Below are 55,556 nucleotides of genomic sequence, written 5' to 3'. Positions count from 1 at the left end.
GTGATGATCTCCATGTCGGCATGGGGGTGGGGCGGGAAGCCCGACCGGGCGCCGATCTCGTCGTCGTTCCAGACGCGCAGACGGCCCCAGCCCATGCGCTTGGGATCATAGTAGTTGGCGAACGAGAAGTGGTGCTTGGCGTTCAACCAGCCGTGGTTGGCGCCGCCGAGGGTGTTGAAAGGTCTGACGTCGATCATGGTTCGGTCTCCCATCCGAGGAATGCTTGAGACCTAGATAGGATCGCCAAATCTTATTTGCAACTGTGTTTGTTTCTTATTGGGCGTCAGCCCATCTGCGCCCGGTGCCGCAGCTTGGCGTCGGCCAGCACGATGGCGGCCATGGCTTCGACGACCGGCACGCCGCGCAGGGCGACGCAGGGGTCGTGGCGGCCCTTGGTGCGCAGATCGACTTCGGCGCCGTCGCGGTTGATGGTCTGGCGCAGGGTCAGGATGGACGACGTGGGTTTGAACGCCACGCGGGCCGTCAACGGCTGGCCGGTGGAGATGCCGCCCAGGACGCCCCCCGCTTTGTTCGACAGGAAGATCGGCAGGCCGTCGTCGCCCAGGCGCATCTCGTCGGCGTTGTCCTCGCCCGACAGTTCGGCGGCGCCGAAGCCCGCGCCGATCTCGACGCCCTTGACGGCGTTGATGGACATCAGGCCCGCCGCCAGCTCGGCGTCCAGCTTGGCGTAAAGGGGCGCGCCCCAACCGGCGGGGACGCCCGTGACCTCCAGCGCCACGACGGCGCCGATGGAGGAGCCGGCCTTGCGCACGCCGTCCAGATAGGCCTCCCAGGCAGGAACTACGTCGGCCGAGGCGGCGAACAGGGCGTTGTCATAGACGGCGTCGAAGTCGATCGCCTCGTCGGCGATGCGGTGCGGCCCCAACTGGACCACGCCGGCGCGGATGCGGATGCTGTCGCCGAGAACTTTGCGCGCCACGGCTCCCGCCGCGACGCGGCTGGCCGTTTCACGGGCCGAGGAGCGGCCGCCGCCGCGATGGTCGCGGACGCCGTACTTGGCCTGATAGGCATAATCGGCGTGGCCAGGGCGGAAGGCGCGGGCGATCTCGCCGTAATCCTTGGAACGCTGGTCGGTGTTCTCGATCATCAGACTGATCGGCGTGCCGGTCGTGACCGGGCCGTTTCCGTCGTCGAAGACGCCGGACAGGATGCGGACCTGATCCGCCTCCTGCCGCTGGGTGACGAAGCGGCTGCCGCCGGGTTTCCTCAGATCCAGCCAGGGCTGGATGTCGGCTTCGGTCAGCGGGATCAGCGGGGGGCAGCCGTCGACGACACAGCCGATGGCCGAGCCATGGCTTTCGCCCCAGGTGGTGATGCGGAACAGGTGGCCGAAGGTGTTGTGCGACATGATGGCGAGGCTTAAGCCGCCATCCGCTCCGGCGTCCAGACCCGAGTGAAGCGAAGCAGCATGTCTTCCGCCGCCGAGGGCAGGTCGTCGGACGGCGTCAGCTTGACGAACAGGTCGCCGGCGGCGCGCTTGCCTCGCGCGGGCAGGCCCAGGCCCGGAAGGCGCAGTCGGACCGGCTCTACCATGTCCGGCACCAGCCAGGCGGCCTGCGATCCGGCATGGGTGTCGATCTCGATTCGCCCGCCGTCGCGCATCAGGCGTGAGGCGATGGGCCAGTCCATGAACACGTCTGCACCCAGCACAGAAAGTCCGTCTGCTGGCCGGATAAGGACCGAGATCAGGTCGCGCGCGCCTTTCAGGCGGATGCAGTCCGCCGTCCGGACGCCAGGCGGAACGTGAACCAGCAGGCGTCGGCCAAACGCCGTGACGGCGACAGTGCCGCCGCTCAAGGCCTGCATGGGCGTCAACACGATCAGAGGCGGGGCGCTCGTTGGCGAAGGCGAACACGAAGCTTCGACTTTGCTCGCAGTACGAACCGGCGCGGGCAGGGAAGGGGTGTGGGCCTGAAGAAGGCGGTAAGCTGCGATCGTGCGCCTGAAATGATCGGCATCGCCTCCTGGATGATCGGGGTGGACGGACTTCACCGCAGCGCGAAACGCGGCGGTCAGAGCCGCCCCGGTCGCTGGTCCGTCCAGTCCCAGCAGACGTCGCGCTTCATGCGTGGAAAGACACAGCTCCGCATCCATGCGCCCAACTTGTGACAGCTATGGTCAAGGCGAGGTTAACCGTCTTCGCGAAGCTCTGATATGGAACGACGCGCGCTAGCGGCGCTTTGTCCTATTGACATAGGAGTCATGTCAGCGGCGGATGACCGTCGCCTTACGTGGCGTTAGGAAGCCCTTTCATGAACCAGCCGGTGATCCCGCCCAGTCCGTCCGCCGATGACTACGCCTTCCAACTGGCAGCCAATGCGGATGATACGATCTTCAACCGCGACGAGCCGATCGGTCTTTTTATCGAATGGTTGGAAGAGGCCAAGCGCAGTGAAGTGAACGACGCCAACGCCATGGCGCTGGCCACGGTCGATCCGGCGGGCCTGCCTGACGTGCGGATGGTTCTGCTCAAGGATGTCGATGATCGGGGCTTTACCTTCTTTTCCAATCAGGAAAGCGCGAAGGGCGAACAGCTTTGGGCGCACCCTTCGGCCGCTCTGCTTTTTCATTGGAAAAGCCTGCGCCGCCAGGTCCGTATCCGCGGTGCGGTCGAGCCTGTAAGCCTGGATGAGGCGAACGTTTATTTCGCCAGTCGCGCGCGTGAGAGCCGCATCGGCGCCTGGGCGTCGGATCAGTCGCGACCGTTGAGCGACCGCGAGGCGCTGGAGGCGCGGGTCGCAGAGCAGACGGCGCGATTCGAGGGCCAGGACGTACCGCGCCCCGATCGTTGGACCGGATGGCGGGTTCGTCCCGAACAAATCGAGTTCTGGCGCGATCGGCCGTTCCGTCTGCATGACCGTTTGCGTTTTGACCGCGATCATGCCGCCTGGGTTACGAAGCGTCTCTGGCCATGAGGCCTGACGGTCAGGCTTGATAGCGCGCCAGGAAGGTCTCGACCGCGTCGGCGGCGATGTCCGCCGGCGTGCGCTGGGCGATGACCTGGCCGCCTGTCACCATGGGCACGAAGAAGATGGGATGTTCGACCATGCCCATTAGCTGCCCAGCGGCCCAGGACGCCTTTTCAAACTTCAGTTCGCCATCGGTCTGCATGTCATTGAGCGCTTTGATCAATAGTGCGCCGAAGTCGCGCTTGGCCTTGTCGAAGAAGCCGATGGCGATGTCTTCGAAGCGCGATCGCTCGGCCATGACCAGGCGGAATATAGCCTGAACGAAGGCGTCGCTCATGAACTCGGCATAGGTCGTGAGGAAGCCTTGAAGACGTTCTCGAGGAGCCCCTGCATAGTTCTTGACGGCCGACATCCGCGTGGAGAAATCGGTCGCAGCTTCATCGATTACCGCCGCGAAGAGAGCGGCCTTATTCTCAAACATGGCGTAGAGCGTGGCCGTTGATACGCCGGCTTCGCGCGCAATGGGCTCCATCCGTGTGCCGACATAGCCTTCGGACACAAAATGAAGCCGCGCCTGACGCACCAGGGCCGTGCGTCGGGGGTCGTCTATGTCAGCAATCAGAGCGGTCATGGCGTTCACCAGCCTTTCGCCGGACACTGCCTTTAAAACGCCTTAATTGCAATGGGATCGTTGTTCGCTGCGAATGAAAATCACCTGCTGAGCCAGGGTTCTAGCAGCGGGTGCGCAAGGACAGGCGCAGCCAGACGAACGACGGCTTGAGGGTCTTCGAGACGCACTGCGGCGGTTGCGTCGGCCACTATGAAGTCGGCATGAACCCGGGAGGGTTCGGTCAAACGTTCATGTCCTGGCCGCACGGTTCCCAGATACTGCTGGATAACCGATTCGGCCGTTCGGCCACGCTCGATCTGGTCGCGTAGAAGGCGGCGGATGAAGCGGATGTCTGCAGGCGTATCGACGAAGACCTTGATGTCGAACAGGGCGGTCAAGGCCGACGTGCACAGCAGGTGCGTTCCTTCGACGATTACGACATCGGTCGCGGTTACTGGCTCGCCCTGAGGTTCACGTCCGTGATGAATGAAGGAATAGACGGGCGCTGTGATCGCGCGGCCGCTCTTCAGGGCGCTCAGGTCTGCGATCAGCAGATCGTGATCACGCGCCGCCACGTCGTCAAAGTCGTGGGTCGCCGCGTCGAAGCCCGGGACCGAAGCTGCGTCCAGATAATAGGCGTCCTCGCGCAGCAGGGTGGCGACGCCCTCAGGAAGAGAAGAAACAAGGGCTTCCGCCAGGGTGCTCTTGCCCGAACCGGAGCCGCCGGTGATCGCGATCAGAATGGTCATGGCGCGCTCATTCACCCAGACGTCGCATGACGCAAGCCCGACAGCCGTTTGAAATGGCAATCTGTCGCGGCCAGCCTTCCCTTGCGTCACGTTGCCTGTGGCGGTTCTCCTGTCTTAGCGTGGGCGCAAGCGCTGCTTCCAATCAGGCGCACAGACGAGGGAAACGCCGAATGCTGGGTATGATGCAGGACTGGCCGCTGACGGTCGACAAGATCCTCGATCACGCAAAGAACTGGCATGGGCAGCGCGAGGTCGTCACGCGTTCGGTCGAAGGGCCGATCGTCCGCACCACCTACGCCGCCATCCATGAGCGGGCGCGTCGCGTGTCGAACGCCCTGCTGGCCTGGGGGATCAAGCCGGGCGACCGGGTCGCGACGTTGGCCTGGAACACCGCCAACCATATCGAGACCTGGTACGGCATTATGGGGATAGGGGCCGTGTGCCACACCCTGAACCCGCGCTTGTTCCCGGAACAACTGGCCTACATCATCAATCACGCCGAAGACCGGATCATCTTCACCGATCTGACCTTCGTGCCGCTGCTGGAAGCCATTCTGCCGCATTGCCCGTCGGTCGAGCGCGTCATTGTCATGACCGACGCCGCTCACATGCCTCAGGCCAAGCTGCCGAAGGCCGAAGCCTATGAGACGGTGCTGGAGCAGTCTTCGAGCGACGTGACCTGGGGTGGCTTTGACGAGCAGACGGCTTGCGGCCTCTGCTACACCTCGGGCACGACGGGCAATCCGAAGGGCGTGCTGTATTCGCACCGCTCCAACTTCATCCATACGCTGCTGGGGATGCAGGCGACGGTCGTCGGGGGTACGCCCAGCGAAGTCATTCTGCCCGTGGTGCCGATGTTCCACGCCAACGCCTGGGGCATCGCCTTCGTCGGCCCAGCGGCGGGCTCCAAGCTGGTCATGCCGGGCGCTAAGATGGACGGCGCCTCCATCTATGAGCTGATCGAGACCGAGGGCGTCACCTTCTCGGCCGCCGTGCCGACGGTCTGGCAGGGGTTGTTCGGTCACATGGTGGAGAACAATCTGAAGTTCTCGACCCTGCGAAAGGTGCTGATCGGCGGCTCAGCCTGTCCCGAAGCCCTGATCCGAGGTTTCCAGGACAGGTTCGGCGTCGAAGTGGTTCATGCTTGGGGCATGACCGAGACGTCGCCCATCGGCACCATCGCCAATCTGACGCCTGAGCTGAAGGCGCTGCCGTATGACGAGCAGATGGCTTGGCGCATGAAGCAGGGCACGCCGCCGCTGGGCGTCGAGCTGAAGATCAAGAACTATGGCGGCCAGGAAATGCCGCACGACGGCAAGACCTTCGGCCGGGTCATGGTCAAGGGACCGACCATCGCCAGCGCCTATTTCAAGGGCGAGGGCGGCGATATCCTGGATCACGAAGGCTTCTTCGACACGGGCGATATCGCCAGCGTCGATTCTCACGGCTTCATGCAGATCACCGACCGCGCCAAGGACGTCATCAAGTCGGGCGGGGAGTGGATCAGCTCTATCGATATCGAGAACATCGCCGTCGGCCACCCCAAGGTCGCCCTGGCCGCCGTCATCGGCGCAGCACACCCCAAGTGGGACGAGCGGCCGGTGCTGCTGGTCAAGCTCAAGGAGGGGGAGGCCGAGGACAAGCAGGAACACCTCGACTTCCTGAAGGGCAAGATCGCCAAGTGGTGGATGCCGGACGACGTCGTCTTCGTCGATGACATTCCTCTGGGCGCCACGGGCAAGATCGATAAGAAGACGCTGCGCGAGCGGATGAAGGGTTACCAGCTACCCGCCACCGGCTGATCGCGAGGGAGGACGCCATGTCGAATACGCGCCCCAAAGGGCAGGGTTTGGCCAAGCTGCTGCTTTTGACGGCGCTTCTGGCGCCGAGTTTGCTGTTGGTCGCGGTTTTGGGAACGGTGCTGGGGCTGTGGAGCGCAGATTTCGGCATGGGCGTGCTGGCGCTGAAAGTCGGTCGCGTTCTGGCCTATCTGGGTTTGGCTGGAGCCTTGATCGCGTGCCTGCTGGCGTTTCGAGAGCGGCGACTGCTGGGAATCGCCGGCGTGGCTCTGTTGTTCGCCGCGGTGACGCTCGGCGGGTACCTTGTACAGGAGCGCCGCTTTACCGACGCGCCCCGCGATGTGGCGACCGATTTGTCCGACCCGCCTGTCTTCGCGCGCGTCCTGGCGGCGGAGCGTCGCTTGGCCGGGGTGTCTGAAAGTCGGCCCCAGGTTTGTGAGGGCCTGGTCTCCGCGCCGACACAGGTCGCGTCCGAGACGGCCGCCTGGGCATTGGAGAAGGCCGGTTTCACGGTTCTTGGCACGGCGCCGTTCCGGGTGGATGGACGCAAGGAAGGCGCATGGTTCGGTCTGACGCATGACGTCACTGTTCGAATTCGTCCTGGCCGCACTGATGTGCGCGTCGCGGGCCGTGACAACCTTCAGGTCGGCGATGAGGCCTGCCGCCTCGCCAAGGCCGTGGTTGCGGAGTTGACGCCTTGAACCGTCAGAAAGCCGGGTCGGCCAGCCGCCAGGTCGAGCCCAGGTCCGGCCCAGGCGAAGCTTGAACCCGGCCTTCCTTCAGAAGTTTGATCAGGTGCGCCAGCACCGAAAGACTGGCGGCGGGCCACAGGCGCTGATCGACGGCGGCGTAGAGGACCGGAACCATGGCGGAGATCAGTCGATCTCCTGCTTCCAGGCGGGCCATGATCTGGGCTTCGCGTTCCAGACGGTGCGCGCGGTAGGCTTTCAGGAACGGCGCAACCTGGGTGATCGCTGGGCCGTGCGTAGGCCATATTGTCGAGAATCCGCGCGCCAGTACTGCGTCGAGGCTCTGCATATAGGCCGTCATGTCGCCATCGGGCGGGGCCACGACAGTCGTAGACCAGCCCATGATGTGGTCGCCGCTGAACAGGGCGTTTTCGTTCCGCAGGACAAAAGCCATGTGGTTCGAGGCGTGACCGGGCGTCGCCATGGCCTCCAGCGTCCACCCGTCGCCCTCGATCCGCTCGCCGCCCTTCAGAACGATATCAGGACGGAAGTCTGCGTCCTCGTCCTCATCCAGGCCGCCGTCTGAGGCGTGAACCGTCCGCAGGGGCGGCTGCATGGCCAGAATCGGCGGATGCCCGACTGCCTCGGCGAACGGGCGAGCGAGGGGGGCGTGGTCACGGTGCGTGTGCGTGACCAGAACATGGCTGACTCGCCGCCCTGCGACGGCCCGCATCAGACTGTGCAGATGGGCGTCATCGAGAGGGCCGGGATCAATGACGGCCACTGCCGCGCCCGGTCGATCCCGCCCGACGATGTAGGTTCCTGTGCCAGTGAAGGTGAATGGTCCCGGGTTGTCCGCAATCACGCGCTGGATCAGCGACGAGACCTGATCTCGCTGGCCATAGGTGAAATCGAACTGGCGAACGTAGGGGATCATGGCGGTTCTCAGAGCGGTAAACGACTGAGATCGTACCCGGCGTCCAGAGCGAGCCGGCGAAGGGATGCCGCGTCTTCGCCCTGGAGCCGTCGCGCAAGGGCCCAGGCCGCCGCTGAGCGCATGCCGGATCGGCAGAACATCAGGACGGGGCCGGTTGCTTCCAGCGCCTGCGCGACGCGCTGGACAGCATCGGCGTTCGGCATGCCGCTGACAGGGGCCCAGACATATTCGAGGCCCGTCGCTTCGGCTGCCGCCTGGATCTCTTCGCTTGTAGGTTGGCCCGGCTCCTCGTGGTCGGGGCGGTTGTTGATCACTTGCTTCAGGCCGAGGGTCTCCGCCAATTCGGCCAAGGCCGAAGGAGCGATCTGAGCGGAAATCCAGACGTCGGTCGTAAGGCGCGAGGGCGATGTCACTGTCTTCTCACTCTAATGGCGCGGGCGTCGCCCACATTTAGGAAATAGCTGCCAAAGGCCGCGCGGCGGACTCGCACTGGAACGCCGGTCTGGACACGAAGGCGCGGTGATTCATTGTCTATTTGTTTCCATTCGCTGTCGTCCGCTAGATAGAATGTCCATTGTCCGTGAGCATCTCTAGAGGCGCGGTTCAGTACCGTTTGTATTGAAGTCACCTCTTCCGACTCGCTCCCTCCGCCAAAGATGGAGGGCAATGCGGCGCCGCTGAAGCCAAACAGTTGACGACGGGCTTGCTGGATTTGCGCCCGATCCACGACGGTCAAGTCTCCACGTTCATGGGCCAGAAGCATGCGGCTTGCTGTTTGGTCAAAACAGGCCAAACGCGCTGTGTTGTCTGCAACGCTTCGACATGCTGCGAGTTCGGCCATCAACTCTGTGCGCTCTTGGGCAAAAGAATTTCCGGAAATCGATAAATTAAGAAAAATAATTGCAGCTATGCCGAGAATTGACTTCTGGATTAATTTCGTAACAAGCGGCTTCATGGAGGTTTGTTCCTGTCAAAAATATGACTGACGAGTCGTCAATTACGGCCGAATACAATTAGCGTGGCGATTTTGCGACACAAGTAAGGCTCAATCGTTGCGTTCTAGTAATAATCCTAGGATTCGTTCGACCTGGGTGGTTATGAAGGGTGCAGTCATTCGTTTCGAATCTCCTGATACGGGGGCGAGCGGGGTGGCGGCGCAGGCAGATGACGCGAAATCGTCGTTGGGGGCCGTGCGCAACATAGGAGGACTTATGTTGAAGATTCAGATGAAGCGCGAGCGTTTGCTTGCGTCGACATTTATTGCGGGGCTGGCTTTTGCAGGTGTTGCGGCACCAGCGATGGCCCAAAGCACCCCGGCCACGCAGAGTGGCGAACCGGCCAGCCAGGTGTCCGACGTCGTCGTGACCGGCTCGCGTATTGTCCGTCAGGACTATGACGCTCCGAGCCCCGTCACCACGGTTACGGCTGAAACCATAGAACTGACCAGCACGCTGTCGGTCGAGAACCTCCTGAACGAACTGCCGTCGGTCGTAGCTGGCAACATGGCGACGTCCAACAACTCGGGCGGTGAGAGCTTCGCGACCGTCGACCTGCGTGGTCTAGGTCCGAACCGCACGCTGGTTCTGGTCAACGGCGAGCGCCTGCCAGCCTCGTCGACGACTGGCGTTGTCGACCTCAACACCATTCCGACGTCGCTTGTGAACCGTGTCGAAGTCGTGACCGGCGGCGCTTCGGCCGTTTACGGTTCGGACGCCGTGGCTGGCGTCGTGAACTTTGTCCTGAAGGACAACTATGAAGGCGCTGAACTTTCGGCGACTTACGGAGCTTCCTTCGACGGCATGCAGCCGGAAGTGTCGCTCTCGGGTCTGTTCGGCGGTAATTTCGCTGATGGTCGCGGTAACCTGACCGCCTATGCCAGCTACTACAACCGTGAAGGCGTGAGCCAGGCTGATCTGCCTTATTCGGCGGTATCCGGGGCGATCGCTTATGACGCCAGCGGGCGGCCGAAGGTTGTCAATTCTGCGCAAGAATATCTGGAATATACGGCCGGCGGCGGCGGGACTTCTTTCCCCGGCGGTTCTGGCACCTCGGCGTGGGGTACGGTTTACAACGACCCGAGCAACCCCTTCAGCAGCCTGAGCTCCCTCGTGGGCGCCACTGGGAACACCAACTTCGCAGCCGGCGGATATGATCGGAACTGCGACGGCGTGCCGGATGCCGCTGCGTTCAACAGCGGCAACCTGTCGTTCGACACCAGCGGCGCTTTGACCCCCCATGCAGGCCTCGGCGCCTGCGCGGTTCCTGATCGCGCAGCGGGCTCGTCGCGTTACAACTACGGTCCGGACAACTATCTGATCCTGCCGGCCGAACGTTTCAACATCACGACGATCGGTCATTACGACATCACCGACACGCTGCGTCTGGATCTCCAGCTGAACTATGCCAACACTTGGCAGGAAGTTTCGCTGGCCCCCACGCCTGCCACCGGTCTGACCGTCAACCTGACGCCGGCGATGCGGTCGCTGATTCAGACCAACCACGCCGATCTGTGGGCTGCTCTGCAGAGCCGTGCTGATCCCGACGCACCGTTCACCATGGATCGCCGTACCAACGAAGTCGGCGCCCGCTTCGGTGAAACGAAGAACAGTTCGCTGGCTATGCTGGCGACGCTCAGCGGCGACTTCGGCGACTCAGGTTGGGACTGGAGCCTGACCACGAGCTACGGCAAGAACCAGTTGCAAGATCTTGGCCGGAACAGCGTCAATAAGACCGCTATCCGCCAAGGTCTGGCAGGGTGCCAGGATCCAATATCGGGCGCTCCTCTGGGCATTAACGCCTTGCCGGGCTGCGTGCCGCTGGACATCTTTGGCGAAGGCACTCTGACGCAGGAGATGGTGGACTTCCTTACGGTCCCGACTTTCGCAACGACTGACATTGAAGAATCCCGCATTGCGGGCTTTGCTCGCGGCGATCTGCTGACGTTGCCTGCTGGCCCGCTGGCGGCGGTCTTCGGCTTCGAGTGGCGTGAAAGCCGTGCGGAGTTCCGCGTCGACAACGAGCAGCGGACGGGCAACATCTACGGCTTCAACGCCATCCAGGATCAGGGCGGCTCGATCAGCGTTTCGGAACTGTACGGCGAAATCTCGCTGCCGCTGCTTCGTGACCTGCCGGGTGCCAAGTATCTGGGTATGGACTTTGGCTATCGCTATTCGGACTACTCGTCAGTCGGTGGTCTCGATACCTACAAGATCGGTCTGGAGTATCAGCCGCTGGATTGGCTGAAGTTCCGCTCGGTGTTCAACTCGGCGGTTCGTGCGCCCAGCGTCTTCGAACTGTACCAGAACGGCGACCAGGGTTTCCCCAGCGCGATCGACCCCTGTATGGTGCAGGGCGGCTCGGCGCCTTCGAGCGCTGTGGCGGCCTTCTGCGCTCAGCAAGCACCGGGCATCGACTTCACCACGGGCCTGACTCAGAACAATACCCAGGTTGAAGCCTTTGCGTTTGGTAACCCGAACCTGAAGCCTGAATCTGCTGAGACGCTGACCTTCGGCGTGGTGTTCCAGCCTGACTTCTTCCCGGTTGGAAGCTTCCGGGCGACGGTTGACTACTATGATATCGAAATCACCGATATCATTGCATCGCTGGGCGCCACCTATTGGATCGACGAGTGCTATGACGATCTCAGCCTGACATCGGAAGCATGCCAGCGCGTCATTCGTGATCAGGTCACGGGTCAGATCGATTACGTGAACACGACGCGCACCAACGGCGGCTTCTATCGCACCAAGGGCATCGACACTCAGATCGACTGGTCGGTCGATATGGAGGAGTTCGGCCTGCCGGGTCGTTTGCGCGTCAATGAGCTGTTCACCTACGTCGATGAACTGAACTTCGACGGTGATGACACGGTTGGCTATGGCTACTCGGCCATCGGCGGCGCCAACTTCGACTGGAAGTCTGTCCTGTCGATCACCTACGACATTGCGGATTGGACGATCTTCGGCCGCTGGAGCTACACTCCGTCGCTGAAGGATCCGATCTTCACCAATGAAGTGGATGGTGTCACCGAGTACGACATGCCGGAGGCGAGCTACTTCGATCTGTCAGCACGGTGGAACGTTACGGATAACTTCCAGCTGACGGCCTTCATCGGCAACGTGTTTGACGAAACCGCACCGCAGACGCCGATCGGCGCCTACAACGGTCAGGCGAACACTGACACCCAACTGTACTATCCGGGTCTGTTGGGACGTATGTTCTCGATCTCGGCTCGCGCTCGCTTCTAAACTCAGAAGCTGGTCGACAATGGGAGGCGGCGAACCTTGGTTCGCCGCCTTTCTTTTTGTCGATTGAATCACCGGGAGCGACTGCAGGTAGGGAAGGGCGCGTGCGACTCAAGCCGACCATGTTTGGCGGCGAGCGAACTTCCGGACATGCGGAGCACGTCCTTGGAAAAATTGGATGTCGGAAAAACACGAAAGGGCGGTGCGCCACTCCCTCATTCCTGAGAAGGAGTGGCGCGAGTGACGGGGCTCGAACCCGCGACCTCCGGCGTGACAGGCCGGCACTCTAACCAACTGAGCTACACCCGCGTTTCTCTCCCCGCGAGGAGGAGAGGAGGGGCGAATACGGTTCGTCGCGCTTTCGGTCAAGCGCATTGTGGCGCTTTTGCTAAAAAATCTGCGAATTCAGACTCTAGCGGCTGCAATCCAGGCCGTCGGCGTCGGGTGGAGCCGCGCCGCCGGCGCCGAGCGCCTTCTGCATGAAGACGACATCGCGCCAGCCGTCGAACTTCCACCCGGCGTCGCGGAAGGCGCCGACATGGGCGAATCCCGCCGCTTCATGCAGGGCGATGGAGCCGGTGTTGGCGCTGTCGCCGATCACCGCCACCATCTGACGCAATCCCAGGGCCTCACAGGCGCTGAGCAGGGCGTCCAGCAGCACCTTGCCGACGCCCCGTCCGCGAAACGCTTCGGCGATGTAGATCGAATCCTCGACCATGAAGCGATAGGCCGCGCGCAGACGATAGGGGGCGGCATAGGCGTAGCCCGCGACCGCTCCATCGATCTCGGCGACCAGGACAGGCAGGCCAAGCGCGGCGGGCGCGGCCAGCCGAGCGCGCATCTCGTCGGCTGAGGGGACGTCCAGTTCGAACGTACCCGTGCCGTGCAGCACGCTGTCGGCGTAGATGGCCGTCACGGCCGCCAGGTCGGCCTCCGCGAACGGCCGGATGATCACGCCTTCTCCCAGCCCTTCTCGACCGCCCAGACGGCGAAGGCGTAGTCGTGGGCGATGTCCTTCAGATAGTCGAAGCGGCCAGACGAGGCGAAGTGACCCGCTTCCATATTGATCTTGAGCAGCACCGGCTTGCCGGAGGTCGAAGCCGGCCGCAGCTTGGCCACCCACTTTTCAGGCTCCCAATAGGTGACGCGCGGGTCGGACAGACCGCCGGTCGCCAGCAGGGCCGGGTAAGGTTTGGCCTCGATCTGGTCGTAGGGGCTGTAGCTCAGCATGTAGTCGTAGGCGGCCGCGTCCTCCAGCGGATTGCCCCATTCGGGCCATTCCGGCGGCGTCAGGGGCAGGCTGGTGTCGCTCATGGTGTTGATGACGTCGACGAAGGGCACGCCGCCGATCACGCCGGCCCACAAGTCCGGCCGCATATTGGTGATGGCGCCCATCAGCAGGCCGCCCGCCGAGCGGCCCTCGGCGACGATGTTGCCGGCCTTGGTGTAATTCTGCGCGATCAGGTGGTCGGCGGCGGCGATGAAGTCGGTGAAGGTGTTCTTCTTGGTGAAGCGCCGGGCGGTCAGGAACCAGTTCCAGCCCTTGTCCGAACCGCCGCGGATGTGGGCGATGGCGTAGATGAAGCCGCGATCGACCAGCGACAGCCGGTTGGTCGCGAAACTGGCCGCCATCGGGATGCCGTAGGAGCCGTAGCCGTAGAGCAGCAAGGGCGCGGAGCCGTCGACCGGCGTGTCATTGCGGCGCAGCACCGTCACCGGCACCAGTTCACCGTCCGAGGCCGGGGCGTTCAGGCGTTCGACCACATAGTCCGCCGGGTTATGGCCCGAGGGAATTTCCTGAACCTTGCGCAGGGTGCGTTCGCGCGTCTTTAGGTCATAGTCATAGGTCGAGGTCGGCGTGGACGGCGAGTTGTAGCCATAGCGCATGACTGTGGTGTCGAACTCCGACGCGCCGCCCAGCGACAGGGCGTAGGCGGGCTCGTCCACGGCGATCTCATGCTCGGCGCCGGCGCGGTCGCGAATAACGATCTTCGTATTGGCGTCGGCGCGCTCCTGACGGCCCAGATAGTCCTTCACCAGGGCCACGCCCTCGATGAAGCGACCCGGCGTGTGGGCGATCAGGTCTTTCCAGTTCGCCTTGGCGGGGGTCGCGGTGGGCGCTTCGACGACCTTGAAGTCGATGGCGTCGTCGGCGTTGGTGCGGATGATCCAGCGGTCGCCCCAGTGGTCCAGATCATACAGGCGGCCGACGTGGCGCGGTTCGACCACCACAGGCGTCGCCGTGGGGGCGGCGGCCGGAATGATGCGGCTTTCCGAGGTTTCCTGATTGCCGATGGAGATGACGATGAAGGCGTCGTCGGCGGTGCGGCCGATGCCCTGGAACATGCCCTCGTCGGTTTCTTCATTGACCAGGGCGGTTTCGCCGCCGCGCGCCGGGCGACGGAAGATCTTGTCCGGGCGGCCGTTGTCGTCGCGGTTGGTCCAGAAGATCCACTGGCTGTCAGGCGAGAAGGTGAAGTTGGCGCTGGCCGATTCGATCGGGTTGGGCAGCACCTCGCCGGTGGCCAGATCCTTCACATAGATCTTGTAGACTTCGGACCCCTGCGCGTCCTCGGCATAGCCGAACAGGCCGTGGTCGGGGCTGTGTTCGGTCGCCGAGACCTCCGAATAGGCTTTGCCCTCGGCCAGCTTGTTGCAGTCCAGAAGGATGATCTCGCCGTCCTTCCGACCACGCGGGCGACGGCAGTAGAGCGGGTGCTGGTCGCCGGTGTTGTAGCGGACATAGTATTCCCAGGGCCCGTCGGCGGTGGGGACGGAGCTGTCGTCCTCCTTGATGCGGCCTTTCATCTCCTCGAACATCTGCGCCTGAAGCGGCAGGGTCGAGGCCATCATGGCCTCGCGATAGGCGTTCTCGGCGGTCAGATGTTCCTTGACGTCGGCCTTGATCAGCGAGGGATCGCGCAGCACGGCCTGCCAGTTGTCGTCCTTCATCCACTGATAGTCGTCGACGCGGACGCGGCCCAGCTGTTCGATGCGGACGGGGACCTTCTTGGCGACGGGCGGGATGGGCTTGGACATCGAGGCTCCGGTACTCTGGCGGGCAAGGGCGGGGGAGGCGGCGACCAAGCCGATGGCGGCGGTCGAGGCGATCAGTTCGCGGCGGTTCATGGCTTTGGCTTCCCCCTGGAATATGATTTGAGCCGGACCTTGTGCCCGGCGACGCTCGGCGTCAAATGGCGTCATGATCATTCAGGATCTTCCGCCCGAACAACCCGCCGTCGTCGCCGCTCCGCCGCCCGAATGGGATCTGACGGTCGGGGTGATCAACGCCACCGTGCAACTGGATCAGGCCATCAGCAGCGGCCAGAGGAAGGTCGGCACCGGCTTTCTGATCGCCGCGCCTCGGCCTGACGGCGCGCCGCGCGTGGTGCTGGTGACGGCGCGGCACGTGCTGGACGTCATGCCCGGCAATGAGGTGCGGATCGGCTGGCGCACGGCGGAGGCGGACGGCGCCTGGAAGTTCACGCCGGGAACCCTGGCGATCCGCGACGCAGACGGCGCGCCGTTGTGGACCGCGCACCCGGAACGTGACGTGGCGGTGATGGAGATTACGGCGCCGCCCGCCTTCGCCCAGGCGGCCATCCCTGCGGGATGGCTGGCCGACGCTGAGGCCTTCGATCGCTGGCGCATGGGGCCGGGGGACGAACTGCTGGCGCTGGGCTATCCGCATGGTCTGTCGGCCAATCGGGCGGGCTTTCCGATCCTGCGCCTGGGTCGGATCAGCTCATGGCCGCTGACGCCGATCCGGCACTTCCCGATCTTCCTGCTCGACTTCGTGGTCGCCCAGGGCAATTCCGGCGGCCCGGTCTTCTGGACGCCCGCTGCGCGCCGCGTGCCGGGGGCGCCCGTGCCGGAACATCCCTTCATAGCGGGTGTGCTGGTTCAGGAAGTGCAGGGCGGCGGCGAAGGCATGGACCTGGGCGTCGTCGCCCACGTCCAATATGTGCGCGAGGCCATTGCCCTGTTGGATCAGTCCGCCGCCGCGCCGGAAACGCAGTCGAACGCTGCGCAGTAGCGGCGGCGCATCTCGTTCCTGATCAGGGCCGGGTCTTCCGGGCTAGCCTGTGTGACTTGAGCGTACCAGGCATCCCATCCGATCGGCTTCTTGGTCGGTAGATAGTCCAGGCCGTGTCGAGCCAGGACGCGAGCGACCCCTGCGGCGTGCCAAGCCTTTTCGGCTTCAAGGTCGGGGTATAGCTCGGCCATCCAGGCGCGGAGAAGCGCCGCCTTTTCGGGCGGCATTTCGTTGACTTTCCAGTCGCGGATCGAGCGTTCGGCCGCGGAGCGGCTGCCGCCATAGAAGCTGTCGGTAAAAGCTTGGGCGACCCGGATATGTTCTGGGCCTGGTTCGGGGCCCTCCCACGGTTGGCGCAGCGGTTCGTCGCCTTCCGTCAGGATGTCGAAGGGCAGTTCGATCATGAAAGGAACGCCGGCGGGCTGGGCGACGCGCCCGCGGAACACGATCGCCAGGGCGGCCTCCTGGAAACCCATGTCGGCGGGTCTGGCGGACATGGCGGCGCATCGGGTCAAGGCGCCGTCTTCGTTATTGACGCATTCGAGGGTGACGGTTCCGTTGACCCGCAAGTCCTTGGCCAGGGCCGGATAATCATGGCGTTCGACGACAGGGCGCGTCTCCCATAGAACAGGCTCCGCCAGTAGGGCCAGGCTCGCTAGAAGCGTCATCATGTTCAGATTTTCCGTGGGTTCTCAGGGGGTGACGCCAGCCGTCGGCCCGCAGTCATAACGGGCGCAGTAGCGGCGACGTAGTTCGATCATCGGCTCGCGAGGATAAATATCGCGTCCGGCCTCTCGCAACTGGGGAGCCCAGGCTTCGCTCCAGTCATCCGGTTGCTTGGACGGCAAGGCGTCCAACTCGCGAAGGGCCAGGACCCGCGCCATCACCAGGCTCTGTCTTTGGCGCTCTGTCTCCAGGTTTCCGAACAGTTCGGCGATCCAGCCTTCGGTCGTGCGGCGCATCTCGAGCGGCATCTGGTCCAGCCGCCAATGACGTCTCAGGCGAACGACAGGCTCGACGCTGCGTCGGGCGAAACGGCGGCCGCCTTCCATTTGCGCGGCGTTGGGCGTCGGCCCGGACCAGGGCGTCGGCCCCTCCGTGTTGAATGGCGGAACGTTGAAGGGCACGCGCACCGTGAACTCGCGTTTCTCGGGCGAGGCGTCGGGCGCGGCGGGCGTTAGCCTTGCGCGTTCGATGATGCGGACAGCCGCTTCGGCGAAGCCCAGCCCGTCCGGGCGCGCGCGCATGGCGGTGCAGGCGTTCGGCAGCCCTTCTGACGTCACCAGGCAGTTCACCTCGACCCAGCCGCCGATGTTCAGGGCGGCGGCGAAGGGTGGGAAATCCTCAGGTGTCGGGACAGGGCGCGTGATCCAGGCGACCGGCTCTTGCGTTGTCGCGAAAGAGGCTCCGCTGAAAAAAGCAGCCAAGATAAAACCGGCAGCGCCAATCGCTCGATTCATACGAAACGCCTCCCGCGCCTAGGTGGCACGGGAAGCGCTTTACGCTCAAGCCATAGAACGATGATCAGCCCGCTAGGGCTTCGACGCTCATCCGTTGCAGCAGGTCGCCGCCCTGGCCGACGGCGGCCAGACGGCTGGAGACGTGGCCCAGGACGTTAGCGGCGTAGACTTCATAGAGGTCCAGCTTGCCTTGCAGCCAGGCGGCGTCGCCGTCATTGGCGTCCAGTTTCGCCTTCGCCGCCAGGGCGCCCTTGGCCAGCATCCAGCCGCCGACCACGTCGCCCATCAGCTTCAGATAGGCGTCGGCGCCCGACAGCACGTCGGCCGCGCGAGCGGCATCCGACTTGGCGTCCAGCAGCCACAGGGTGGCGTCCTCGACCGCCTCGATGGCGGTGGCGAAACGCTCGACCGGCTTGCCGGCATAGAGACGATCGATCTGGGCCAGCGTCGTCTTCATCTCGGCGATCAGGGCCTTGGCCGACTCGCCGCCGTCCATCGACAGCTTGCGGCCCACCAGATCCATCGCCTGAATGCCGTTGGTGCCTTCATAGATTGGGGTGATGCGGGCGTCGCGATAGTATTGGGCGGCGCCGGTCTCCTCGATGAATCCCATGCCGCCGTGGACCTGAACGCCCAGCGAGGCGACCTCGCAGCCGACGTCGGTGGACCAGGCCTTGGCAATCGGGGTGAACAGGTCTTCGCGACCCTTCCAGACCTTGCGCTCTTCCTCCGTGGCGGCGTGGCGGGCCAGGTCGGCGGCGACGCCGGTCGACAGGCAGATGGCGCGGGCGGCGGCGACCTTGGCCTTCATAACCGACAGCATGCGGCGCACGTCAGGATGGTCGAAGATCGGGGCGTCCTTCTGGCCGGTCCAGACGCTGCGGCCCTGACGGCGTTCCAACGCATAGGCCAGGGCGTGCTGATAGGCGCGCTCGGCGACGCCGACGCCCTCGACGCCGACGGCCAGGCGGGCGGCGTTCATCATGACGAACATATGGGCCAGACCCTGGTTCGGCTGACCGACCAGTTCGGCGCGGGCGCCCTCATAGCTCATGACGCAGGTGGGTGAGGCGTGGATGCCCAGCTTGTGCTCCACGCCGACCGGGCGGAAGGCGTTGCGCTCGCCCAATGAGCCGTCGGCGTTGACCGCGAACTTGGGCGTCAGGAACAGGCTGATGCCCTTGGGCCCGGCAGGCGCGTCGGGCAGGCGGGCCAGCACCAGATGGACGATGTTGTCCGTGGCGTCGTGATCGCCCCAGGTGATGAAGATCTTCTGGCCGGTCAGGGCGTAGGTTCCGTCGCCGTTGGGAACCGCCGTCGCCGTCAGGGCGCCCAGGTCGGACCCGGCGTGCGGTTCGGTCAGCACCATGGCGCCGGTCCATTCGCCTGACACCAGCTTGGGTAGATAGGTGGCCTTCTGGTGTTCGTTGCCGACCTGCTCCAGCGCCTCGATCGAGGCCAGCGACAGCATGGGGCACAGACCGAAGGCCATGTTGGCGGCGTGGACGGTCTCATAGGCCGCCAGCTCCAGCGCCTTGGGCAGGGCCTGTCCGCCGGCCTCGACCGAGGCGGTCAGGCTGGTCCAGCCGCCCGCCGCGAACTGCTGATAGGCGTCGGCGAAACCGGGCGCGGCCGTCACGGCGCCGTTGGCGTATTTGGCGCCCGCCAGATCGCCGGGGCGGTTCAGCGGGGCCAGAACCTCTTCGGAAAACTGACCGGCGGCGTCCAGCACGGCCGAGGCGACATCGGCGTCGTAATCGGGAAAGGCGCCGGTCGCCGCCACCTGGCCGATCCCGGCCACGGCGTCGAGGGCGAAGGCGATGTCACGAACGGGGGCGCGGTAGCTCATCGGTTATCCTCAGAAAGACGTTGCGCTTCTGTCGACCGCCACGCCCTTGGGCGCAAGCCTACTTGGACTTTGGTCGAGATTCCGCGCACTGTGGCCCCCTGTTTGAATGGCTGACGCCGCGTAAGGAAAGAGCGACCGTGCCCGCCGACCGACCCGCCAGGGGCGACAGCCCCGAAATCGCCGCCGAGGCGCTGAAAACGGGACGTCTGGTCATCCTGCCGACCGAGACGGTCTATGGTCTGGCGGCCGACGCCTCCAACCCGCAGGCGGTGGCGCGAATCTTCGAGGCCAAGGGACGGCCGCGCTTCAATCCCCTGATCGCCCACGTCGCCAACGCCGTGGACGCCGAGGCGATCGCCGTGTTCGACGCCAGGGCGCGCGCGCTGGCCGAGGCCTTCTGGCCGGGGCCGCTGACCATTGTGGCGCCGGTGCGCGACCGCGAGCGGGTGTGTGATCTGGCGCGGGCGGGGCTGGACAGCGTGGCCGTGCGCGTGCCGGGCCATCCGCGCGCGAGGGCGGTCATCGGCGCCTTTGGCGGGCCGGTCGTGGCACCGTCGGCCAACCGTTCGGGGCGGCCCAGTCCGACGACCTTTGACGACGCCATGGAAGAGACGGGTCATGCCGTTGGCGCGGCGGTCGATGGCGGTTCCTGCGCCGTGGGGGTGGAAAGCACTGTCGTCTCGGTGCTGGACGGCCAGGTCGCCCTGCTGCGTCCCGGCTCCGTCACCCGCGAAGAGATCGAAGCAGTGGCCGGGCCGCTGGCCGAAGGCGGGCAGGGGCATCGCTCGCCCGGCCGTCTGGCCCTGCACTATGCGCCCGACGCGCCGGTGCGGATCGAGGCGGACGGGGCGAAGGACGGCGAAATCCTGCTGGGCTTCGGCGCGGGCGTCGGCGATCCGCGCTGGAGCCTCAGCCCCAACGGCGACCTGCGTGAGGCGGCGGCCAACCTGTTTCGCCTGTTGCGTGAGGCGGATCGCACAAAGCCTTCTGGGATCGCGGTGTCGCCCGTTCCGGCCAAGGGGCTGGGCGAGGCGATCAACGACCGCCTGCGCCGCGCGGCCGGGTTCGTGGGCTAGAGAAACCGCGCTTTCACGTCCACGCTGGACGCCTTGCCGACCTTGGGCAGGCAGCTTTCAAGCCATGCCTCGGCCGCTGTCCGGCCGTGCTGCTTCAGCTTGTTCAGATAGCGCCATTCCGTATCGAATTTGGAATGAAGCGACTCCTCGCCCAGCCATTCGTCGGCCTCGATGACGTGGATGCGGATGCCGCGCCGACGGTCTTCGCCGGGCTTCAGCTTGCCCTCGGCGATCAGATCCTGAACGAAGGCGACGGCCCGTAGTTCGGCGACCAGAGGCGCGTTGAAGACGATCTCGTTCAAGCGGTCGTTGATGTCGCCAGCCTCGCGCGGCGCTTCGTCACGCTGGAACGGGTTGAGCGGCAGCAGCAGGATATCGTCCGGCGTGTCCATATAGAACAGCGGCCACAGCGCCGGATTGGCCAGATAGCCGCCGTCCCAATAGGGCTCGCCCTCGATCTCGACCGCCTGAAACAGCTGGGGCAGGCAGGCCGAAGCCAACAGCACCTCGGGCGCCATTTCCTCGGATTTGAAGATGCGCGAACGGCCCGCGCGCACCGCCGTCGTCGAGACGAACATCTGAATAGAAGAGGCGCGCAGGGCCTCAAAGTCCACCGCCGTCTCCAGCACACGGCGCAACGGGTTCAGGTTGAATGGGTTGAAGGAATAGGGGCTCATCGACAGGGCCAGGGTCTGCCCCGCCTGCCACATCGGCGTCCCCTTCAGCCAGTCTGGCGTGAGGGCCTTGGACCAGACCGAACTGTCGCCGAAGACGTTGCGCCCGCCGGACTGGTTCACCTCGCGCCACAGGGTGTCCAGCGCCTCGCGTCCGCCCTCGGCGCCGCCGCGTTCCAGCCCTGTGATCAAGGCGGCGGCGTTCATCGCTCCGGCTGAAGCGGACGTGACAGCGCGCACGTCCAGCACGTCGGCTTCAAGCAGCCGGTCCAACACGCCCCATTGGAAGGCGCCGTGGGCTCCGCCGCCCTGCAGGGCCAGACAAACGGGTTTGCGCTTTACCGCCATCAAACTCTCCGTCTCTCGACCCGCGTGGGCGCCATCAAGGCTATTGCGCGGTCCAACCGCCGTCGACGGAGAAGTGGGCGCCATTGGCCGAGGCGCCGAGATCAGACGCCAGATAGAGGAAGACGCCCGCCAGTTCGTCGGTCGTGACGAAACGCTTGGTCGGCTGCGAGCCCAAGATGACGTTCTTCATCACGTCTTCTTCGCTCATGTTGCGGGTGCGGGCCTGATCCTGAATCTGCTTGGCGACGATCGGAGTCTCGACGAAGCCGGGGCAGATGGCGTTGCAGGTGATGTTGTCCTGCGCCAGTTCCAGCGCCACCGTCTTGGTGAAGCCGATCACGCCGTGCTTGGCCGCGACATAGGCCGACTTGAACGGGCTGGCGACCAGACCGTGAGCCGAGGCGATGTTGATGATCCGGCCGCGGCCCTGCGCCTTCATGATCGGGATCGCCGCCTTGGTGGCGTAGAAGGTCGAGGACAGGTTGATGGCGATGATCTTTTCCCAGGCGTCGGCGGGGAAGTTCTCGACCGCTTCGACGTGCTGGATGCCGGCGTTGTTGACCAGGATGTCCAGGCGGCCCAGTTCGCGCTGCGCCGTGGCGATCATGTCCTCGATCTGATCCGGCTGGGTCATGTCGGCCGGGTGATAGAGGACGCGCACGCCGGTCTCGGCGGCCAGATCGGCGCGCGTCTTTTCGATCGCGTCGGCGTCGCCCAGGCCGTTCAGCACCACATCGCCGCCGCACAGGGCGACCGCCCGTGCAAACGCCAGTCCGATGCCCGAGGTCGAGCCGGTGACGACCGCGACGCGGCCCTTGAGATCGTTCATCGCGAACATGACAGAAAGAACCCGTGGCTGATGATGCTGCAATGCAACCTAACCGCAGTCGTTCAATCTGGCGATCAGGATTTTCCTTCCCTGATGAATATCCAGTCCGTGTCCGTCGATAGGCTCTTGTCGAAGCGGTAGCCGTCTCGATCGAAGGCCTTCAGGTCTTCGACCTTTTCGAGCCGGTTCTCGATGGCGTAGCGGGCCATGCCGCCGCGGGCCTTCTTGGCGTAGAAGGAGATGATGCGGGCCTCGCCGTCCTTCTTCTCCTTGAAGTGCGGGGTCACGATCGGCAGCTTCAGCGCCCTGGCGTCGACCGCGCCGAAATACTCATGGCTGGCCAGGTTCACCAGGGTTTGTTCGGACAGCTTTTCGGCGTCTTCGTTCAGGCGCAGCGAGATGCGCTCGCCCCAGAAATCATAGAGGGTGGCGCCGCGCTTGGTCTTCAACCGGATGCCCATCTCCAGCCGATAAGGCTGAATCGCATCCAGCGGCCGCAGCAGGCCGTAGAAGCCCGAGAGAATACGCAGGTGGTCCTGAGCCCACGTCAGGTCGTCGGTCGATAGGGTACGGGCCGACAGCCCTTCATAGACGTCGCCGGCGAAGGCGAAGACAGCCTGCAGCGCGCCCTCCGGCGTTTCGTTGTCGAAGGCCTGGAAACGTTGATAGTTCAGTTCGGCCAGGGCGTCGGAGATCGACATCAGGCGGCGCAGGTCCGCACGGCTCAGCCCTCGCGTCACCTTGGCCAATTCGGCGGTTTCATCGGCGCATCGCCGTGGCGTCACGGGGGCGTCGGTGGCGGGCGGGTTGAAGTCCAGCTTTTTGGCCGGGGACAGGACGATCAACAAGACGATCGACTCCCTATGCGTCTCAAGAGCGCGCCTCATAGGCTGCTTCCACGACGTTTTGAACCGCCTGAAACGTCACATACGGTCGCTAGTCATCAGAAGAGGACTGCGGGGTTCATGATCCGCTGCGGGTCGATGGCCTGACGGATCGCCTGCATGGTGGCGATTTCCAGGGGCGTTTTATAGCGTCGCGCCTCGTCTGTTTTCAGCCGTCCCAGACCGTGTTCAGCCGAAATCGAGCCGTCGTAACGGGCCACAACATCGTGGATGACCTCTGATCCCTCCATCCAGCGCGCGATGAAGGCGGCGACGTCCTCGCCCACGCCGGGGATCACATCATAGTGAAGATTGCCGTCACCCACGTGGCCGAAGACCGACACGCGGCAACTCGGATGGAAGCGCTCGACCGCCGCCGTGGCCTCGTCGATGAAGTCGGCGATTCGCGATACGGGAACCGAGACGTCGTGCTTCCAGCCGCCGCCTTCCGGCTTGAGGGCGGCGGAATGCTCTTCGCGCAGACGCCAGAATTCAGCCTTCTGGGCGTCGTTCTGGGCGATGGCGGCGTCGACGATCAGGCCTTCCTCGAAGGCGGCGGTCAGCAGGCGCTCCATCGCCGCCTCGGCGCCGTCCGGCTCGCCCGATGCCAGCTCGATCAGCACATACCAGGGCGGCGTGGAGTCCAGCGGTTCGCGCGTGTCGGGAATGTTCTTCAGCACTAGGCTCATGCCCAGCCGCTTCATCAGCTCGAACGCCTCGACCCCGCCGCCGGTCTCGGCCTTGGCGCGGGCCAGCAGCACGACCGCGTCGTGGTGGCTCTCCAGCCCGACGATGGCGGTGGCGCGGCTGCGCATGATGGGGAACAGCTTCAGCGTCGCGGCCGTGATGACGCCCAGGGTGCCTTCGGCGCCGATGAACATCTGCTTCAGGTCATAGCCGGTGTTGTCCTTGCGCAGACGCTTCAGGCCGTTGAACACCTGACCGTCCGGCATGACCGCCTCAATGCCCAGCACCAGATCGCGCATCATGCCGTAGCGCAGGACGGCGGTGCCGCCCGCATTGGTCGAGATGACGCCGCCGATGGTGGCCGAGCCTTCAGCCGCGAGGCTGAGGGGGAAGAAGCGGTCCTTCTCCTTCGCCAATTCCTGCGCCTCCAGCAGGGTCACGCCCGCCTCGACCGTCATGGCGTCGTCCAGCGGCGTCACGTCGCGCACCGTCCGCAGCTTGCGCGTGGACAGCAGAACCTCGCCATAAGGGATCTGGCCGCCGACCAGTCCGGTGCCGCCGCCCTGAGTCACCACGGCCACGCCGTGACGGGCGCAGATTTCGACGGCGCGGGCGACTTCCTCGGTCGTGCGCGGTTGCAGCAGCAGCGGCGTTTCGCCGGTCCAACGGCCGCGCCACTCGGTCAGCCAGGGCGCCATCTCGGCGGCGTCTTGCGTCCAGGCGCCGGGCAGGGCGGCCTTGAGTTCAGCGAGGGATTCTGGCGTCGGGAGGGTCATATCGGCCTTGTGGCAAAAGGCGCGCCGTGGTGGAAGCGCAAAACCTTGCCTTCTGGCGGTCAATTCAAGGGCAAAACATGATTCCGACGCCGGCCGTGGGCGTAGTGTGCCTGAAAGGCGACGAAGTGCTGCTGATCCGGCGCGGCACGCCGCCGCGTGTGGGCGAATGGAGCCTGCCGGGCGGGCGCCTGGAGCCGGGCGAACGCCTGGCCGACGCCGCCCTGCGCGAACTGCGTGAGGAGACGGGCGTCGAGGCCGAGTTGATCGGCCTGATCGACGTGGTGGACGGGCTTTTTCCCGAAGCGGGGCGGCACTATGTCCTGATCGACTACGCCGCGCGCTGGACGTCGGGCGCGGTCGTGGCGGGCGATGACGCCGCCGATGCAGGCTTTTTCCCGTTCGAGACGGCTCTGGCCATGGTCGATTGGGAAGAGACGAGACGCATCATTCGTATGGCGCGGCGAATGGCTGACGCGGATGTCATGCTGACGGAACCGGATTCTGTGGCGTGACGCATCCTAGGCGGCTAAGCTCCTTCTCCAACCGGAGGGCCTTATGAATTTTTCGCTGATTTTCTTTGTGATGTTCGCAGTCTTTGCGATCATCTTCCTGTTCAGCGTGATCAAGATCGTGCCGCAAGGCCGTGAATTCACGGTGGAACGGTTCGGCAAGTACACCAAGACCCTGACTCCGGGCATCCACATCTTGACCCCGTTCGTCGAGCGCGTGGGCCATCGCATGAACATGATGGAGCAGGTGCTGGACGTCCCGACCCAAGAGGTCATCACCAAGGACAACGCCATGGTGAAGGTCGACGGCATCGTCTTCATCCAGGTGATGGACGCCGCTCGCGCCGCCTATCGCGTCGACAACCTGCCTTACGCCATCGCCCAGTTGTGCATGACCAACCTGCGGACCGTGGTCGGCTCAATGGAACTGGACGAGGTGCTGTCGCAGCGCGACGCCATCAACACGCGCCTGCTGCACGTCATCGACGCCGCGACCGAGCCGTGGGGCATCAAGGCCAACCGCATCGAGATCAAGGATCTGACGCCGCCGGTGGACATCACCAACGCCATGGCCCGTCAGATGAAGGCCGAACGCGAGCGTCGCGCCGTCATCACCGAGGCGGACGGCGAGAAGCAGGCCGCCATCGCCCGCGCCGAGGGCGCCAAGCAGGCGGCGATCCTGGAAGCTGAAGGCCGCAAGGAAGCCGCCTTCCGCGACGCCGAGGCCCGCGAGCGCGAAGCCGAGGCCGAGGCCAAGGCCACCGCCATGGTGTCGGAGGCCATCGCCCGCGGCGACGTCAACGCCATCAACTACTTCGTGGCCCAGAAGTATGTGGAAGCCTTCGCCGAGCTGGCCCGCAGCCCGCAGCAGAAGACGGTCATCGTGCCATCGGAAATGGGCGCCCTGGTCGGCACCATCGCCGGGGTCGGCGAACTGGTCGGCCTGGCCAAGGAGCAGCAACAGGGCCGCACGGACGCGCGTCAGGCCGCGCCGCGCGCCGCGCCGCGACGTTCGGGCGGCTCTGTGCCGACGACGGAGTAAGCCATGGACTGGTTCGTCTCCCTCTACGCCGCCCAGCCGTTCTGGCTTTGGCTGGCGGTTGGCGTGGTGCTGCTGGGGATAGAGGCGGCGGCCTCGACCGAATGGCTGCTGTGGCCGGCGGTGTCGGCGGGGCTGACGGCCCTGCTGTCCGCCCTGGCGCCGCAACTGGGCCTGCCGGTCGAGATCGGCGTCTTCGCGGCGCTGACGGTGGCCTCGACCATTCTGTCGCGTCGCCTGATCAAGCGGGTGAACCCTGAGGATCAGCCCGACATCAATGATCGCGACATTCGTCTGGTCGGCGAGCGGGCGCGTGTGGTCGAAGCCTTTGTCGGCGGGCGCGGCCGGGTTTTCGTGTCGGGATCGGAATGGCCCGCCGAAATCGAGGGCGCGTCGCCGCTGGCGGGCGAGAGCGTCGTCATCGAATCGGTGTCGGGACCGTTACTGAAGGTGCGGGCGCTCTAGCGTCCGCGCATCTCCGCCACGCCGCGATTGGCCAGGCCGTCGGCCCGCTCGTTCAGGGCGTGGCCGGCGTGGCCTTTCACCCAGTGCCATTTGACCTCGTGGCGGTTGCGGGCCTCGTCCAGGCGCCGCCACAGGTCTTCATTCTTCACCGGCTTCTTGTCTGCGGTCTTCCAGCCGCGCGCTTTCCAGCCGCGCATCCATTCGGTCACGCCCTGCATGACGTATTTGCTGTCGGTGTGCAGATCGACGCGGCAAGGGCGTTTCAGCGCCTCCAGCGCCATGATCGCCGCCATCATTTCCATGCGGTTGTTGGTCGTCAGGGGCTCGCCGCCCCAGAGTTCCTTCTCGTGACCTCCGCCGGTTTGCAGGATCGCCCCCCAGCCGCCGGGGCCGGGATTGCCTTTGCAGGCGCCGTCGGTGTGGATGATGACGTGATCGTTGAGACTCATGGCCGCGATGCGTACAGCGTCCCTTGGCGCGTCGCCATCACTCAGCCTATATGACGCACAACAATCAGTCGGTGGGGCCGCGTCTCGGTGAGTCCCCTTGAGGAGGTATCGCCATGGGCTCCATGAGCATCTGGCATTGGGCCATCGTCGTCGTCGTCGTGCTGGTCCTGTTCGGCGGCCGCGGCAAGCTGTCGGGCATCATGGGCGACGCCGCCAAGGGCATTCGCGCCTTCAAGGACGGCCTGAAGGACGACACGGGCGCCAAGGACAAGGAAGCTCCGGGCGCCTTGCCGCGCACGGACGCCGAAAAAGAAGAACTGAACCGCTGATCCTCGCCGGAAGACGCTGAATCATGGGTGGTCTTGGCCCCGGAATCGGCGGGTTCGAAATCCTTGTCATCGGTCTGGTGGCCCTGCTTGTCGTAGGGCCCAAGGACTTGCCTATGCTCATGCGCAAGGTCGGCCAGTTCGTCGGCAAGGCGCGCGGCATGGCCAATGAGTTCCGCGCCAGCTTCGACGAGATGGCGCGCCAGTCCGAGCTGGACGACCTTCGCAAGGAGGTCGAGGCCTTGCGGTCGGGGCAGGGGATGTACGCCCTGGGCGCCGATGCGGACGAGGCCTTCAAGGACATCCGCAAGGAGCTGGAGGCGCCGATTGAGGCGCCGGCCTCCACGGCGCCTGTTGAGCCCGCGCCTGAAGCGCTTGCTCAGACTTTGGCCACGGGCGTTGACGAATGGCCGGATATGGCGCCGGCCGTCGCCGCTGCGCCTGCACCTGAGACGAAACCAGCCGCCAAGCCGCGAGCCAGAAAGGCGAGCACCGCTTCTTCTGCCGATGGGGCGCTGAAGCCCAAGGCGCGCAAGCCGGCCGGAAAACCTGCTGCGAAATCTGCGACGAAAGCCGACGCCTCTCGCCCCAAGGTCGCGCGCACCAAGAAGGTTGATCTATGAGCCGCGCTGATCACGATGAAGCCGAGATCGAGGCTTCGCGCGCGCCCCTGATGGATCACCTGATCGAGCTGCGGTCGCGGCTGATGATCTGCGTGGTCGCCTTCATCATCGCCTTCATCGGCTGTTTCGCCTTTTCAGAGACCCTCTATCTGTTCCTGGTGAAGCCCTATGTGGTTTCGGCCGCCTTCCACCAGACGGTGGGGGCCCACGGCCATGTGTCGCCGTTCAGCCTGATCCTGGGCACAGCCGGGCTGATCCCCGTGCCGGATGTGGACCACAACAGCGTGCGCCTGATCTACACCGCGCCGCTGGAGATCCTGTTCACCAAGATGAAGCTGGCGGGTTTGGGCGCCGTCATCGTGGCCTTCCCTGTGCTGGCCTGGCAGCTGTACCGCTTCGTCGCGCCGGGCCTGTATCGCAACGAGAAGGGCGCCTTCCTGCCGTTCCTGATCGCGGCGCCGGTGCTGTTCCTGCTGGGCGCGGCGCTGGTCTATTACGTCATGCTGCCGTTCGTGATGTGGTTCTCCCTGAGCCAGCAGATCATCGGCGAGGGCGTGGCGGCCGAGCTGCTGCCCAAGGTATCGGACTATCTGAACCTGGTGACGGCCCTGATCCTGGCCTTCGGCCTGTGCTTCCAATTGCCGGTCGTAATGACCCTGCTGGGGCTGGCGGGCCTGATCAACAGCCAGATGATGGCCAAGGGCCGCCGCTACGCCATCGTCGCCGTTGTCGTGGTCGCCGCCGTGGTGACGCCGCCCGATCCGATCAGCCAGCTGATGCTGGCCGTGCCGATGGTCCTGCTCTACGAGGTCTCCATCTGGTGCGTCCGCATCATCGAACTGCGCCGCAAGAAGGCCGATACGGCCGACGGGCTGGGGGCTTAATCAATGGGGCAGTGAGGCGATCCGGGCGCTGACAAGCATCTTGAGGTCGCTTCATGTCCCATACCGCCCCGGACCGGCATTGGTCCAAGGTTGAGCTGCTGCACGAAACGGTCGCCAATCCGAACATCCACATCAAGGGCCGGCGCAGCTATTACAGCAACGCCTGGACGGGCTCGTTCGAGGAAAGCGTGGTCCGCTACCTCTATGGCGATCCCTACAGCCTGAAGGCATGGGAGCCGCAGTGGCCGATCGACCAGTTGCACATCGGCGACTGCGTCTGCATCGGCGCCGAGGCGGTGATCCTGCTGGGCGGCAACCATACCCATCGCACGGACTGGTTCAGCCTCTATCCCTTCGCTGAGGTCATCCAGGACGCCTATCAGGGCAAGGGCGACACCGTGATCAAGGACGGGGCCTGGATCGGCATGCGCGCCATGATCATGCCGGGCGTCACGATCGGCGAGGGAGCCGTGGTCGCTTCCGGGGCCATCGTCACCAAAGATGTGGCGCCCTACGCCATCGTGGCGGGCAATCCGGCGGTTCCGATCCGCAAGCGGTTCTCCGACGCCGTGATCGAGGCTCTGCTGGCGCTCGACGTCTATGATTGGCCTGAGAAGAAGTTCGAGGCCTTGCGTCCGCTTCTATGCGCTGACGACATCGAGGCCTTGGCGGCGGCGTCCGTTCGCTACGATCAGGCGTAAATGAAAAAGCCCCGGACGGCGAACCGTCCGGGGCTTTCCCTATCCAACTGATCCGTAGATCAGCAGCTGTAATACATGTCGAACTCGACCGGGTGCGGGTGCAGTTGCAGCCGGGCGACCTCTTCCTGCTTCAGCGTGATGTAGGCGTCGATGAAGTCGTCATCCATGACGCCGCCCTTCTTGAGGAAGGCGCGGTCGGCGTCGAGCGCCTCAAGGGCTTCCTTCAACGAACCGGCGACTTCCGGGATCGAATGACGCTCTTCCGGCGGCAGATCGTACAGGTTCTTGTCGGCGGCCGCGCCCGGATCGATACGGTTCTCGATGCCGTCCAGGCCCGCCATCAGCAGGGCCACGAACGTCAGATAGGGGTTGCCCATCGGATCGGGGAAGCGGGCTTCCAGGCGCTTGGCCTTGGGCGATGTGACGTGCGGGATGCGGATCGAGGCCGAGCGGTTGCTGGCCGAATAGGCCAGCTTCACCGGCGCCTCATAGCCCGGCACCAGGCGCTTGTAGGAGTTGGTGGTCGAGTTGGCGAAGGCGTTGATGGCCTTGGCGTGCTTGATGACGCCGCCGATGTACCACAGGCATTCCTGCGACAGGCCGGCGTACTGATCGCCGGCGAACTGAGGCTTGCCGTCCTTCCAGATCGACATGTGGACGTGCATGCCCGAGCCGTTGTCGCCGAACATCGGCTTGGCCATGAAGGTCGCCGACTTGCCATAGGCGTGGGCCACGTTGTGGATCACGTACTTATACAGCTGCATCCGGTCGGCCATGGTCAGCAGGTCGCTGAACTTCAGGCCCAGTTCGTGCTGCGCGGGGGCGACCTCGTGGTGGTGCTTCTCGGGATCAAGGCCGAGATCCCGCATGACCGCCAGCATCTCGCCGCGCAGATCCTGGCCGGAATCGACCGGGTTGACCGGGAAGTAGCCGCCCTTGGTCGACGGTCGGTGGCCCAGGTTGCCCTCGGCGTATTCGGCGCCCGTGTTGGCCGGCAGCTCGCTGGAGTCGAAGCTGTAGCGGGTGTCGTGCGGCGCGGTATTCCAGCGCACGTCGTCGAAGACGAAGAACTCGGCTTCCGGGCCGAAGAAGACGGTGTCGCCCACGCCCGACGACTGAACATAGGCCAGGGCCTTCTTGGCCATGGAGCGGCTGTCGCGGTTGTAGGGTTCGGCCGTGTCCGGGTTCAGGACGTCGCAGAACATGAACAGGGTCGTCTGCTGGTAGAACGGATCGACATAGGCGCTCGCCAGGTCCGGCTTCAGCAGCATGTCTGACTCATTGATGGCCTTCCAGCCGGCGATCGACGAGCCGTCGAACATGGTGCCTTCTTCCAGGAAGTCCTCGTCCACCATGCCGATGTCGAAGGTCACGTGGTGGACGCGGCCGCGCGTGTCGGTGAAACGGAGGTCGACGTACTGGACGTCTTTGTCCTGGATTTCTTGCAGGATCTTTTGGGCGGCGCTCATGGGGGGAGGTCCTGTAGCTGGGGAATTGAAATCGGCCGCCTCAGGAGGCGGCCGTCAGACTAGATGGCTTGGGCGCCGGTTTCGCCCGTGCGGATGCGGATGACGTCGTCGAGGTTGGTGATGAAGATCTTCCCGTCACCGATCTTGCCGGTGCGGGCGGCGTTCTGAATCGTCTCGACCACGGCAGGGGCCAGGTCATCCGCCACCACGACCTCGATCTTGATCTTGGGCAGGAAGTCGATGACGTACTCGGCGCCGCGATAGAGTTCTGAATGGCCCTTCTGGCGGCCATATCCCTTGGCCTCCAGCACGGTCATGCCCTGCACTCCGATATCTTGGAGAGCGTCCTTCACTTCATCCAGCTTGAACGGCTTGATGACGGCTTCAATCTTCTTCATGGCGGATCCCGAGCCGGCTCCTTTGTTGGTCCGACGCTCGGGTGGTAAAGGGACATTGCATTGCACAATATGGCAAGCGATTTTCGCCCGTTGAGGCCTTCCGTGAACGGAAATCCACATGAAGTCGCATAACGACCCCGTTCAATGGCGCGATCGCCTGCCGTGGCCGACGGATGAGACGCACAAACATATGCGCGGACGACTGGGCGTGGTGTCGGGCGGCGTGCTGTCGACGGGCGCGGCGCGATTGGCTGCACGGGCGGGTCTGAGGATCGGCGCGGGTGTGGTGAAGGTCTTCTGTCCGCCCGACGCGGCGGAGATTATGGCGCAGAGTCTGGAGGCCGTGATGCTGGCCGCCTTCGCCGGGCCGGAGCAGCTTCAGGCCCTGGCCGAGCCGATGGACGCCGTGGTGGTCGGCCCAGCGGCGGGGCTGACCGATGCGACAGCCCACAACCTTGCGGCGCTGGCGCGAACAGGGGCGGTCCTGATTGTGGACGCCGACGCCCTGACGCTGTTTCAGAACCGTCCCGATGAGCTTTTCGCCTTGCTGGATCGGGATGATGTCCTGACGCCGCATGAAGGAGAGTTCGAACGCCTGTTTCCTGGCCTTCTGGCCGCGCTGGGGCGCGAAGAAGCGGCGGTCGAGGCCGCGCGCCGCGTCGGCGCCGTCGTGGTGCTGAAAGGCTCCGCCACCGTTATTGCTGCCCACGACGGGCGCGCTGTGGTCAATGCGCATGGTTCGCCCTGGCTTGCGACCGCGGGCAGCGGCGATGTTTTGACCGGCCTTATCGGCGGACTGGTCGCCCAGCATATGGACAGTTTCGACGCCGCCTGCGCCGCAGTATGGATGCATGGCGATGCGGCGGTGCATTTCGGGCCGGGGTTGATCTCCGAGGACTTGCCCGATCTGATCCCGGTCGTCCTGCGCGGATTGGGTGACGCCCGTGATCGATAGACTGTTTCTAGCTGGACAATAGCCCGCATCCTCCGCATGACATCGACATGCGAAAACGGCAATCTTCGAAATTCATGGCTCAGGGGCTGATCGCTCTGGTCATCGTCACGCCGTTGGCGGCGGCTGTCGCGGCGTTCGCGCTCTCGAACTGGCATGCAGGCGTCTTCGGTGGCGCTTTCGCGGTCGCCGGGCTAACGACAGGTTTTCTTATGCGGTTGCCGCGCGTCAAGGCGGCCTTGCGGCGCCTTCTGCCTCAGCCGGTGAAATGAGGCGACCGTTTTCAGGAAACGAGCTTGGTGCGGATGAGAGGACTCGAACCTCCACGCCTCGCGGCGCCAGAACCTAAATCTGGTGCGTCTACCAGTTCCGCCACATCCGCATAGGTTCGCCCGACGCTGTAGGCGAGGGCGGCGGTTTCGGCAATCCCGTCTGGACATGAAAAAAGGCCCCGGATCGCTCCGGGGCCTTCTCACTATTGGGCCTACCGCGCTTTGCGCTGCTTGAGGCCGACTGATCGAAATCAGTCCTTCTTGTTGTCCACGCCGTGGCCCATGGCCTCGACCGCCGATTCCAGAGTCGTGTCCTCGGTGATGTCGATGCCCTTGGCCAGCTTCGAGTGGGCGAAGCCGTACAGACCGTAGATCAGAGCGCCGATCAGGGCGTAGACGCCCAGGATGGTCAGCGGCAGCGGGTTGTCGTTCAGGGCGTGCGTCACCATCGGGATGAAGTTGAACGACGCCAGCGTCAGGCAGGCCAGGATGCCCAGCACCGCCGTGACGATGCCGCCCGGTACGCGGAACGGACGTTCCATCTCCGGGTGCTTGATGCGCAGGACGATGACCGACAGGCAGACGATGGCGAAGGCCGTCGCCGTGCCCAGCGACACCAGGTCGCCCAGGATCGAGATGGGCAGGAAGGACGCTGCGATGGCGATGACGATGCCCAGCAGGATGGTGCCGATCCAAGGGGTACGGAACTTCTGGTGCACCATGGCGAACGCCTTCGGCAGCAGTCCGTCGCGCGCCATAGTGTAGAAGATGCGTGTCTGGCCGTAGCACAGCACCAGCATGACCGAGGACAGGCCGGTGATGGCGCCGATCTTGATCAGGAAGGCGATCAGATTCAGCTGACCGCTCGGTGCGCCGGCCAGCGGCACATTGGCCCATTCCAGGCCCATGCGGTCGATGGCGACGGCGATCGGCGCCGGCGAGGCCAGCTCCAGGTAGGGAACGACGCCGGTCATGACGGCGGCCACGACCATGTAGATCAGGGTGCAGACGAACAGGGCGCCCAGGATGCCGATCGGCACGTCCTTCGACGGGTTCTTGGCTTCGGCGGCGGCGGTCGAAACCGCTTCAAAGCCGACGTAGGCGAAGAAGATGATCGAGGCGCCGCGGAAGATGCCGCCGACGCCGAACTGGTCCCAGCTCTCGCCCTGCGGCGGGATGAAGGGATCCCAGTTGGCCGGGTTGATATACTGCAGACCCACGGCGATGAAGGTCAGCAGGACGATGATCTTGATGACGACGATGGCGTTGTTGATATTCGCCGATTCCGACACGCCCAGCACCAGCAGGCCGCACACGGCGGCGATGCCGACGGCCGCGACCAGGTTGAAGGTGCCCGTCAGCGGGAAGCCGGCGTTCTCGCCCGAGGAGACATACTGGATCAGCGGAGTGGCCCACTGAGGCCCTTCGCCGCCTGGATAGGTTATTGTCGGGAACAGACTGGCGCTTACGCCGAAGTCATTCAGGATCGACACCACATAGCCGGACCAGCCGACCGCCACGGTCGAGGCTGCGACGCCGTATTCCAGCACCAGAAGCCAGCCCATGACCCAGGCGAAAACCTCGCCCAGGGTGCCGTAGGCGTAGGTATAGGCCGAGCCGGACACCGGCATGGTCGACGCCAGTTCGGCGTAGCACAGGCCCGCCAGGGCGCAGGCGATGCCGGCGATGACGAAGGAGAACATGATGGCCGGGCCGGCGTGGGCCGAGGCCACCTGACCCGTCAGAACGAAGATGCCGGCGCCGATGATGGCCCCGATGCCCAGGCTCATCAGATTCATCGGACCGAGGGTCCGTTTCAGCTCGCTCTTGGCGGCTTCTTTCTGAATCTGGGCGATGGATTTTTTAAGAAATAGCCGGCTTCCGGCTGGCTTTACGCCATCTGCAGACATGCAGGTGCGCCCCCAACTTATTGCGACGACCCCTCCCGGGTCGCCTTCTTGGGCGGGGACGCTAGCCATCTGCGGGCCTTGGCGCAACGCGGTTTACGAAGGATGACGTGCGGACGACGCTTTCGTGACCCCGGCTGAAGGCGCTACAGCCCGTGTCATGCTGCCGATTCACGCCGTTCTGGAACCACTGAAGGCCGCCCTGACCCAGAGCTCTGCGGTCGTGCTGGCCGCACCGCCGGGCGCGGGCAAGACGACAGTGGTGCCCCTGGCCCTGCTGGACCAGCCCTGGCTGGGCGACGGCAAGGTGCTGGTGCTGGAGCCGCGACGACTGGCCGCGCGCGCCGCAGCCGACCGTATGGCCGCCACCCTGGGCCAGAAGGCGGGCGGAACCGTCGGCTATCGCACCCGCCTTCAAAGCCGGATCGGCCCGGATACGCGAATCGAAGTCGTCACAGAGGGCGTCTTCACGCGCATGATTCTGGACGATCCGGCGCTGGAAGGCGTCGGCGCCGTCCTGTTCGACGAATTCCACGAACGCAGTCTCGACGCCGACCTGGGCCTGGCCCTGGCGAGGGATAGTCAGTCGGTGTTGCGCGACGACCTGCGTCTGCTGGTCATGTCGGCGACGCTTGACATCGCTGGCGTGTCGCGCCTGCTTGAGAATGCGCCCGTCATCGAGGCCGAAGGGCGCATGTTCCCGGTTGAGACCCGCTACCTGGGCCGCAACCCGGTCGAGCGGTTCGAGGACGCCATGGCTAAGGCCGTGCTTCAGGCCCTGCATGACGAGACCGGCTCCATCCTGGCTTTCCTGCCGGGGCAGGGCGAGATCCACCGCACCGTTCAGCGGCTGAATGAACGGTTGCGCGATCCGACGGTCGATATCGTCGCCCTGTACGGCGCCCTGGACAAGGGCGAGCAGGATCGCGCCATCGAGCCTGCGGCGCCCGGCCGCCGCAAGGTGGTGCTGGCGACCTCCGTCGCCGAGACCAGTCTGACCATCGAGGGCGTGCGCGTCGTCATCGACGGCGGCCTGTCGCGCGTGCCGCGTTTCGAGCCGTCCAGCGGGCTGACACGGCTGGCGACGGTCAAGGTCAGCAAGTCCTCTGCAGAGCAGCGGCGGGGGCGCGCAGGCCGGGTCGAGCCCGGCGTCTGCTATCGCCTGTGGGACGAGGAGCAGACGCGCGGTCTGGTCGCCCATCAGCGACCCGAGATCCAGGAGGCGGACCTCACCGCCTTCGCCCTTGATCTGGCGCGCTGGGGAGCGAAATCGGTCGAGGGGCTGGCCCTGCTGGATCCGCCGCCCGCCGGGGCGATGTCCGAGGCGCGCAAGGTTCTGACGCGGCTGGGCGCGCTGGACGCCAAGGGCGACTTGGCCCCGCATGGGCGGCGGCTGACCCGCATTCCCCTGACGCCGCGCCTGGCGCATATGGTCGCGGTCGCCTCGGATCAGGGCGACGCTCTTGAAGGCGCGAAGATTGCGGCTGTGCTGAGCGAGCCCGGTCTGGGCGGCGGCAGCGTTGACCTGCACGATCGTCTGAAGGGGTTGGAGCGGGATCGCTCGCCGCGCGCTCGCGATGCGTTGAAGTTGGCCGAACGCTGGGCGCGAGCAGCGGGCGGCGGGCGCGACGGAGAGGCGTACGCCGGGCTGTTGCTGGCCGAGGCCTTCCCCGAACGCATCGCGCGCGCCAAGGGCAAGCCGGGCGAGGTGCTGCTGGCCTCGGGGCGCGGCGCCTTCATCGAGCCGACGGATCATCTGGCGCGCGCGCCGTGGCTGGCGGTGGCCGAACTGGGGGGCGGCGATACGCGCGACCGCATCCGCCTGGCGGCGGCGCTGGATGCGGCGACGCTGGAAAGCGATCTGGCCCATCTGATCGAGGTCGAGGATCGGTTGGCGCGCGAGCCGTCGGGCAAGCCGGTGATCCGCCGCATTCGACGCATCGGCGCCCTGGTGCTGGATGAAAAAGTCGTCGGCGCGCCGGATCGGGCGACCATGACGGCGGCGCTGAAGTCGGAGATCGAGACCGGAGGGCTGGGCGCGCTGAAATGGGGGGAGCAGGCGGGGGCGCTGCGGGCGCGCCTGGCCTTCCTGCGCGGGCTGGATGACGCCTGGCCCGACGTCTCGGACGAAGGTCTGCTGAACGCGCGCGAGGATTGGCTGTGGCCTCTGCTGGACGGGGCGCGGTCGCTGGCCGACATCGGCGACGGCAAGCTGGCCGAGGCCTTGCGTGGTCTGATCCCCTGGGATTTGCAACGCAAGCTGGATGATTTGGCGCCGACGCGCCTGACCACGCCGCTGGGCAGCGCGGGCATCGACTACGACGCCGAGGGCGGGCCGCGCGTCGAAATCCGCGTGCAGGAACTGTTCGGAGTGAAGACCCATCCGACCGTGGGCGGCGGCCGCGTTCCCCTAACGCTCAGCCTGCTTTCACCTGCACGAAGGCCGGTGCAGGTGACGAAAGACCTGCCGGGGTTTTGGGCCGGATCATGGACGGCGGTGCGCAGCGAGATGCGCGGCCGCTATCCGCGCCATCCTTGGCCGGAAGACCCGGCCAATGCGGCGCCGACCAATAGGGTCAAGCCTCGCGGAAGCTGATCCTGCGCTTGACGCATGGATGCGCAGCGCCGCAAAGATCGTGCGTCAACCGTAAGGATTTCGCGTGACCGACGCCGCTGTTTCACCGCCGTCTGCCTCCAAGCGGCGCGTTCTGTTCGCCAGCCTGATCGGCACGACGATCGAGTTCTACGACTTCTACATCTACGCCACGGCGGCGGTGCTGGTCTTTCCAGACCTGTTCTTCCCTGGCGGCGATCGGATGACGGCCATGCTGGCTTCTTTCGCCACCTTCTCCATCGCCTTCTTCGCCCGACCGATCGGGGCGGTCGTCTTCGGCCATTTCGGCGACCGGGTGGGGCGCAAGGCGACCCTGGTGGCGGCCCTGATGACCATGGGCCTGTCGACCATCGCCATCGGCCTGCTGCCGACCTGGCATTCGGTCGGGGTGATCGCGCCCCTGCTGCTGGCCCTGTGTCGGTTCGGTCAGGGCCTGGGTCTGGGCGGCGAGTGGGGCGGGGCGGTCCTGCTGGCGACCGAGAATGCGCCTCCGGGCAAGAAGGCCTGGTTCGGCATGTTCCCCCAACTGGGCGCGCCGATCGGCTTCATCCTGTCGACCCTGAGCTTCATCCTGCTGGGACAGGTGATGAGCGAGGATCAATTCATGGCCTGGGGTTGGCGCGTCCCCTTCATCGCCAGCGCTCTGCTGGTCATTGTCGGCCTGTGGATGCGGTTGAAGATCACCGAAACGCCCGAGTTCAAACGCGCGATCGACCGCGCAGAACGGGTTCAGACGCCAGCCCTGACGCTTGTAGCGCACCACAAGTTCGCCCTGCTGACCGGGACGCTGGCTGGACTGGCGACCTTTGTCCTCTTCTATCTGATGACGGTCTTCGCCTTGGGCTGGGGCACGACGAGCATGGGCTATACGCGGGAGCAGTTCCTGCCGATCCAGTTGCTGGGCGTCTGCTTCTTCGGCCTGTTCATTCCGCTGGCGGCTCTGGCGGCGGATCGGTGGGGGCAGGGCAGGACGCTGCTTGTGACAACCGTCGCCATCGCCCTGTTCGGCCTGGCCCTGGCGCCGCTGTTCGGCAGCGGCGGGATGGTCGGCGTGATCGCCTTCTTCATCATCGGCTTCAGCCTGATGGGCTGCACCTACGGACCGCTGGGCGCGGCGCTGGCGCGGCCCTTCCCGACGACGGTGCGCTACACCGGCGCGTCTATGACCTTCAACCTGGCCGGCATTCTGGGGGCGTCGTTGGCGCCCTACGCCGCGACGTGGCTGGCGGGCCATTACGGCCTTCAGGCCGTCGGCGCCTATCTGACGGCGGCGGCCGTGCTGACGGTCCTGGCCCTGATCGGCATGGGCCGCATCAAGACCGACGGCGAGGCCTAGAGGTTGGAGCCGTAGGCCGCATCCGTCACGGCATAGACCATGACCCCTGTCGCGACGGCCAGGTTCAGGCTGTCGGCTCGGCCGCGCATGGGGATCTTGACGTTCAGGTCGCAGGCGGCGGCCAGTTCGTCGGTCAGGCCCGCCTGTTCATTGCCCATCAGGATCAGCGCCGGATAGTGAATCGGGCTGTCGCGATAGCCGTGCTTGGCGTCCAGACGGGTGCCGATAACGCTGCCCGGCCATGAGGCGCGCCAGGCCAGGAACTCTTCGCGCGACGCCTTGCTGATGGTCACGGCGAAGACCGAGCCCATGGTGGCGCGCACGGCCTCGACCGAAAACGGGTCGACGCAGTCGCCGATCAGGATGACGCCGCCGCAACCGGCCGAGTCCGCCGTGCGGATGATGGTGCCCAGATTGCCCGGATCACGCACCTGTTCCAGCGCCACCCAGCAAGGCTTGGCGTCGGGCTGGATGGCGTCGAGCGGCGTGTAGACCTGTTCGAACACGCCCAGCACCGTCTGCGGATTGTCGCGACGGCTGATCTTTTCGAGGATGGCGTGGGTGACGACGATGATCTGGCCGCCGCTTTTCAGCGTCTCGGCCTTGGCGCGGTCCAGCAATGGATGCGGGCGGGCGTCCTGACCGACCAGCAGCATGACCGGCGCGCGGCCCTGATCCAGCGCCTCGCCGATGAACTTCAGCCCTTCGGCCAGAAAGCGGCCGGTGGCTTCGCGTTCCTTGCGCATATGCAGGGCGCGGACGGCCTTGATGGTGTCGTTGGTCAGGGAGGTGATGAGGCGTTCGGTCATGAGGCGCTCCATCTGGCGAAGAAGGACAGGCCGATGGCGCGGGCGTGCTCGCTGTCTTCGGACAGGGCCAGCTCGCCCCAGTCGATGCGCCCGCTGCGATCATGCGTCGCCTCGGCCATCATGTGCGCCAGCGACAGGCCGGAAATCCGCGCCGCATAGGCGTTCAGAAGCAGGAAGGAGGCGTCGTCGGACAGCAGGGCGGCGCAGTCCTTCAGCAGTTCGGGCATGTCCTCGAACAGGCGCCAGACCTCGCCGTTGGCGCCGCGCCCGTATTTCGGGGGGTCGAGGATGACGCCGTCGTATTTGCTGCCGCGACGGACTTCGCGCGCGACGAATTTGCGGGCGTCCTCGACGATCCAGCGGATCGGGCGGTCGGCCAGGCCTGACAACTCGGCGTTCTCGCGCGCATAGGCGACGGACTTCTTGGAGGCGTCGACGTGGGTCACGTGTGCGCCGGCCGCCGAACAGGCTAGGCTGGCCACGCCGGTATAGCCGAACAGATTCAGGATCTTCGGTTGTTTGAGCGTGCGGACCCGTGCGTCCAGCCATTCCCAGTTGGCGGCCTGCTCAGGGAAGAAGGCCAGATGCCGAAATGGGGTGAAGCGCCCCATGAAGCGCACGTCGCGCCATTTCAGCGGAAAGGCGTCGATCGGGCCATGGGCGTCAAAGCGCCAGCGGCCGGAATCCTCTTCCTCCTGCTGCGGGTCGAACAGGGCGTTGGCGTTTTCAAAGGCGGTCTCGTCATGCGCTTTCCAGAAGCACTGAGGCTCGGGGCGCACGACGGTATAGCGGCCGTAGCGCTCCAGCTTGCGGCCGTCGCCGCTGTCCAGAAGGGCGTAGTCCGACCACCCGCGCGTGACGAGGGTTTCGGGCGAGGAGGAGAGAACCGGAGCCATGCGCGCTGATAGGCGCTCAGGCGGCCGCTCGTCCAGCGTCGGAATAGAGGTCAGGGGCTGCGATCGGCTCGACATCGACTTGATGCGGGGTCTTGTCCCAGTGATGCGGTTCCAGCGCCAGACGGACGGCGGCGTGTACGAAAGCCAGGCTCAGCAGCGACCAATAGGGCAGGGAAACCAGCATATCGATCGGTCCATAGGGTGTCCCGGCGATCCGCGAACCGCGCAGCTGGATGATCCAGGCGGCAGCGAGGCCGACGATCAGGACCGTCCAGCCCATGATCGACAGCGACGGCAGGCGACCGTCCATCACTGCCATCAGGGAAATGACCGCGACCCACGCCATGCAGCCTGCATGCACGGCGGCAGACCCCAACCCCGCCCCGATGGTCAGGATCAGAGCGATCCAGCCGCGCCAGCCCATGCCGCCCCTAGAACGCGTATGAACGGCCAGAGTCTGCAGATAGCCTTTCAGCCAACGCGTTCTTTGCGGCAGCCACAAGCGCAGCGGGCCTGGCGGCGTCTCATAGGTCGGGCGGCTGATGACCCCCAGTCGATAGCCTGAACGCCAGATACGAAAGCCCAGGTCTGCGTCTTCCGTAACGTTCCAGGCGTCCCAGCCGCCTAAAGCCTTCAATACAGAGACGCGGAAATGATTGCTGGTGCCCCCTAGCGGGAACGGCAAACCCAGTCGCGCCATAACAGGTAGGGTAATCTCGAACAGGGCGGCGTATTCCGCCGCGAATTGCCGATCGAGCAACGGGTGCGGGCTTGCCTTGCGACGGCTACGGATGCGCAGCGGGGCCTGGACGCAGGCCAGGCGTTCGCTCTCGATTCGAAAGCGCGCTGCGGCCTCCTTCAACTGCAGCGGGTCCGGGTCGTCCTCGGCGTCATAGATGGTCAGAAAGTCGCCGGTTGCGAGCGACAGGGCGTGGTTCAGGGCGCGCGGTTTGGTTTTCGGCGCCCCGGCTGGCACGACGAGAACCGTTAGCCATTCCGGCAGATGCAGCTGGGACGCGGCTGTAATGGTGGCATGGTCGTCAGTCTCCAGCGCCAGGAAGCCTTGTAGTCGTTCTGCCGGATAATCGATGGCCGCCAGCCGCTCGACCAAATGGGGCAGTATCTCTGCTTCCTGATAGAGGGCCGCGACGATCGTGTAGCGCGGCCATTCTTCATTCCATGAATGGAGCAGCGGCTCGGTCGCGAGCACAGGCGGCCGAAGGGCGACCAGACTCAGCCTCCATGCCGCCAGCGCCAGAAAGCTGATCTGGACGCCGAGCAGACAAAGAGCGGCAAAGTATTGAAGGAAAACCGCGCCCAGCAGGCTGCTCAGCCCGAAGATGCACATCGCTGCCATCTGGCCGAGCGTGAGGGTCGTCCGCGCGGTGGCGAGCGTCTGAAGATAGGTAGCCGTCACCCCGTGTTCTCACTTAATGGGTTGTTAATATCATTGATACTTCAAACCTCGGATTTGGCTAGAGGGGGCGTGCGGGCTAACGTCGGCGAGGGACTCATGTCCTTCGTTCAGGGAGTCATCTGATTGTCGGTCGTCCCTTCAGCCCCCGCGCCGCGTTCGAGCCGTAAACCCAAGGGAGAGGGGCACGAACGTCGCGCCGAAATCCTGGCGGCGGCCGAGCGTATTTTCGTTGAGAGCGGCTATGACGGCGCCACGATTCGCAAGATCGCGGACAAGGTCGGATTGTCGTCAACGGCCCTTTACATGCACTTCGCCGATAAAGGCGAAATCCTGAACGAAATCTGCCGCAACACCTTCGAAGGCCTAGCGGGACGCAATCGTGCGATTCTGGCAGATCCGGCGCCGCCCCTGGCGCGTCTGCGTCGGATCGCTGAAGGCTATGTGGCTTTTGGCTTCGAAAACCCCAACGCCTATCGCCTGGCCTATTTGACCCCTGCTGTCGAAACGCGCCATGGGGCCGAGACCATTGCGCAAAGAGCTGGGGCGGAGCTGTTCGCGGCCGTGGTGGCGGTTGTCGAGGATGCCGTGGCCGAAGGCGTTCTGCGAGGCGACGCGCGCGTTCTGGCGCAGGTGATATGGGCCAGTGTTCACGGCCTGGTCTCCATAATGATCACCAAGCCCTATTTCGACTGGGCGGATCGGGACGTGCTGATCCGCACCCAGTTGGACGTCCTGTTCAAGGGATTGACCGCCCAGTGAAACGGCGTCTTTGCGCGCTCGCAGCACTGTTGTCCGTGGGGGGGGCTGAAACGGTGCAGGCGGCGGCGCTGCGCGTGATGGCGTTGGATCAATGCGCAGACCAATTCGTTCTGGCCCTGGCGCCCGAAGCGGACATCGCCCTTTCGCCGCGCGCCGATGATCCGGACGCTTGGATGCGCGAGGCGGCTAAAGGACGGCGGCAGGTGCGGCCGACTTTGGAGGCCGCGACAGGGTTCCAGCCGGACGTGGCTGTACGTTACTGGGGCGGCGACGCCCGCCTCCTGGGGGTGCTGGATCGGCGCGGGGTGCGAACGGTCGGCATCGACGATGCGACGGACATGGACGGAGTGAAGGCTAATATCCGCAAGGTGGCCGCAGCTCTGGACCGTCGCGACAGGGGCGAAGCCTTGATCCGCCGGATGGAGGCGCGTCTGGCCCATGCCTCCAGCGCCGGACGAGGCCGGACGGCGGTCTATGTGACGGCCAGCGGTTTCACCAGCGGGCCGGGTTCGTTGATGGATGCGATTCTGCGGTCGGCGGGGTTTCGCAACGGAGTGAAACGACCCGGCTATCAGCCGCTGGGGCTTGAACGGGTGCTGCTGACGCCGCCCGCCCTCTATGTGAAGGGGTTCTTCGATCTGGCGCGTTCGGATTGGCGCGGGGCGGGACGGCATCCCGTCATGCGACGGGCGACGGCTGAACACACCGCCGCCAGCTTGCCAGGCGCGGCCTTGACGTGTCCGGCCTGGTTCGCGGCGGATGCGGCCGCCCTGCTGGCGGAGCAGGCGAAATGAGGAGCGTGACGAAGCTGAATATCGGTCTGGGTCTGGCGATCCTGGTCGCTTTGACGGCGGCCGTTACCCTGGGGGAAACCCTCTTCGACCGCGCACAGTATTCCGAGGCCTTGGCCAACCCGGCTTCCGGCCCCGGCCAGGTGCTGTGGCTCGTGCGCGCGCCCCGAGCGGTCTGCGCCCTGTTCGTCGGTGCGGCTCTGGGGCTTGCGGGGGCGGTGATGCAGGGGCTGTTGCGCAATCCGCTAGCCGAGCCGGGCGTACTGGGCGTGTCCGCGACCTCGGCTCTGGCCGCTGCGACGGCCATCGTGCTGGGGCTGGCGGCGATCCCCGGAGCGGTGGAGGTGTCGGCTCTTTTCGGCGCGACGGTCGGCGGCGGGCTGCTGATCGCCCTGGCCGCACGGGTGCGGACGCCCGAGGCGCTGATCCTGTTCGGCGTGGCTCTGTCCAGCTTCGCGGGCGCATTGACGGCCCTGATCTTCAACCTGTCGCCGTCGCCGATCGCTTCAGCCGAGGTGATGAACTGGCTGTTGGGTTCGGTCGAGAACCGTAGCTGGATCGATGTCGCCTGGGTGGCGCCCGCCGCCCTGATCGCCGCCTTGCTCGCGCGCAGCGCGTCGCCGGGCCTGCGGATGCTGACCCTGGGCGAGGAGGCGGCGCGGGCGTCCGGCCTGTCGATGGGGCGAATGCGGGTGCTGGCGTTGGCGGCTGCCGCCGTTGCGGCGGGCGCTGCAGTGGCTGTGGCGGGCGTCATCGGCTTCGTCGGTCTGGCGGCGCCGCATCTGGTGCGAACGGCGGTGCGCGGTGATCCGGGGCGACTGCTTCTGCCATCGGCCCTCGCGGGAGGTTTGATGCTGGTCGCCGCCGATCTGGCGGCGCGGATGCTGCCGACGGATCAGGAGTTGAAGCTGGGCGTTTTCACCGCCCTGGTCGGCGCGCCGCTGTTCGCGCTGATCGCCTGGCGCGCGGCTCGGGAGTGGCGGCTGTGAGTCTTCTGCTACAGCTTGAGGACGCCCACGCCCGCGTCGGCGGCGTCGAAGTGCTGAAGGGCGCGTCCCTGTCGGTGCGGCCGGGCGAGGTCGTGGCTTTGTGCGGGCCGAATGGGGCGGGCAAGTCGACGGCGGTGCGCGCGGCTCTTGGCCTGACCCCGCTGACGCAAGGCTCGGCTCGTCTGGGCGACGATGAGGCGCGGCGTCTTACTGAACGTCAGCGCGGCGAGCGTGCGGCCTATCTGCCGCAGGACCGTTCGATTGCGTGGAACCTGCCGGCGGTCGAGCTGGCGGCGCTGGGCGCGCCCTTCTTGGCGGGCGCGGCCGCGCTGGACCGTGCGCGTGTCGCGCTGGGCGAGGTCGGCGTCGGCCATCTGGCGGATCGCGGCGTGGCCGAGATGTCGGGTGGAGAGCGGGCGCGCGTTCTGCTGGCCCGCGCCCTGACGATTTCCGCTCCCTTGCTGGTGGCCGACGAGCCGATCGCCGGTCTGGACCCTGACGCCCAGCTACTGGTGCTGGAGCGGCTGCGGGCGCGCGCCGACGCCGGGCATGGCGTCCTGGTCAGCCTGCATGACCTGACGCTGGCTGCGCGCTTCGCTGATCGGGTCGTGGTGCTGGATCAAGGGCGGACGGCGGCCGACGGCGCGCCGACCGAGGCCCTGTCGCCGCGCGTACTGAAGACGGTGTTCAATCTGGACGCGGTCTGGCTGGAGGCGCTGGACGGGCCGCTGCTGGCGGCCCGCCGTCTGTCGTCTCAGGGTTGATAGGGACGCGGGCCGGTGTTGGGCGGCGTGCCCCGCGCCAGGTCCGCTGAAGGCGTCAGCGGCGCCGAGCCGCCGTTCAGGCGGGCGCGATAGACCTGCATGTTCTCCATCACCCGCATCATGTAGTTGCGCGTCTCGGTGAAGGGCGCGCACTCGATGAAGTCGATGGGATCGACCTGGGCCTGGCGCGGGTCGCCGCAGCGGGCGGTCCATTGCGGCGGTCGGGCCGGGCCGGCGTTGTAGCCGACGGCGGCCAGCAGCGGCGATCCGCCGAAGTTGTTCATCAGTTCGCCCAGGTGATAGCTGCCCAGGGTCATGTTGACCTCCGGATCCCACAACTGTTCGGAGCTGAACGAGCGGCCCATGCGGCGGGCCACGCCCTGCGCCGTCGCGGGCAGAAGCTGCATCATGCCGCGCGCATCGGCATGCGAGCGGACCAGGGGATCGAAGCTGGATTCCTGACGGGTGATGGCCAGGGCGAACTCGTTCGGCGCCATGCCCGGAACCTGCTGCGGCAGGCGGATCGGATACATGCGCTCGGGCATGACGAAGCCGCGCTGGCTGGCCGCGCGCCCGACCATCATCGAGCCGAACTGGTCCCCGTAGCCCTGCATCAGGTCGAACAGCTGCGACAGGTCGTAGGGTGAGGGCAGGGTGTCATCCAGATGATAGGCGAAGACCCGCATCAGGGTCTTCTCGCCGATCTGGCCCAGGATGCGGGTGGCGCGCACCACCTCATTGCCCTCGAAGCGGTTGACGTCTTCCGCCGACGGCGACGGTTCGCCCGGAAGGGTCAGGGTCGTTGCGCCCGCCTTTTCCGCCGCCAACTGGCCGTAGAAGGTCTGCCAGTGCTGGGCGCCCGCCTGATACCACCGCTGAGCGCCCTCGCGATCGCCCCGCGCCTCGGCCGCCCGGCCCAGCCAGTACAGCGCGCGGCTCTGGGTGATGGGGGTCGAGGAGGCGTTGCGCAGGACTTCGAAATGCTGGGCCGCCGTCGCCGGGTCGTTCAGCTTGGTCAGGGCGACCCAGCCTGCGAAGAACTCGGCGTCGACCTTGCGTTCGCCCGAGGGGAAGCCGTGGCCGTTCATGGAGGCGTAGGCGGCGCGGGCGTTCCCTTGCTGCAGGGCGTCCAGGAAGTAGTTGCGGCGCTCGCTCCACAGGGTGTTCTGGCCGTCCGTGTGCGACGGCGCGGCGGGCAGGGCGGACAACAGCGGGAAGGCCTCGGACTGACGCCCGGCCGAGCGCAACAGGCGCACCCGCTCCAGCACCACGGCCGGATCATTAGCCTGGGCGGACGACAGGCCGCTGACGATCACGTCAGGGGCGTAGGCGGTGCGCAGCGCCATCACGGTATTGGCGACGGCCTGGCGGTCGGCCGGGACCAGAGCGAGCATGGCGCGCGTCGCCGGGCCGTGCGGCCCCAGCAGCAGCATGTTCAACCGCGTCACGTGGTCGTCGCTGGTCAGCCAGCCGCTCCAGCGCGAATAGATTCGGCTTTGCTGGGCCTCTTCAAAACTCTGGGTGCGCCACCAGTCGCGAATCAGGGCCTGGGCCTCCTGGCGGCGACCCGTCTGCTCCAGCGCGCCGGCCAGAGCGATGGCGCCCTGGGCCGTGGTCGGTGCGGCGCCGTTGAAGAAGGCCAGGACGGCGTCCGGCGACTGTCCCGCCATGTCCAGCGCGCGCTCGCCCGCCGCCCGGCGCGAATCGCCGCGCGGCCAGTTCGCCAGGTCGGTCTGGGCCAGCGCCAGGTCGCTGTAGGACATCTGCTTGTCCGAGGTGTCGACCAGCGCCCACTCGACCAGCTTGCGCGCGGCAGGATCAGAAATGCGCGCCATGATGGACTGCGTGCCCACGACGTCGCGCGCCCGCGCGGCCGTCAGCCCCTGCTGCACCAGGGCGGCGTCCTGGCTGCTAATGATCCCGCCCTGACTGGCGGAATAGGGCGTCGGCGTGCTGTTCAGCACGTCCTGAGCCGGTGGAGTCAGTATCGCCAGGGCGGCGGCCACGGTCGTCGCGATCATCAGATATCTGATCCTCATTCATCTTTGGTTGCGGCCAAGCGGCGGGCAACCTACCCTTTGCCGATTAGTGACGGGCGGAACGCCGCCCATTTCTCCGCACAGGTATGTTGTTCCCATGACCGCCCCCTTGTTCAAGGGCGTGATCACCGCCCTGATCACACCTCTTCGTGACGGAAACGTGGACGAGGTCGCTTTCAAGCGCCTGTTGGAACGCCAGATCGCCGCTGGAGTTCACGGCGTCGTACCGATGGGCACCACGGGCGAGAGCGCCACCCTGCACCTGGATGAACACAAGCGCGTGGTCGAACAGTGCGTCGAGATCGCCGCCGGGCGCATCCGCGTCATCGCCGGCGCGGGTTCGTCCGCGACGGACAAGGCGATCGAGCTGACCCGCTTCGCCAAGACGGTCGGCGCGGACGGGGCGCTGGTCGTCACCCCTTATTACAACCGTCCGTCGCAGGCCGGGATGCAGGCGCATTTCGAAGCCGTGGCCGACGCGGTGCAACTGCCGATCCTGCTCTACAACGTGCCGGGCCGTACGGGCGTGGACCTGGCGAACGAGACGACAGCGGCCCTGTCGGCGCACCCGAACATCGTGGGCATCAAGGACGCCAGCGGCGACGTGGCGCGGGCCAGCTGGATGCGCGCCAACATCGACGGCGCCTTCGACCTGATCTCAGGCGATGATTCCAGCTATCTGGGCTATGCCGCACATGGCGGCGTGGGCGTCATCTCTGTGACCTCGAACGTCGCGCCCGAGGCCATGGTCGCCCTGTATGACGCGATCCAAGCCGGTGACTTCGCCGCCGCTCGCTCGTGGCAGGAGCGCCTGATCGGCCTGCACAAGGCGCTGTTCCTCGACAACTCGCCGTCGCCGACCAAATACGCCCTGGCCAAGCTGGGCCTGTGTGCGGAAGAGGTTCGCCTGCCGCTGTCGCTGACGGCCGACGCCGTGAAGCCCGCCATCGACAAGGCGCTGGCCGAGGCCGGGGTCGCCTGATGGCCGCAGACGCGCCCAAGCAGAAGACGATCGCCGAGAACCGGCGCGCGCGCTTCGACTATTTCCTCGAGGACCACATCGAGGCCGGGATCCAGTTGCTGGGCACCGAGATCAAGGCGCTGCGCGACGGTCGCGCCAACATCGCCGAGAGCTATGTCTCGCCCGAGGGACGCGAGATGGTGCTGATCAACGCCGACATCCCGCCCTACAAGATGGCGAACCGCTTCAATCACGAGCCGCGTCGCCATCGGAAGTTGCTGCTGCACCGCAAGCAGATCGACAAGCTGATCGGCGCCGTTCAGCGCGACGGCCGCACCATTGTGCCGGTGCGCCTGTATCTGAACGAGGCGGGCAAGGCGAAGCTGGAAATCGCCCTGGCCAAGGGCAAGAAGCTGCACGACAAGCGTGAGGCTTCGGCCGAGCGTGACTGGCAGCGCGACAAGGCGCGCCTGCTGCGCGACAAGGGATAAGTGCAGTTCCGCTTTGCGCGCCGCGCGACGCGCGATAAACGACGGATCATGGGGCGCGTCTTGCGGAGTTCATGGTGAAGATAGCCGAACGCTGGTTCGTCATGGCAGGCGTGGCCCTGCTGGGCGCCATCGCCGTGGCCGGTGTGGTGGTGGCGATCTACGCCGCCTGGGTCTTGCACGACATGCCGGACGCCTCAGAGCTGGCGGACTATCGTCCGGCGACGGCGACGCGCGTCTATGCCGAGGACGGCACCCTGATCGGCGAGTTCTCGGACCAGCGCCGAATCTACGTCACCTATGATCAGGTGCCGCAGACGGTTGTTCACGCCTTCCTGGCGGCCGAGGACCAGAACTTCTTCAGCCACGGCGGCATCGACGTGTCCGGCATCGGCCGGGCCATGTTCAAGAACGTCTTCAACGTGCTGTCCGGTCGTCGTCTTGAAGGCGGCTCGACCATCACCCAGCAGGTGGCCAAGAACGTCCTGCTGACCAGCGAGACCAGCCTGAACCGCAAACTCAAGGAAGCGGTCCTCTCCAGCCGCCTGGAAGCGACGCTGAGCAAGGAGCAGATCCTCGAGCTGTACCTGAACGAGATCTACCTGGGCTATCGCTCCTACGGCGTGGCGTCGGCGGCCTACAACTATTTCGGCAAGTCGCTGGATCAGCTGACGCCGGACGAGGCGGCCTTCCTGGCGGCCCTGCCCAAGGGGCCGACCAACTATCACCCCAAACGCTACCCCGAGGCCGCGCTGGGACGCCGGAACTGGGTGCTGGGCGAGATGGCCGACAACAAGTGGCTGTCGGACGAGCAACTGCAGACGGCCCTGGCCCGTCCGTTGAACACCCGTTCAGCGCCGCGTCGCGCTGAATACGCCGACGCCGACTTCTTCGTGGAAGAGGCGCGCCGTCGCGCCATCGCCCTGTTCGGCCAGGAAGAGGTCAACCGCGGCGGCTATTACCTGCGCACCACCCTGGATCCGCAGCTGCAATCGGCGGCGCGCGACGCCCTGATGCGCGGGCTTGAGGACTATGACCGTCGTCACGGCTGGCGCGGCGCCTGGGGCACGACCGATTTCGCCGAAGGTTGGCAAGCCGAAGCTCAGAAGCGCACGACCCCGCCCGAGCGTCGCTCGTGGCAGGCCGCCGCCGTCGAGAACGTCAGCGGAAGCACGATCCGGGTCCGCACGGCCAAGGACGATCAGACGGGCACGCTGCGTGCGACCGATGTGACCTGGTCCAATGCGGGGCGTCGCCCGTTGAAGCGCGGCGATCTAATCTTCGTCGAGCGGCAGGGCGGCCAGTTCGCCCTGAAGCAGGCGCCCGCCGTCAACGGCGCCCTGGTCGCCATCGAGCCGCAATCGGGCCGCGTCCTGGCGATGGTCGGCGGCTATTCCTACGCCCTGTCCAGCTTCAACCGCGCGACCCAGGCCCGCCGCCAGCCCGGTTCGGCCTATAAGCCCTTCGTCTATGCGGCGGCGCTGGAAGGCGACTTCACACCGGCCTCGATCGTTCTGGATGCGCCGATCAGCTTCCCCGGCGGTCCTGGCGGTCGCGCCTGGACGCCTCAGAACTACAGCCGCCAGTTCTACGGCCCGCAAAGCCTGCGTCGCGGCCTGGAGTTGTCGCGCAACGTCATGACCGTGCGTCTGGCCCAGGCAGTGGGCATGAAGAACGTCGTCGACCTGTCCAAGAAGATGGGCGTGGTGGACGACATGTCGCCGAACCTGGCCATGTCGCTGGGCGCCGGTGAAACGACGCCGTACCGCATCACGGCCGCCTATGCCGCCTTCGTCAACGGCGGGCGCCGGATCGACCCTTATCTGATCGAACTGGTTCAGGACCGGAACGGCCAGACCATCCATCGCGCTGATCGCCGCCAGTGCCGCGATTGCGCGCGGGGCTTCAGCGGCCAGGAATCTCCGCGCCTGCAGGATCGTGGAACCCAGGTGATCGACCCGATCACCGCCTATCAGATGAGCTCCATGCTGGAAGGCGTGATCCAGCGCGGCACCGGCGCCCGCGCCCGTAGCCTGGGCCGTTGGGTCGGGGGCAAGACCGGCACGACCAATGAATACCGTTCGGCCTGGTTCGTCGGCTTCTCCAGCGACATCGTCGTCGGCGTCTTCGTCGGCTTCGACGACAACCGCTCGCTAGGCGGGGGCGAGGCGGGCGCCTCGACCGCCGTGCCGATCTTCATCGACTTCATGGAAGACGCTCTCAAGGAACGCCCGGCGCGTCCGTTCGTGAAGCCGAAGAACGCCATCTTCCGCACCGTGAACGGCATCGAGGAAGCCTTCCGACCCGGCACCGAGCGCCAACTGCGTGAAGAGGCGCCGCGTCCGGCTGCGCCTGAAGGACCGCAGAACTACTACGACGTGATCCGTCGCGAGCAGGAAGTCCGTACGCAGACCCCGACTCCGGCTGCGCCGCCGCCTGTCGCGCCGCCTCCGCCCAAGAAGGAGCCGGCCGAGGACTTGAGCGGTCTCTACTGACGCTCTAGTTACACCCCTCTTCGGCGCGCCGGACGTTCTGGCGCGCCTATCCACCCCTGTATCGCTGGAGATTGCGATGAGACCGGATGTCGAGGCCATGAAGGCCGACATCGAGCAGAGCGTCGCTCTGCTCAGGAGGCGACTTTGACTGGGATGTCGCTCTAAGAAAGCTCGATGAGCTGAACGCGCGGGTCGAGGATCCGACGCTGTGGGACAATCCCGAGCAGGCCCAGGCCGTCAGCCGCGAACGCTCGCGCCTGGAAGCCCAGGTCAGCGCCGTCAAGGAGATGGAGCAGGGTCTCGAAGACGGGATCATGCTGGCCGACATGGCCGATGAGGAGGGCGACGAAGCCACCCTCGAGGACGCGCGCGAGCAGTTGAAGGCCATCAAGGAACGCGCCGCTCGCGCCGAACTGGAAGCCCTGCTGTCCGGCGAGGCCGACGGCAACGACGCCTATCTGGAAATCAACTCCGGCGCCGGCGGCACCGAGTCCAACGACTGGGCCGGGATGCTGATGCGGATGTACAGCCGCTGGGCCCGCGCCCACGGCTATGAAGTCACGATCGAGGCCGAGGAACAGGGCGAACAGGCGGGCATCAAGTCCGCGACCCTGCAGATCGCCGGACCGAACGCCTATGGCTGGCTGAAGTCGGAATCGGGCGTGCACCGCCTGGTCCGCATCAGCCCCTACGATGCGGCGGCCAAGCGCCACACCAGCTTCGCCTCCATCGGGGTGTCGCCGGTCGTGGACGATACGATCGAGATCGACATCAACCCGGCCGATGTGCGCACCGACACCTATCGCGCGTCCGGCGCCGGCGGTCAGCACATCAACAAGACCGACTCGGCTGTGCGTCTGACCCACATTCCGACCAACACGGTCGTGGCCTGTCAGGCCGGTCGTTCACAGCACCAGAACCGCGAACAGGCCTGGAAGATGCTGCGGGCGCGTCTGTACGAGCTTGAACTTCAGAAGCGTGAGGCCGCAGCTCAGGCTCTGGCTGACGCCAAGACCGACATCGGCTGGGGGCACCAGATCCGCTCCTACGTTCTGCAACCGTATCAGATGGTGAAGGATCTGCGGACCGAGGTCGAAACCTCGGACACCCAGGGCGTTCTGGACGGCGACCTGGATCCGTTCATGGGCGCCGCGCTCGCGGCCCGCGTGGGCGAGATCCGCGAGGGCTGATCGACCCGTGGGTCAACGCAAAAAAAAGGGCGGCCTTCGCGGGCCGCCCTTTCTCGTTTCTGGCCGCCGCGCCGATCAGGCTGCGGGCTTGGCTTCGACCTTGGCGTCCGTCTTGGCGGGCGCGGGCTTTTCGGCCGAGACGGGAGCTTCCAGCATGTTGGCGCCCGGCGTGTCGCGCTTGGCCTGGGTGCAGCGGCCCTGGAACCAGGCGCCCTGTTCGATCGAAAGCTGCTCCTGGGTGATGTCGCCCTCGACGCGCGAGGTGGCGAACAGCTTGACCTGCTTGGCGACGATGGCGCCCGAGACGCGGCCGCGAACCTCAAGGATGTCGGCGTGGACCGTGCCCTCGACCGCGCCGCCTTCGCCGATCACCACGCGCACGACGCGGATGTCGCCCTTCAGCGAGCCATCGACCTGAAGTTCGCCGGCGCCTGAGATGTTGCCCTCATATTTCACGCCGGCCGACAGGGTCGACAGGCTGGACGACCGTGCGGCGGCGGGACGCGCCGGTTCAGGCGTCCGCATGGGCGCAGCAGCGATCGGAGCGGCGGGGGCGGGCGTCGGCTTGGCCGGTTCGGGCGGCGTCGGAATGCCCAATCCGCTCGAAGTACTGTTGTCGAGGGGTTTGTTCTTGTTGAACATCTATACTCTCCGCGTCACGCCGGAACGACCGGCGTTTGGTCAATGTCAGCCCCTGAGGATACAATCCCTGACAATACTTAGGGGGGGCTGAGGCGGAGAGGTCAAGCGGGGCCTTCCGAACCCCGCTCGCCGATCAAAGCGCTTCGACGGCGGCCAGCACCTCTTCGGCGTGGCCCTTCACCTTGACGTTCCGCCAGGCGCGGCGGACCACGCCCTGGCCGTCGATCAGGAAGGTGGCGCGTTCGACGCCCATGTATTCACGGCCGTAGAGCTTCTTCAGCAGCCAGACGCCCCAGCTTTCCGTGACCACGCCGTCCTCGTCCGAGCCCAGCACGACCTTGAGGTCATGCTTGGCCTTGAAGCGGTCCAGTTTTTTCACCGTATCGCGCGATACGCCGACCACCACGGCGTTCGCCGCCGAGAACCGGTCGATCAGCGCCGAGAAGTCCTGCCCCTCGGTCGTGCAGCCGGGCGTGTCGGCCTTGGGGTAGAAGTAGAGGACGATGTTCTTGCCCTTTAGCCCGCCCAGCGACACGCGCCCGCCGCCGTCCGTCGCCAGATCGAAAGCGGAGGCAGGGGTGTTTTCGGTGATGTCGGTCACAACTCTTTCTCCCTTACACCGGCCGCACCAGCACCAGCTTCTTCTTGCCGGCGCCGAGCTTCAGCACGCCGTCGGCGTTCAGGTCGGCCTCTTCGATCAGTCGGGCGCCGTCGTTGACGACTTCGTCGTTCAGGCGAAGGCCGCCGCCCTGGGCCAGGCGGCGCGCTTCGCCGTTGGAGGCGCTGAGGCCCGCCTTGGTCGTGACGGCGGCGATCATGGCGCCGATGACCTCGTCGCGCGGCAGTTCGACGGTCGGCAGGTCGGCGGACAACTGGCCTTTCTCGAAAGCGGCCTCGGCGGCGGCGCGGGCGGCCTGAGCGGCCTCGACGCCGTGCAGCATGGAGGTGGTTGCGTCGGCCAGCGCCTTCTTGGCGTCGTTGATCTCGGCGCCTTCCAGCGCCTCATAACGCTCGATTTGGTCCAGCGGCAGGTCGGTGAACAGGCGCATGAACCGGCCCACGTCGCCGTCCTCGGTGTTGCGCCAGTATTGCCAGTAGTCGAACGGCGACAGGGCGTCGGCGTTCAGCCACACGGCGCCGCCGACCGTCTTGCCCATCTTCTGGCCCGAGGCGGTGGACAGCAGCGGCGTGGTCAGGCCGAAAGCGGCCTTGTGGTCCACCTTGCGGGTCAGTTCGACGCCGTTGATGATGTTGCCCCACTGGTCCGAGCCGCCCATCTGCAGCGAACAGCCATAGCGACGGTTCAGCTCCAGGAAGTCCGTCGCCTGCATCAGCATGTAGTTGAACTCGAGGAAGGTCAGCGGCTGCTCGCGATCCAGGCGCAGCTTGACCGAGTCGAAGCTCAGCATGCGGTTGATGGTGAAGTGCGTACCGTAGTCGCGCAGGAACTGCAGGTAGCCGAGTTGCGACAGCCACTCGTCGTTATCCAGCATGACGGCGTCGGTCGGGCCGTCGCCGAAAGTCAGGAATTTCTCGAACACGCCTTTGATGCCGGCGATGTTCTCAGCGATCTTTTCCTCGGTCAGCAGGGGGCGCTGGGTGTCCTTGAAGCTGGGGTCGCCGACCTTGGTCGTGCCGCCGCCCATCAGGACGATCGGCTTGTGCCCGGCCTGCTGAAGACGGCGCAGCAGCATAATCTGGATGAGGTGACCGACGTGCAGGCTGGGGGCCGTCGCATCGAAGCCGATATAGCCCGTGACCACGCCGGATGCGGCCGCCTCGTCCAGTTCGACCGGGTGGGTGATCTGGTGGATATAGCCGCGCGCCTTCATCAGGCGCAGGAAGTCCGACTTGAAGGCGGTTTCGGAAGCGGTTTGGGTCGTGGGCTCGGTCATGGTCGGGTCCGTAGCATCAGAACCGGCGGCCGTCTTCCGAGGAATAATGCCGCCGAGGGAAGGGCGGCAAGGATCGCGGCCGCTCTCTAGTAGAGGCCGTAGTAATAGGCGGAGAAAAGGGCCGGTTGCGCGGTCATGGGCGCTAGCTACGTCGCGCTCGACGTGGCAGTCAAGCCGCCATGACGACCTCTCCGAAAAAGACTCTCCGCGTGCTTGGCTTCATGACCGGCACCTCGCTGGACGCCGTGGACATGGCGGTGATCGAGACGGACGGCCACGACATCCTGTCCTTCGGCCCCGCCGGCGAGATGAAACTGGACGGCGAGACCCGCGCCATCGTCGAGGACGCCATCGAGGACGCCTTCGACTGGGAGCGCGACGAGGAAGAGCCGGACAGCTTCGAGGACGCCCGCATGGCGGTGGCCGACGCGCACTTGGCCGCCGCCCTCGGCTTCATGGCGGTGAACGGGGTGAAGTCTAGCGCGCTGGATCTGGTCGGCGTCCACGGCCAGACCGTGCTGCATGAGGCGCCGACGCACGACGCTCCGGGCCGTACCGTCCAACTGATCGACGCCGTCAGTGTGGCTGAAGGCCTGAGCGTGCCGGTGGCCTACGACTTCCGCAGCGCCGATGTGGCGGCAGGCGGGCAGGGCGCGCCGCTGGCGCCCGTCTATCACGCGGCGCTGGTCCGCAAGGCGGGGGTAGAGGGGCCGGTCGCCGTGCTGAACCTCGGCGGCGTGGGCAACATCACCCTGATCCGCGCCGACGGCGGGCTGGAGGCCTTCGACACCGGCCCGGCCAACGGCATGGTCGATCTGCTGGTCCAGTCCCGCATGAAGAAGCGGATGGACGAGGGCGGCCGTCTGGCGGCGGCGGGAACGGTCGACCCGGCCGCACTGG

The 55,556-nt window shown here is 65.7% G+C and carries 54 protein-coding genes and 2 tRNA genes (2 of these 56 only partly in view); 26 read left to right on the top strand and 30 right to left on the bottom strand.

All coding sequences use genetic code 11. The features are described 5' to 3' along the window. From AC3A3G_RS01110 to AC3A3G_RS01100, 3 genes are all read right to left on the bottom strand, one after another. Window positions 1-197 carry the 5' portion of a pirin family protein gene (locus tag AC3A3G_RS01110; RefSeq protein ID WP_292057582.1) on the bottom strand. 499 nt of this gene lie to the left of the window's left edge, so only the first 197 of its 696 coding nucleotides appear in the window; the start codon lies at window positions 195-197; its stop codon lies beyond the left edge, outside the window. Between the two features lie 86 nt (window positions 198-283). Beyond that, window positions 284-1,369 carry a chorismate synthase gene (gene aroC / locus AC3A3G_RS01105; RefSeq protein ID WP_487487335.1) on the bottom strand — a complete coding sequence of 362 codons (1,086 nt, stop codon included), beginning with the start codon at window positions 1,367-1,369 and terminating at the stop codon, window positions 284-286. 11 nt (window positions 1,370-1,380) lie between these two features. Further along, the gene (locus tag AC3A3G_RS01100; RefSeq protein ID WP_487487334.1) at window positions 1,381-1,827 is read right to left on the bottom strand and encodes a hypothetical protein; all 447 of its coding nucleotides are present in this window, start codon (window positions 1,825-1,827) and stop codon (window positions 1,381-1,383) included. A 446-nt stretch (window positions 1,828-2,273) separates the two neighbouring features. On the opposite strand from AC3A3G_RS01100, the gene pdxH reads away from it, so the two are divergent. Next, complete coding sequence (gene pdxH, locus AC3A3G_RS01095) at window positions 2,274-2,936, top strand: pyridoxamine 5'-phosphate oxidase (protein WP_125899898.1); 663 nt, start codon at window positions 2,274-2,276, stop codon at window positions 2,934-2,936. Between the two features lie 10 nt (window positions 2,937-2,946). Here pdxH and AC3A3G_RS01090 read toward each other — a convergent pair whose 3' ends face one another. Beyond that, entirely contained in the window at window positions 2,947-3,561 is a 615-nt protein-coding gene (locus AC3A3G_RS01090; RefSeq protein ID WP_200167653.1) for a TetR/AcrR family transcriptional regulator, read from the bottom strand. Window positions 3,562-3,641: 80 nt separating this feature from the next. Next, a complete protein-coding gene (gene udk, locus AC3A3G_RS01085; RefSeq protein WP_125899900.1) occupies window positions 3,642-4,289 on the bottom strand; it encodes a uridine kinase in 648 nt (215 codons plus the stop codon). A 170-nt stretch (window positions 4,290-4,459) separates the two neighbouring features. On the opposite strand from udk, the gene AC3A3G_RS01080 reads away from it, so the two are divergent. Together AC3A3G_RS01080 and AC3A3G_RS01075 are read left to right on the top strand one after the other, a co-directional pair. Further along, window positions 4,460-6,091 (top strand): long-chain-fatty-acid--CoA ligase, encoded by a 1,632-nt coding sequence (locus AC3A3G_RS01080; RefSeq protein ID WP_487487333.1) that lies wholly within the window; start codon window positions 4,460-4,462, stop codon window positions 6,089-6,091. A gap of 47 nt (window positions 6,092-6,138) precedes the next feature. Further along, window positions 6,139-6,789 (top strand): DUF1499 domain-containing protein, encoded by a 651-nt coding sequence (locus AC3A3G_RS01075; protein ID WP_487487332.1) that lies wholly within the window; start codon window positions 6,139-6,141, stop codon window positions 6,787-6,789. Window positions 6,790-6,793: 4 nt separating this feature from the next. On the opposite strand, the gene AC3A3G_RS01070 is transcribed toward AC3A3G_RS01075, so the two are convergent. Genes AC3A3G_RS01070 through AC3A3G_RS01060 form a run of 3 tightly spaced genes read right to left on the bottom strand, consistent with a single transcriptional unit; the run spans window position 6,794 to window position 8,669 of the window. Further along, entirely contained in the window at window positions 6,794-7,714 is a 921-nt protein-coding gene (locus AC3A3G_RS01070; protein WP_487487331.1) for an MBL fold metallo-hydrolase, read from the bottom strand. 8 nt (window positions 7,715-7,722) lie between these two features. After that, the gene (locus tag AC3A3G_RS01065; protein ID WP_200167566.1) at window positions 7,723-8,127 is read right to left on the bottom strand and encodes a protein tyrosine phosphatase family protein; all 405 of its coding nucleotides are present in this window, start codon (window positions 8,125-8,127) and stop codon (window positions 7,723-7,725) included. Then, window positions 8,124-8,669: a hypothetical protein gene (locus AC3A3G_RS01060; protein ID WP_200167567.1), complete on the bottom strand. Its 546-nt coding sequence runs from the start codon at window positions 8,667-8,669 to the stop codon at window positions 8,124-8,126. The genes AC3A3G_RS01065 and AC3A3G_RS01060 overlap by 4 nt, the downstream gene beginning before the upstream one ends. A 256-nt stretch (window positions 8,670-8,925) precedes the next feature. On the opposite strand from AC3A3G_RS01060, the gene AC3A3G_RS01055 reads away from it, so the two are divergent. Further along, window positions 8,926-11,961 (top strand): TonB-dependent receptor plug domain-containing protein, encoded by a 3,036-nt coding sequence (locus tag AC3A3G_RS01055; RefSeq protein ID WP_200167568.1) that lies wholly within the window; start codon window positions 8,926-8,928, stop codon window positions 11,959-11,961. Between the two features lie 229 nt (window positions 11,962-12,190). Here AC3A3G_RS01055 and AC3A3G_RS01050 read toward each other — a convergent pair. From AC3A3G_RS01050 to AC3A3G_RS01040, 3 genes are all read right to left on the bottom strand, one after another. Beyond that, window positions 12,191-12,267, bottom strand: a tRNA-Asp gene (locus AC3A3G_RS01050). A 103-nt stretch (window positions 12,268-12,370) separates the two neighbouring features. Next, complete coding sequence (locus AC3A3G_RS01045) at window positions 12,371-12,913, bottom strand: N-acetyltransferase family protein (RefSeq protein WP_487487330.1); 543 nt, start codon at window positions 12,911-12,913, stop codon at window positions 12,371-12,373. Continuing rightward, the gene (locus AC3A3G_RS01040) at window positions 12,910-15,087 is read right to left on the bottom strand and encodes a S9 family peptidase (RefSeq protein WP_487487329.1); all 2,178 of its coding nucleotides are present in this window, start codon (window positions 15,085-15,087) and stop codon (window positions 12,910-12,912) included. Before AC3A3G_RS01040 ends, AC3A3G_RS01045 begins: the two co-directional genes overlap by 4 nt. A gap of 73 nt (window positions 15,088-15,160) precedes the next feature. On the opposite strand from AC3A3G_RS01040, the gene AC3A3G_RS01035 reads away from it, so the two are divergent. Continuing rightward, window positions 15,161-15,994, top strand: coding sequence for a S1 family peptidase (locus AC3A3G_RS01035; RefSeq protein WP_487487328.1), 834 nt, complete (start codon window positions 15,161-15,163; stop codon window positions 15,992-15,994). On the opposite strand, the gene AC3A3G_RS01030 is transcribed toward AC3A3G_RS01035, so the two are convergent. The 3 genes from AC3A3G_RS01030 to AC3A3G_RS01020 all read right to left on the bottom strand — a co-directional run bounded on the left by AC3A3G_RS01030 (window position 15,949) and on the right by AC3A3G_RS01020 (window position 19,303). After that, window positions 15,949-16,665 carry an energy transducer TonB gene (locus AC3A3G_RS01030; RefSeq protein WP_487487327.1) on the bottom strand — a complete coding sequence of 239 codons (717 nt, stop codon included), beginning with the start codon at window positions 16,663-16,665 and terminating at the stop codon, window positions 15,949-15,951. The two genes, AC3A3G_RS01035 and AC3A3G_RS01030, sit on opposite strands and share 46 nt — an antisense overlap. Before the next feature lie 21 nt (window positions 16,666-16,686). Further along, window positions 16,687-17,421: an energy transducer TonB gene (locus AC3A3G_RS01025; protein WP_487487326.1), complete on the bottom strand. Its 735-nt coding sequence runs from the start codon at window positions 17,419-17,421 to the stop codon at window positions 16,687-16,689. Between the two features lie 97 nt (window positions 17,422-17,518). Continuing rightward, a complete protein-coding gene (locus AC3A3G_RS01020) occupies window positions 17,519-19,303 on the bottom strand; it encodes an acyl-CoA dehydrogenase (protein WP_487487325.1) in 1,785 nt (594 codons plus the stop codon). 137 nt (window positions 19,304-19,440) lie between these two features. Here AC3A3G_RS01020 and AC3A3G_RS01015 point away from each other — a divergent pair, with 137 nt between their 5' ends. Continuing rightward, window positions 19,441-20,379: an L-threonylcarbamoyladenylate synthase gene (locus tag AC3A3G_RS01015; RefSeq protein WP_487487324.1), complete on the top strand. Its 939-nt coding sequence runs from the start codon at window positions 19,441-19,443 to the stop codon at window positions 20,377-20,379. On the opposite strand, the gene AC3A3G_RS01010 is transcribed toward AC3A3G_RS01015, so the two are convergent. From AC3A3G_RS01010 to AC3A3G_RS00995, 4 genes are all read right to left on the bottom strand, one after another. Then, window positions 20,376-21,401, bottom strand: a complete 1,026-nt coding sequence (locus AC3A3G_RS01010; protein WP_487487323.1) for a patatin-like phospholipase family protein — start codon at window positions 21,399-21,401, stop codon at window positions 20,376-20,378. The two genes, AC3A3G_RS01015 and AC3A3G_RS01010, sit on opposite strands and share 4 nt — an antisense overlap. A 40-nt stretch (window positions 21,402-21,441) precedes the next feature. After that, a complete protein-coding gene (locus tag AC3A3G_RS01005) occupies window positions 21,442-22,239 on the bottom strand; it encodes a 3-hydroxybutyrate dehydrogenase (RefSeq protein ID WP_487487322.1) in 798 nt (265 codons plus the stop codon). A 65-nt stretch (window positions 22,240-22,304) separates the two neighbouring features. Then, on the bottom strand, window positions 22,305-23,078 hold the full coding sequence (yaaA, locus tag AC3A3G_RS01000; RefSeq protein ID WP_368922489.1) for a peroxide stress protein YaaA: 774 nt from the start codon (window positions 23,076-23,078) through the stop codon (window positions 22,305-22,307). Between the two features lie 95 nt (window positions 23,079-23,173). After that, window positions 23,174-24,577 carry an FAD-binding oxidoreductase gene (locus AC3A3G_RS00995; RefSeq protein ID WP_487487321.1) on the bottom strand — a complete coding sequence of 468 codons (1,404 nt, stop codon included), beginning with the start codon at window positions 24,575-24,577 and terminating at the stop codon, window positions 23,174-23,176. 77 nt (window positions 24,578-24,654) lie between these two features. Between AC3A3G_RS00995 and AC3A3G_RS00990 the strand changes: the two genes are divergently transcribed. The 3 genes from AC3A3G_RS00990 to AC3A3G_RS00980 all read left to right on the top strand — a co-directional run bounded on the left by AC3A3G_RS00990 (window position 24,655) and on the right by AC3A3G_RS00980 (window position 26,590). Beyond that, window positions 24,655-25,089: an NUDIX hydrolase gene (locus AC3A3G_RS00990; protein ID WP_487487320.1), complete on the top strand. Its 435-nt coding sequence runs from the start codon at window positions 24,655-24,657 to the stop codon at window positions 25,087-25,089. A gap of 70 nt (window positions 25,090-25,159) precedes the next feature. Then, window positions 25,160-26,128 carry an SPFH domain-containing protein gene (locus AC3A3G_RS00985; RefSeq protein WP_313045405.1) on the top strand — a complete coding sequence of 323 codons (969 nt, stop codon included), beginning with the start codon at window positions 25,160-25,162 and terminating at the stop codon, window positions 26,126-26,128. A gap of 3 nt (window positions 26,129-26,131) precedes the next feature. Then, the gene (locus AC3A3G_RS00980; protein ID WP_200167587.1) at window positions 26,132-26,590 is read left to right on the top strand and encodes an NfeD family protein; all 459 of its coding nucleotides are present in this window, start codon (window positions 26,132-26,134) and stop codon (window positions 26,588-26,590) included. Here the strand turns inward: AC3A3G_RS00980 and rnhA are convergent. Beyond that, complete coding sequence (rnhA, locus tag AC3A3G_RS00975) at window positions 26,587-27,039, bottom strand: ribonuclease HI (protein WP_087139397.1); 453 nt, start codon at window positions 27,037-27,039, stop codon at window positions 26,587-26,589. The two genes, AC3A3G_RS00980 and rnhA, sit on opposite strands and share 4 nt — an antisense overlap. A gap of 113 nt (window positions 27,040-27,152) precedes the next feature. Between rnhA and AC3A3G_RS00970 the strand changes: the two genes are divergently transcribed. From AC3A3G_RS00970 to AC3A3G_RS00955, 4 genes are read left to right on the top strand one after another with little or no spacing between them, the layout of a single operon-like run. Then, entirely contained in the window at window positions 27,153-27,368 is a 216-nt protein-coding gene (locus AC3A3G_RS00970; RefSeq protein ID WP_003164813.1) for a twin-arginine translocase TatA/TatE family subunit, read from the top strand. Window positions 27,369-27,391: 23 nt separating this feature from the next. Then, on the top strand, window positions 27,392-27,988 hold the full coding sequence (tatB, locus tag AC3A3G_RS00965) for a Sec-independent protein translocase protein TatB (RefSeq protein ID WP_200167590.1): 597 nt from the start codon (window positions 27,392-27,394) through the stop codon (window positions 27,986-27,988). After that, entirely contained in the window at window positions 27,985-28,872 is an 888-nt protein-coding gene (gene tatC, locus AC3A3G_RS00960) for a twin-arginine translocase subunit TatC (RefSeq protein ID WP_487487319.1), read from the top strand. Before tatB ends, tatC begins: the two co-directional genes overlap by 4 nt. 53 nt (window positions 28,873-28,925) lie before the next feature. Continuing rightward, window positions 28,926-29,573, top strand: coding sequence for a CatB-related O-acetyltransferase (locus AC3A3G_RS00955; protein WP_200167592.1), 648 nt, complete (start codon window positions 28,926-28,928; stop codon window positions 29,571-29,573). Window positions 29,574-29,632: 59 nt separating this feature from the next. Here AC3A3G_RS00955 and glnA read toward each other — a convergent pair whose 3' ends face one another. After that, window positions 29,633-31,042 carry a type I glutamate--ammonia ligase gene (gene glnA, locus AC3A3G_RS00950; RefSeq protein ID WP_200167594.1) on the bottom strand — a complete coding sequence of 470 codons (1,410 nt, stop codon included), beginning with the start codon at window positions 31,040-31,042 and terminating at the stop codon, window positions 29,633-29,635. Window positions 31,043-31,101: 59 nt separating this feature from the next. Further along, complete coding sequence (locus AC3A3G_RS00945) at window positions 31,102-31,440, bottom strand: P-II family nitrogen regulator (RefSeq protein ID WP_125901264.1); 339 nt, start codon at window positions 31,438-31,440, stop codon at window positions 31,102-31,104. Window positions 31,441-31,558: 118 nt separating this feature from the next. On the opposite strand from AC3A3G_RS00945, the gene AC3A3G_RS00940 reads away from it, so the two are divergent. Together AC3A3G_RS00940 and AC3A3G_RS00935 are read left to right on the top strand one after the other, a co-directional pair. Next, window positions 31,559-32,395 carry an NAD(P)H-hydrate dehydratase gene (locus AC3A3G_RS00940; protein ID WP_487487318.1) on the top strand — a complete coding sequence of 279 codons (837 nt, stop codon included), beginning with the start codon at window positions 31,559-31,561 and terminating at the stop codon, window positions 32,393-32,395. Between the two features lie 74 nt (window positions 32,396-32,469). Further along, window positions 32,470-32,664 (top strand): hypothetical protein, encoded by a 195-nt coding sequence (locus AC3A3G_RS00935; protein ID WP_200215892.1) that lies wholly within the window; start codon window positions 32,470-32,472, stop codon window positions 32,662-32,664. Window positions 32,665-32,689: 25 nt separating this feature from the next. On the opposite strand, the gene AC3A3G_RS00930 is transcribed toward AC3A3G_RS00935, so the two are convergent. Beyond that, a tRNA-Leu gene (locus AC3A3G_RS00930) sits at window positions 32,690-32,774 on the bottom strand. A 141-nt stretch (window positions 32,775-32,915) separates the two neighbouring features. Beyond that, complete coding sequence (locus AC3A3G_RS00925) at window positions 32,916-34,574, bottom strand: amino acid permease (protein ID WP_487487317.1); 1,659 nt, start codon at window positions 34,572-34,574, stop codon at window positions 32,916-32,918. Between the two features lie 157 nt (window positions 34,575-34,731). On the opposite strand from AC3A3G_RS00925, the gene hrpB reads away from it, so the two are divergent. Together hrpB and AC3A3G_RS00915 are read left to right on the top strand one after the other, a co-directional pair. After that, window positions 34,732-37,167 (top strand): ATP-dependent helicase HrpB, encoded by a 2,436-nt coding sequence (gene hrpB / locus AC3A3G_RS00920; protein ID WP_487487487.1) that lies wholly within the window; start codon window positions 34,732-34,734, stop codon window positions 37,165-37,167. Window positions 37,168-37,231: 64 nt separating this feature from the next. Then, window positions 37,232-38,521: an MFS transporter gene (locus AC3A3G_RS00915; RefSeq protein WP_200167604.1), complete on the top strand. Its 1,290-nt coding sequence runs from the start codon at window positions 37,232-37,234 to the stop codon at window positions 38,519-38,521. Here the strand turns inward: AC3A3G_RS00915 and AC3A3G_RS00910 are convergent. From AC3A3G_RS00910 to AC3A3G_RS00900, 3 genes are read right to left on the bottom strand one after another with little or no spacing between them, the layout of a single operon-like run. Further along, window positions 38,518-39,330, bottom strand: coding sequence for a TrmH family RNA methyltransferase (locus AC3A3G_RS00910; protein ID WP_200167605.1), 813 nt, complete (start codon window positions 39,328-39,330; stop codon window positions 38,518-38,520). The two genes, AC3A3G_RS00915 and AC3A3G_RS00910, sit on opposite strands and share 4 nt — an antisense overlap. After that, entirely contained in the window at window positions 39,327-40,226 is a 900-nt protein-coding gene (locus AC3A3G_RS00905; protein ID WP_368922517.1) for an RsmD family RNA methyltransferase, read from the bottom strand. The genes AC3A3G_RS00910 and AC3A3G_RS00905 overlap by 4 nt, the downstream gene beginning before the upstream one ends. Window positions 40,227-40,242: 16 nt before the next feature. Beyond that, window positions 40,243-41,643: a glycosyltransferase gene (locus tag AC3A3G_RS00900; RefSeq protein ID WP_487487316.1), complete on the bottom strand. Its 1,401-nt coding sequence runs from the start codon at window positions 41,641-41,643 to the stop codon at window positions 40,243-40,245. Between the two features lie 123 nt (window positions 41,644-41,766). Here AC3A3G_RS00900 and AC3A3G_RS00895 point away from each other — a divergent pair, with 123 nt between their 5' ends. Genes AC3A3G_RS00895 through AC3A3G_RS00880 form a run of 4 tightly spaced genes read left to right on the top strand, consistent with a single transcriptional unit; the run spans window position 41,767 to window position 44,946 of the window. Further along, the gene (locus AC3A3G_RS00895) at window positions 41,767-42,402 is read left to right on the top strand and encodes a TetR/AcrR family transcriptional regulator (RefSeq protein WP_125901279.1); all 636 of its coding nucleotides are present in this window, start codon (window positions 41,767-41,769) and stop codon (window positions 42,400-42,402) included. Further along, window positions 42,399-43,196 carry an ABC transporter substrate-binding protein gene (locus AC3A3G_RS00890; protein ID WP_289647758.1) on the top strand — a complete coding sequence of 266 codons (798 nt, stop codon included), beginning with the start codon at window positions 42,399-42,401 and terminating at the stop codon, window positions 43,194-43,196. The genes AC3A3G_RS00895 and AC3A3G_RS00890 overlap by 4 nt, the downstream gene beginning before the upstream one ends. Continuing rightward, window positions 43,193-44,182: a FecCD family ABC transporter permease gene (locus AC3A3G_RS00885; RefSeq protein WP_487487315.1), complete on the top strand. Its 990-nt coding sequence runs from the start codon at window positions 43,193-43,195 to the stop codon at window positions 44,180-44,182. The genes AC3A3G_RS00890 and AC3A3G_RS00885 overlap by 4 nt, the downstream gene beginning before the upstream one ends. Continuing rightward, window positions 44,179-44,946: an ABC transporter ATP-binding protein gene (locus tag AC3A3G_RS00880; protein ID WP_487487314.1), complete on the top strand. Its 768-nt coding sequence runs from the start codon at window positions 44,179-44,181 to the stop codon at window positions 44,944-44,946. Before AC3A3G_RS00885 ends, AC3A3G_RS00880 begins: the two co-directional genes overlap by 4 nt. Here the strand turns inward: AC3A3G_RS00880 and AC3A3G_RS00875 are convergent. Continuing rightward, window positions 44,937-46,985, bottom strand: coding sequence for a lytic transglycosylase domain-containing protein (locus tag AC3A3G_RS00875; RefSeq protein WP_487487313.1), 2,049 nt, complete (start codon window positions 46,983-46,985; stop codon window positions 44,937-44,939). The two genes, AC3A3G_RS00880 and AC3A3G_RS00875, sit on opposite strands and share 10 nt — an antisense overlap. Before the next feature lie 97 nt (window positions 46,986-47,082). Between AC3A3G_RS00875 and dapA the strand changes: the two genes are divergently transcribed. The 4 genes from dapA to prfB all read left to right on the top strand — a co-directional run bounded on the left by dapA (window position 47,083) and on the right by prfB (window position 52,119). Continuing rightward, a complete protein-coding gene (gene dapA / locus AC3A3G_RS00870) occupies window positions 47,083-47,967 on the top strand; it encodes a 4-hydroxy-tetrahydrodipicolinate synthase (RefSeq protein WP_487487312.1) in 885 nt (294 codons plus the stop codon). After that, window positions 47,967-48,437, top strand: coding sequence for an SsrA-binding protein SmpB (gene smpB, locus AC3A3G_RS00865; RefSeq protein ID WP_003164831.1), 471 nt, complete (start codon window positions 47,967-47,969; stop codon window positions 48,435-48,437). Before dapA ends, smpB begins: the two co-directional genes overlap by 1 nt. A 71-nt stretch (window positions 48,438-48,508) precedes the next feature. Further along, on the top strand, window positions 48,509-50,929 hold the full coding sequence (locus AC3A3G_RS00860) for a penicillin-binding protein 1A (protein WP_487487311.1): 2,421 nt from the start codon (window positions 48,509-48,511) through the stop codon (window positions 50,927-50,929). Between the two features lie 76 nt (window positions 50,930-51,005). Next, a protein-coding gene (gene prfB, locus AC3A3G_RS00855) for a peptide chain release factor 2 (RefSeq protein ID WP_487487310.1) occupies window positions 51,006-52,119 on the top strand; the annotation gives its coding sequence in 2 pieces (ribosomal slippage) (window positions 51,006-51,074 and window positions 51,076-52,119; 1,113 coding nt in all). A gap of 75 nt (window positions 52,120-52,194) precedes the next feature. Here prfB and AC3A3G_RS00850 read toward each other — a convergent pair. The 3 genes from AC3A3G_RS00850 to tyrS form a co-directional block, all read right to left on the bottom strand. After that, window positions 52,195-52,761: a bactofilin family protein gene (locus tag AC3A3G_RS00850; RefSeq protein WP_200167617.1), complete on the bottom strand. Its 567-nt coding sequence runs from the start codon at window positions 52,759-52,761 to the stop codon at window positions 52,195-52,197. Window positions 52,762-52,894: 133 nt separating this feature from the next. After that, window positions 52,895-53,362, bottom strand: a complete 468-nt coding sequence (locus AC3A3G_RS00845; RefSeq protein ID WP_200167618.1) for a peroxiredoxin — start codon at window positions 53,360-53,362, stop codon at window positions 52,895-52,897. A gap of 13 nt (window positions 53,363-53,375) precedes the next feature. Continuing rightward, the gene (tyrS, locus tag AC3A3G_RS00840; RefSeq protein WP_412878512.1) at window positions 53,376-54,656 is read right to left on the bottom strand and encodes a tyrosine--tRNA ligase; all 1,281 of its coding nucleotides are present in this window, start codon (window positions 54,654-54,656) and stop codon (window positions 53,376-53,378) included. 179 nt (window positions 54,657-54,835) lie between these two features. Here tyrS and AC3A3G_RS00835 point away from each other — a divergent pair, with 179 nt between their 5' ends. Then, window positions 54,836-55,556, top strand: the 5' portion of a protein-coding gene (locus AC3A3G_RS00835) for an anhydro-N-acetylmuramic acid kinase (RefSeq protein ID WP_200167620.1). The gene runs 419 nt beyond the window's last position; only the first 721 of its 1,140 coding nucleotides appear in the window; it begins with the start codon at window positions 54,836-54,838; its stop codon lies off the right edge, out of view.

It is taken from the genome of Brevundimonas sp. Soil_N_31 (genome assembly GCF_057655995.1).
The sequence above is the reverse complement of the archived record's forward strand: the minus strand, read 5'-3'. Positions and strand labels throughout refer to the sequence as shown.

Coding starts and splice junctions, on each gene's coding strand:
- aroC (WP_487487335.1), bottom strand. CDS start 1,369: ATGTCGCACAACACCTTCGGCCACCTGTTCCGCATCACCACCTGGGGC.
- AC3A3G_RS01100 (WP_487487334.1), bottom strand. CDS start 1,827: ATGCAGGCCTTGAGCGGCGGCACTGTCGCCGTCACGGCGTTTGGCCGA.
- pdxH (WP_125899898.1), top strand. CDS start 2,274: ATGAACCAGCCGGTGATCCCGCCCAGTCCGTCCGCCGATGACTACGCC.
- AC3A3G_RS01090 (WP_200167653.1), bottom strand. CDS start 3,561: ATGACCGCTCTGATTGCTGACATAGACGACCCCCGACGCACGGCCCTG.
- udk (WP_125899900.1), bottom strand. CDS start 4,289: ATGACCATTCTGATCGCGATCACCGGCGGCTCCGGTTCGGGCAAGAGC.
- AC3A3G_RS01080 (WP_487487333.1), top strand. CDS start 4,460: ATGCTGGGTATGATGCAGGACTGGCCGCTGACGGTCGACAAGATCCTC.
- AC3A3G_RS01070 (WP_487487331.1), bottom strand. CDS start 7,714: ATGATCCCCTACGTTCGCCAGTTCGATTTCACCTATGGCCAGCGAGAT.
- AC3A3G_RS01060 (WP_200167567.1), bottom strand. CDS start 8,669: ATGAAGCCGCTTGTTACGAAATTAATCCAGAAGTCAATTCTCGGCATA.
- AC3A3G_RS01055 (WP_200167568.1), top strand. CDS start 8,926: ATGTTGAAGATTCAGATGAAGCGCGAGCGTTTGCTTGCGTCGACATTT.
- AC3A3G_RS01040 (WP_487487329.1), bottom strand. CDS start 15,087: ATGAACCGCCGCGAACTGATCGCCTCGACCGCCGCCATCGGCTTGGTC.
- AC3A3G_RS01035 (WP_487487328.1), top strand. CDS start 15,161: ATGATCATTCAGGATCTTCCGCCCGAACAACCCGCCGTCGTCGCCGCT.
- AC3A3G_RS01030 (WP_487487327.1), bottom strand. CDS start 16,665: ATGATGACGCTTCTAGCGAGCCTGGCCCTACTGGCGGAGCCTGTTCTA.
- AC3A3G_RS01020 (WP_487487325.1), bottom strand. CDS start 19,303: ATGAGCTACCGCGCCCCCGTTCGTGACATCGCCTTCGCCCTCGACGCC.
- AC3A3G_RS01010 (WP_487487323.1), bottom strand. CDS start 21,401: ATGGCGGTAAAGCGCAAACCCGTTTGTCTGGCCCTGCAGGGCGGCGGA.
- AC3A3G_RS01005 (WP_487487322.1), bottom strand. CDS start 22,239: ATGTTCGCGATGAACGATCTCAAGGGCCGCGTCGCGGTCGTCACCGGC.
- AC3A3G_RS00995 (WP_487487321.1), bottom strand. CDS start 24,577: ATGACCCTCCCGACGCCAGAATCCCTCGCTGAACTCAAGGCCGCCCTG.
- AC3A3G_RS00990 (WP_487487320.1), top strand. CDS start 24,655: ATGATTCCGACGCCGGCCGTGGGCGTAGTGTGCCTGAAAGGCGACGAA.
- AC3A3G_RS00985 (WP_313045405.1), top strand. CDS start 25,160: ATGTTCGCAGTCTTTGCGATCATCTTCCTGTTCAGCGTGATCAAGATC.
- AC3A3G_RS00980 (WP_200167587.1), top strand. CDS start 26,132: ATGGACTGGTTCGTCTCCCTCTACGCCGCCCAGCCGTTCTGGCTTTGG.
- rnhA (WP_087139397.1), bottom strand. CDS start 27,039: ATGAGTCTCAACGATCACGTCATCATCCACACCGACGGCGCCTGCAAA.
- AC3A3G_RS00970 (WP_003164813.1), top strand. CDS start 27,153: ATGGGCTCCATGAGCATCTGGCATTGGGCCATCGTCGTCGTCGTCGTG.
- tatB (WP_200167590.1), top strand. CDS start 27,392: ATGGGTGGTCTTGGCCCCGGAATCGGCGGGTTCGAAATCCTTGTCATC.
- tatC (WP_487487319.1), top strand. CDS start 27,985: ATGAGCCGCGCTGATCACGATGAAGCCGAGATCGAGGCTTCGCGCGCG.
- AC3A3G_RS00955 (WP_200167592.1), top strand. CDS start 28,926: ATGTCCCATACCGCCCCGGACCGGCATTGGTCCAAGGTTGAGCTGCTG.
- glnA (WP_200167594.1), bottom strand. CDS start 31,042: ATGAGCGCCGCCCAAAAGATCCTGCAAGAAATCCAGGACAAAGACGTC.
- AC3A3G_RS00945 (WP_125901264.1), bottom strand. CDS start 31,440: ATGAAGAAGATTGAAGCCGTCATCAAGCCGTTCAAGCTGGATGAAGTG.
- AC3A3G_RS00940 (WP_487487318.1), top strand. CDS start 31,559: ATGAAGTCGCATAACGACCCCGTTCAATGGCGCGATCGCCTGCCGTGG.
- AC3A3G_RS00935 (WP_200215892.1), top strand. CDS start 32,470: ATGGCTCAGGGGCTGATCGCTCTGGTCATCGTCACGCCGTTGGCGGCG.
- AC3A3G_RS00925 (WP_487487317.1), bottom strand. CDS start 34,574: ATGTCTGCAGATGGCGTAAAGCCAGCCGGAAGCCGGCTATTTCTTAAA.
- hrpB (WP_487487487.1), top strand. CDS start 34,732: ATGCTGCCGATTCACGCCGTTCTGGAACCACTGAAGGCCGCCCTGACC.
- AC3A3G_RS00910 (WP_200167605.1), bottom strand. CDS start 39,330: ATGACCGAACGCCTCATCACCTCCCTGACCAACGACACCATCAAGGCC.
- AC3A3G_RS00905 (WP_368922517.1), bottom strand. CDS start 40,226: ATGGCTCCGGTTCTCTCCTCCTCGCCCGAAACCCTCGTCACGCGCGGG.
- AC3A3G_RS00885 (WP_487487315.1), top strand. CDS start 43,193: ATGAGGAGCGTGACGAAGCTGAATATCGGTCTGGGTCTGGCGATCCTG.
- AC3A3G_RS00875 (WP_487487313.1), bottom strand. CDS start 46,985: ATGAGGATCAGATATCTGATGATCGCGACGACCGTGGCCGCCGCCCTG.
- dapA (WP_487487312.1), top strand. CDS start 47,083: ATGACCGCCCCCTTGTTCAAGGGCGTGATCACCGCCCTGATCACACCT.
- smpB (WP_003164831.1), top strand. CDS start 47,967: ATGGCCGCAGACGCGCCCAAGCAGAAGACGATCGCCGAGAACCGGCGC.
- AC3A3G_RS00860 (WP_487487311.1), top strand. CDS start 48,509: ATGGTGAAGATAGCCGAACGCTGGTTCGTCATGGCAGGCGTGGCCCTG.
- AC3A3G_RS00850 (WP_200167617.1), bottom strand. CDS start 52,761: ATGTTCAACAAGAACAAACCCCTCGACAACAGTACTTCGAGCGGATTG.
- tyrS (WP_412878512.1), bottom strand. CDS start 54,656: ATGACCGAGCCCACGACCCAAACCGCTTCCGAAACCGCCTTCAAGTCG.